This window comes from Achromobacter agilis (genome assembly GCF_900496965.1).
GTDB lineage: Bacteria > Pseudomonadota > Gammaproteobacteria > Burkholderiales > Burkholderiaceae_B > Achromobacter > Achromobacter agilis.
In genome coordinates, this window is sequence record NZ_UFQB01000013.1 from 56,861 (window position 1) to 112,221 (window position 55,361).

Below are 55,361 nucleotides of genomic sequence, written 5' to 3' on the forward strand. Positions count from 1 at the left end.
TTGCTGTCCCGGGCGCCCGAACTGGCGTCGCTGGGCGTGGAGGTGCTGCGCGTCAGCCCGCAATCGTCGGGCACGCTGGAGGCGGTCGCCGCGCTGGACGCGGTTCGACGGAGCGTTCCGGCAGCGGCCGTCGAGCCGCCCGCTGGCATCGGCCGCTGCAATGGCTACTACTACGGCAAGTCCGGCATCGAGATGCTGGAGGTCGTGGCATGAGCGCCGCCTTGCAGGTGCCGGCGTTGTTCGCCAAGCTCGGCCGGCGCATTCCGCCGCCGCTGGTGTCGATGCACTGCGTGGCCGCGCTGGAACTGGCGCGCCGCTTCAAATGGCTGTTGCCGCCGCAGGAGCTGGACGGCCGCAGTTTCGCCATCACCGTCGAAGACCTCGGGCTGCGCAGCTGCTTCGCCGTGCGTGACGGCGCCTTCCGGCCCGTGTGGAACGGCGCGCCGTCCGACCTGGAACTGGGCGCAAAGCTGGCGGACCTGCTGAGCCTGATGCGTGCCGAGACCGATGCGGACACCTTGTTCTTCCAGCGCCGCCTGAGGATCTCGGGGGACACGGAGCTGGGCTTGATCGTGAAGAATTGGCTCGATGCCGCGCCGCGGCCGACATGGCTGCAGCGCAGCGGCGCCGCGAGCGTTTGAATACGCCGGAATACGGGTTTTCCCTCATTAGTCAAAGTAATTCCGCAGATAAGAAATAAGAATTTTTCTTATGGTTGGGCGAAGGCTATAAAAGCTGGCTGATAGACCTCAACCTGCCTTAAGAGAGATAAACATGAGGGGAAATACCGCGACAGGGCACCAGCCGGTGCGCGCGTCGACCGCCGCGTTCGTCGGCACCATGATCGAGTGGTACGACTTTTACATCTACGCCACCGCCGCCGCGCTGGTGTTCGGCAAGCTGTTCTTTCCATCGGCGACGGGTTTCTACGGGACCCTGGCCGCGCTTGGCACCTTCGCCGTCGGCTTCTTCGCCCGCCCGCTGGGCGGCGTGATCTTCGGCCACATCGGCGACAAGATCGGGCGCAAGAAATCGCTGGTGATCACGCTGGTGATGATGGGCACGGTGACGGTGCTGATCGGCCTGCTGCCCACCTACGCGTCCATCGGCGTTTGGGCGCCGGTGCTGTTGATCCTGCTGCGCATCGTGCAGGGGATCGCGGTCGGCGGCGAGTGGGGCGGAGCGGTCCTGATGGCCGGCGAGCATTCGCCGGACCGGAGCAAGCGCACCTTCTTCGCGTCGTTCGCGCAGCTCGGCAGTCCCGCCGGCCTGATCCTGTCGATGCTGATGTTCAAATCGGTGACGTCCCTGGACGACGAGGCCTTCCTGGGCTGGGGATGGCGCGTCCCCTTCCTGTTCTCGGCCGTACTGCTGGTCGTGGGCTTCGTGATCCGCCTGAGCGTGAACGAATCGCCCGATTTCCTGGCGGAAAAGCAGGCGCGGGCCCAGCGCGCCCGGCCCGCGCAGGCGCCGCTCGCGCAGGTGCTGCGCGGCGCGCCGCGGCTGCTGGCGCTGGCGGTCGGTGCCAATGTGCTGGGCATCGCCGGCTTTTACTTCACCAATACCTTCATGATCGCCTACACGACACAGTACGCGGGCTTGAGCCGAGCGGTGATCCTGGACTGCCTGCTGGTCGTGTCCATCATGCAGTTCTTCATTACGCCGCTCGCTGCCTACATCGCAAGCCGCGTAGGCAATCTGCGCTTTCTTGGGGCGACGGCGCTGGCGTCGATCTTCACGCCCTACGTCATGTTCAACCTGGTGGACCAAGGCTCGCTCACCAGCATCACGCTGGGGGTGGGCGTGGCGGTGCTGTTCATGGGCGCCTACTACGCCGTGATCGCGGGCTATGTCAGCGACAGCTTTCCGACGGGCATCCGCTACACGGGCATCTCCCTGGCGTACCAGTTGTCGGGTGCCATTTTCGGTGGGCTGACGCCTTTGCTCGGCACGGTGCTGGCCGAGAACTTCAAAGGCCAGTGGTGGCCGCTGGCCGTGCTGTTTTCGGCGATATCGCTGCTTTCCCTGGTTTCCGTGCTGCTGTTGGGCAATGCCGGCCAGCGCACCGAGAATTTTCAATTTAAGGATCAGCAAGCATGAAGGCATTTTTCCACGACGACCAGAAGCTTCATCATCCGCAGACCTATTTTTCCCGTGGCAAGATGCGCACGCCGCAGGAAGTGCCGGCGCGCCTGGATGGCCTGGTGCGCGCCGCCCGCAAGCTGGGCTTCGACGTCCAGGCGCCGGCCGATCATGGAGCGGCGGCGCTGTCGGCCGTGCATACGCTGGACTATCTGCGTTTCCTGCAAGGCGCCCACGACGATTGGATGAAGCTGCCCGGAGATTGGGGCGGCGAGGTCGTGTCCAACGTCTTCGTCAGGGAACCCAACGCCTTGCGCGGCGTGCTGGCCAAGGCGGGACGCTATCTGGCCGACGGCAGCTGCCCGGTGGGGCCGCAGACCTGGCATTCCGCCTATTGGTCCGCGCAGTGCGCCGTGGCGGGGGCGGAATGCCTGCTGGCCGGCGAACGCCAGGCCTACGCGATCTGCCGTCCGCCGGGCCATCACGCCCGGCGCGACGCCGCGGGAGGGTTCTGCTATCTGAACAACGCGGCGATCGCCGCGCAGCGCCTGCGGTCCCGGTTCGCGCGCGTGGCCATCCTGGATACGGACATGCACCATGGGCAGGGCATCCAGGAAATCTTCTACGAGCGCAACGACGTGCTGTATGTGTCGATCCACGGGGATCCGGAAAATTTCTATCCGGTGGTGGCGGGTTTCGAAGACGAGCGCGGCGCGGGCGAGGGCTATGGATACAACATCAACCTGCCCATGCCGCACGGTTCGCCGGAAGCCGTGTTCTTCGACCGCCTGGTTCAGGCGCGCCGCGCGATCGAGCTGTTCCAGCCCGACGCGCTGGTCCTGTCTCTGGGGTTCGACATCTTCGAAAAGGATCCGCAGGCCATGGTCGGCGTCACCGAGGATGGCTTCGAGCGCCTGGGCCGCGAAGTGGGCGGCATGCGCTTGCCGACCTTGATCGTGCAGGAAGGCGGCTACTATATCGAGGGTCTGGAATCCAACGCATCGCGCTTTTTCGCGGGGCTGGCCGGCGCCTGAGCGCGCGGCGGCGGCGCGGGGTCCGACCCGCCGCTCCCATCGACTCCGCCGCCATGCCATGCCACTGCCCGCCGCCCGCAAACCGTCACCTCTGTCGTTGGCTCCCGAGCGCATGGACTGGAACCTATTGCGCACGTTCATGTTCGTGGTGCAGGAGCGCGGGGTCGGAAGGGCGGCTCAGGCGCTGCACCTCAGCCAGCCCGCAGTCAGCCAGGCGCTGAAGCGGCTGGAGGACGCGGTGGGCGGCATGCTGCTGCACCGGCGCAATGGCGAATTCCGCCTGACGGGGTTGGGCGACGAGATCTACGCCATCGCCCGCGATATGTACGGCACGATGGCGCGCATCGAGAACGCCGCCACGCAGGACCGGGCCGAAATCGCGGGGGCCTTGCGCTTGCTGGTAATGAGCAAGGTGCAAAGTCCGGCGTATGACGATTTCCTGGCGCAGTTCCACCGGCGCTATCCCAGGATCGAATTCCATGTCGATGTGCTGCCCAGCGCCGCCATCCTGGACGCGCTTGCCAAACGCGTGCCGGCACTGGGCATATGCCTGTGCCGCAAGCCCGTCGAGGCGCTGGAGCGCCGGCTGTTCCTGCGCCACCGCTACGCGGTCGTCTGCGGACGGCATCATCCGTTGTTTTCCAGGCAGCGGGTCAGCCTGGAAGACCTGATGGACCAGAATTTCGTCTGTTTCGCCAGCGACCAGATCGGCGACACCCTGTCGCCGCTGACCATCTTTCGCGATCAGCAGGGCTTTACCGGCCGCATCGTGGGCACGTCGCCCAATATCGAGGAAATCCGGCGCATGGTGGTGGCCGGCATCGGGCTGAGCTTTCTGCCCGAACACCTGATCCGCCAGGACGTGATGAGCGGCGAGCTGCGGCGCCTGCCCCCCGCGGAATCGGTGGCCGAAATCGATGTGTTTCTGGCATGGCACAAGCAGCGCAAGCTGAGCGCCGTGGAACTTGCGTACCTGGCCGCCTTCGAACGCTTCCTGAACCGCACGCAGCTGGAATCGCGGGCGGGATGAATGCGCGCGCCTGTCGGTCCCCAGGCAAGATGAGGAAGTCTTCGGGCAGGCTGGAGGCTATGCGGCCCTATGCACGCAGCCCTGGGCGGCCGGGATTGTGGGGTATGGTTACGTGCGTCTGTCCGCCGGAGCCCATGGCAACGGCGCGGCATCGGCTGTATCCTGCGCGCTGCGAGCGCGTTCGCCGTCCAAGAACCATTCAAACGCATTTCCTGGAGAGACACATGAGCGACCCGAAAAAGCCCTGGCGGCTTGAAACCATTGCCGTGCATGGCGGCTATCGTCCCGATCCGACCACGCGGGCGGTGGCCGTGCCCATCTACCAGACGGTGGCCTACGCGTTCGACGACACGCAGCATGGCGCGGACCTGTTTGACCTTAAGGTGCCGGGCAATATCTACACTCGCATCATGAACCCCACGACCGACGTGCTGGAGCAGCGCGTGGCGGCCCTGGAAGGCGGCATCGCCGCGCTGGCGCTGGCCTCGGGCCAATCCGCGGTGACCTACGCGATCATGACGATCGCCGAAGCCGGCGACAACATCGTTTCCTCCAGCACGCTGTATGGCGGCACCTACAACCTGTTCGCGCACACGCTGCCGCAGTACGGCATCGCCACGCGCTTCGCCAACCCGTCCGACCTGGCGTCGTTCGAGGCGCAGATCGACGAGCGCACCAAGGCCATTTTCGCGGAATCCGTCGGCAACCCGCTGGGCAATATCACCGACATCGCGGCCCTGGCGGAACTGGCGCATCGCCATGGCCTGCCGCTGATCGTCGACAACACCGTGCCGTCGCCGTACCTGCTGCGTCCGATCGAGCACGGCGCCGACATCGTGGTGCAGTCGTTGACCAAGTACCTGGGCGGCCACGGCACGAGCCTGGGCGGCGCCATCATCGATTCGGGCAAGTTCCCGTGGGCCGAGCACAAGGCGCGCTTCAAGCGCCTGAACGAGCCGGACATCAGCTACCACGGCGTGGTCTACACCGAAGCCTTCGGCGCGGCGGCCTACATCGGCCGGGCGCGGGTGGTGCCGCTGCGCAATACCGGGGCGGCGATCTCGCCCTTCAACGCGTTCCAGATCCTGCAAGGCATCGAGACGCTGGCCCTGCGCGTGGACCGCATCGTCGAAAACGCGGTGAAGGTCGCCGGCTACCTGCGCGAGCATCCGAAGGTCGAGTGGGTGAATTACGCGGGCCTGCCGGACCACCCCGACCACGCGCTGGCGCAGAAGTACCTGGGCGGCAAGGCGCCGGGCCTGTTCACGTTCGGCGTGAAGGGCGGCCGAGAAGCCGGCGCGCGCTTCCAGGACGCGCTGCAGTTGTTTACCCGCCTGGTCAACATCGGCGACGCCAAGTCGCTGGCCACGCATCCGGCCTCCACCACCCACCGCCAGCTCAATCCGGAAGAGCTGCAGAAGGCGGGGGTGCGCGAGGAAACGGTGCGCCTGTCGATCGGCATCGAGCACATCGACGACCTTCTGGCCGACCTGGACCAGGCGCTGGCGCGGGCGTAGGCGCATGGGGCCGCATGACCGCGGCCCTTACTGCCCGGCCTATTTGCGGACGGGTCTGCCGCCGGCCGGGCAGATCAGCTCGCGCAGCTTGCGCTGCACCGGATCGTGCGCGATCGGCGCGTTCCGGATACCCGCGGTAGGCAGGGACTCTATCAGCTTGCCGGTGGCGTTTTCGCCCGCGTAGTGCAGGGTGTGGTCCACGGTATAGGTGTCGGCGTCGCAGTTCAGGGTGACCGGCTGGGTCACTGAACGGTACGACTGCCCGTTGGTTTCGGAAATCCGAGGCTGGGCGTAGAACCAGGCCACGGTCACGGCCATCACGGCCGGCGGATTGGACAGCGGCTTGATCGAGGCGGTGTCATAGAACACGCCCGGCATGGCCTGCGGATCCAGCGGCACCCATTCCGGGCCGCCGAACAGCATGCCGGCAGGACCCGGGTCGCGGGGCACCACGTTTACCGCGCAGGCGCCGGGCGGTACCGGATCGCCTTCTCGCACGGTGATGGTTTCGCAAGCGCCGGGCTGGGCGGCCGCGGCGGCGGAAGTCCATGCGACTGCGGCCAGCGCGGCGAGGGCGCGTCGGAATCTTGCGTGCCTTGCGATCATGGGGACGTTCCGTTCGGTAAGCAACGGCCATGGCCTGGCGGACTGCCTGGCAGCCATGGGATGTTCCTGATCATACCGGCGGAGAGGGCGCTTGGGCGCCTCTTTCGATGGAAAGCGGCTTCAGGCCGCCAGTACGTATTCCGGATAGCGTTTACAGATCTCGGCCACCTGGCTGAGCGTGCCTGACAGATGCTCGCGCAGTACCTGCTGGGCGCGTTGCGGATCCTGGGCGACGAGGGCGTCGAGCAGGCGCTGGTGATCGTCCAGGATACGCTCGGCCTTGCCGGCCTCCGGGAGGTGCAGGCGGCGCAGGCGGTCCAGGTGGCCGCTGTAGCGCTGCTCCAGTTCCCACAGCCGGGTCACGCCGGCCGCGTCGTGCATGTCGCGGTGGAACGCCTGGTCGGCGTTGATGAATTGCTGGTACTGGCCGCTGGCGTGGCTGGCGCGCTGCAGTTCGATGCTGGCCTGCAGGCGCAGGAACAGCGCCGGGTCGGGCCGCTGCGCCAGCATCTGCACGATTTCGAGTTCGAGCGAGCGCCGCAGGAAATGCGCCTCGCGGGCCGCCGCGATATCGATGCGGCTGACCACTGTCGTGTGCTGCGGATAGATCTCGACCAGGGCTTCTTCCGCCAATCGCATCAGCGCATCGCGTATGGGGGTCTGGCTGAGGCCGTAGGTGTCGGCCAGCGTAACCCGCGACAGCGGCGCGCCGGGGGCGAGTTCCAGGGAGACGATCTGTTCGCGCAGGTGTTCGAAGACCTGGGGCGCCGCGTGGCGCGAGCGGTCGAGTCGGAGCTTTGGGCTGGGCATCGGGAGGCGCGAAAGGCAGGGCCACGAAAATGTAGAAGACCCAGTGTAGCGGGTTTTCACCTAGCTGACGCACTAATACATTAGTGTTTAAATGGCTTCATCGACATTCCGTTCAACCGCCGCACCTTATGAAACGTTCCTACGAAAGCCTGCGCAGCGCCGCCTGGATGGCCAAGGACGATCTGCGTTCCTTCGGCCACCGTTCCCGCATGATGCAGATGGGCTATGGCCCCGACGATTGGGCGGGCCGCCCCATCATCGCCATCGTCAACACCTGGTCCGACCTGAATCCCTGCCACAGCCATTTCAAGCAGCGGGTGGAGGACGTCAAGCGGGGCGTGCTCCAGGCGGGCGGCTTTCCCGTGGAGCTGCCCGCCATCTCGGTGTCGGAATCCTTCGTCAAACCGACCACCATGCTGTATCGCAACTTCCTCGCCATGGAAACCGAGGAATTGCTGCGCAGCCACCCGGTGGACGGCGCGGTTCTCATGGGCGGCTGCGACAAGACCACGCCCGGGCTGATCATGGGCGCGATCAGCGCCGGGCTCCCCTGTATCTATGTGCCGGCCGGTCCCATGCTGCGCGGCAATTGGAAGGGCAAGATCCTGGGGTCGGGCTCGGACGCGTGGAAGCTCTGGGACGAACGGCGCGCGGGCAAGATCACGCAGGCGCAATGGACCGAAGTGGAGGGCGGCATCGCCCGCAGCTACGGCACCTGCATGACCATGGGCACGGCCAGCACCATGACCGCCATCGCCGAGACCATCGGCATGACGCTGCCCGGCGCGTCCTCCATCCCCGCCGCGGACGTGAACCACATGCGCATGTCGGCCGAATGCGGCCGGCGCGCGGTGGAGATGGTCTGGGAGGACCTGACGCCGCAGCGCATCCTGGGCGCCGCGTCCTTTAAGAACGCCATCAACGTGGCCATGGCCATGGGATGCTCGACGAACGCCATCGTGCACCTCGTCGCCATGTCGCGCCGCGCGGGCTGCGCCGTCGGCCTGGACGACTTCGACGTCGCCAGCCGCAAAGTGCCCGTGATCGCCAACATCCGGCCCAGCGGCGACACCTACCTGATGGAAGATTTCTACTACGCGGGCGGGCTGCCGGCGCTGATGTCGCGCCTGCACGGCCACCTGGATCCGTCGGCCATGACCGTCACCGGCAAGACGCTGGGAGAGAACATCGCCGGCGCCGAGGTCTACAACGACGATGTGATCCGCACGCTGGAGACGGCCATCTACGAAGAAGGCGCGCTGGCCGTGCTGCGCGGCAACATCGCGCCCGATGGCTGCGTCATCAAGCCCAGCGCCTGCGCGCCGCAGTACTTGCGGCATACCGGGCCCGCGCTGGTGTTCGACGACTATCCCAGCATGAAGGCTGCCGTCGACGACGAAAACCTGGACGTCACCGCCGACCACATCATGATCCTGCGCAACGCCGGCCCGCAGGGCGGCCCGGGCATGCCGGAATGGGGCATGCTGCCCATCCCCACCAAACTGGTGAAGCAGGGCGTGCGCGACATGCTGCGCCTGTCTGACGCGCGCATGAGCGGCACCAGCTATGGCGCCTGCATCCTGCATGTGGCCCCGGAAAGCTATATCGGCGGCCCGCTGGCGCTGGTCAGGACGGGCGATCTGATCACCGTGGACGTGCCGGCCCGCAGCATCCACCTGAACGTCAGCGACGAAGAACTGACGGCGCGCCGCGCCGCCTGGACGCCGCCGCCCAAGCGCTACGAGCGCGGCTACGGCTGGATGTATTCCAAGCACATCCTGCAGGCCAACGACGGCTGCGATTTCGATTTCCTGGAAACCGGATTCGGCGCGCCCGTGCCCGAACCCGAAATCTTCTGAGTTCGCAGGCGGGTCTGGTCCCGCTTCCGATCCGCTTCTTTTGCGTCGTATTCCGTCGCCCCTAGACCCCGGAGCCATCGTGTCCCAAATGAATCCCGAAACCCGCGCCCGCCTGGCCGGCGTCAGCACCGCCACGCTGTGCACCGCCTTGTTCAAGCGCGGCCTGCGCAACCAGTTCATCCAGGACGTGCGTCCATTGAACGCGTCGCTGCCCAATATGGTGGGCCCGGCCTTCACTTTGCGGTACATCCCCGCGCGCGAGGACCTGAACACCATCAAGGTATTCGAAGACCGCTCGCATCCGCAGCGCGTCGCGGTCGAGACCTGCCCGGAAGGCGCGGTGCTGGTCATGGACAGCCGCAAGGACGCGCGGGCGGCGTCGGCCGGTTCCATCCTGGTGACGCGGCTCATGAAGCGCGGGGTGGCCGGCGTGGTGACGGACGGCGGCTTCCGCGATTCGCCCGAGATCGCGGAACTGGGTTTCGCCGCCTACCACCAGCGTCCTTCCGCGCCGACCAACCTGACCCTGCACCAGGCGCTCGACATCAATGCGCCCATCGGTTGCGGCGACGTGGCGGTGTTCCCCGGAGATATCGTGGTGGGCGACCGCGAGGGCGTCGTGGTGATTCCCGCCAACCTGGCCGACGAAATCGCGTCCGAAGCGGTGGAAATGACCGCCTTCGAGGACTTCGTGACCGGCCAGGTGCAGCAGGGCGCGTCCATTCTTGGGCTGTACCCGCCCACCGATCCGGGCACCCGGGACAAATTCGCCGCATGGCGCAAAGAACAGGGCCGTTGAGCCTTGCCGCCGGCGCCGCCGGCATTCCAGACCGATAACGAGAGGCAGGAGACAACCATGAATACGCAACGACGCGGCGCGCTGGCCGCGCTGCTGGGCGCCGCCGTGCTGGGCACGCTTGCATTGCCCGCGCGCGCGGCCGACTGGCCGGCGCAAAAACCCATTTCCTATGTGGTGCCGTTCACCGTCGGCGGTTCGACCGACGTGGTGGGCCGGGTGCTGGCGCAGAAGCTGGGCGACCGCCTGCACCAGAACGTCATCGTGGAGAACAAGCCGGGCGCGGCCGGCGGCATCGGCGCGACCTACGTGGCCAAGGCGCCGCCCGACGGCTACACCCTGTTCGGCGGCACCATCAGCACGCACGCGATCAACGCCAGCCTGTACAAGAACCTGAAATACGACCCGGTCAAGGATTTCGAGCCGGTTTCGCTGATCGCCTACCTGCCCAACGTGCTGCTGGTGGATCCGAATCTGGGGGTGAATTCGGTGGCCGACCTTATCGCGCTGCTCAAGCGCGACCCGAGCAAGCGCACCTTCGCGTCCTCCGGCGCGGGCACCTCCACGCACCTGGCGGGCGAACTCTTCTCCGGCATGATCGGCGTGCCGCTTACGCACGTGCCATACAAGGGGACGCCGCCCGCGATGGTGGACGTGTCTTCGGGAGCGGTGACCTTCATGTTCGACCAGATGACGGCGGCGCTGCCGCTGTTGCAGACGGGTAAGCTCAAGCTGCTGGCCGTCACCACCAAGGACCGCATCGCGCTGGCGCCCGAGGTGCCGACCATGCAGGAAGCCGGGGTGCCGGGCTTCCAGATGGCGTCCTGGCAGGCCGTGTATGCGCCCAAGGGAACGCCCAAGCCCATCCTGGACAAGCTGGCCCAGGAGATCGCGCTGATCCTGAAAGAGCCCGACGTCCAGGAAAAGCTGGGCAAGACGATGGGAATGGAGCTGGTGGGCAGCACGCCCGAGCAGTTGCGGGACCTGATGGCGACCGAGATCCCGCGCTGGGCGGAAGTCGTCAAGAAGTCCGGCGCAACCGTCGAGTAGGCCGCGGGGTTGGCGGGCGCGGCGCGTCCGCAGCCGTTCAGGGCGATACGCTCAGGGCTTCAGATTCAGCTTGGGCACCAGCGCCTTGAACGCCTCTTCCTGGCGCGCCACGTCGGCCGCGAATTGCGGCTGGTCGGCGTAGGAGGGCGTCAGGCTCTGTTTGCGCATCAGGGCCTGGAAGTCCTGGGACTGCGCCACCTGGCGGGCCGCGGCCCGCCATTTTTCCACCACGCTCGCGGGCGTCGCCTTGGGCACGCCGATGCCGCGCCAGACGCTGAATTGCAGGTCCGCGCCTTTCTCTTTCATTGTCGGCACGCCCGGCAGATTGTCCAGCCGCTTCGGCGCCATGACGGCCAGCGTGCGCAGCTTGCCGGTTTCGACGTGCTGCTGCAACTCGGCGTAGGCCACCGTGGTGGCCTGCACGTCGCCCGCCAGCAGGCCCATGATGGCGGGCGCCGATCCCTGGTAGGGCACATGCACGAACTTCACGCCGGCCTGCTCGCCCAGCGCAGCCGCCGCCATGTGCGGCACGGTGCCGATGCCGGCGTTGGACACGGCGATGCGTTCGGGGTGCTTCCGGGCGTCGTCCAGGAATTCCTCCACCGTCTTCCAGGGCGCGTCTGCGCTCACCGTTACCGACGACGGGTCGTCGGTAAAGCGGGCCACGGGCTGGAAGTCGCCGACCGTGGTCTTGCCTATGCCCATCAGGGGCACCACCAGCATTTCCGGCGTCATCAGGACCAGCTTGTAGCCGTCGGGCTGGGCGTTGGCGACGTAGGCCCAGCCGATGGAGCCGCTGGCGCCGGGCTTGTTGATCACCACCGTGGGCTGCGCCATCATGGGCGGGCGTACCGCTTCGGCGATGGCGCGCGCGGTGTTGTCGCTGCCGCCGCCGGGCTGGTAGGCGACCACCAGTTCCATCGAGCGGGCGGGGTAGTCTGCGGCATGTGCGGCGGACAGGACGGAAACTGCGGACAGGGCGCTGATGGCCAGCGCGGACAGGCGGAAGGGGCGCATGGTGGCGGCTCCGGTATCAGTAGCCCAGGGCGGACAGGTCCGCGAGCGTCTGTTTGGTGATGGCGATCGTGCGTTCGCGTTCGGCGCCGGCCAGGTCCAGGCGCGGCGGTTTCACGGTTTCGGCGCTGCCGGTGATCAGGTGTTCGGCCAACTTGATGTGCTGAACCAGCTTGACCACCGTGTCCAGGTGGTACAGCGGCGTCAGCGCCGCGTACAGCTTGCGGGCGCGCACGTAATCGCCTTCGACGGCCAGCTTCAGCAGGTCCACCGAGGCCCTGGGCAGCGCGTTGGCCATGCCCGAGACCCAGCCGGTCACGCCCAGCGCGGCGCTCTCCAGGATCAGGTCGTCCACGCCGCAGACCACGGCAAGCCGGTCACCGAAGCGCGTGATCAGGTCGGTGACCCGGGTAGTGTCGTAGGACTCCTCTTTGATCGCGACGATGGTCGGCTCTTCCAGCAGCTCGGCCACGAGGTCGGGCGTCAGGTCCACGCCGTAGCCGCGCGGGTTGTTATAGAGCAGGATGGGCAGGGCGCTGGCGCGCGCCACCTCACGGTAGAAGGCCACCGTCTCGCGGCCGTCGGACTTGTAGGTCAGGCCCGGGAACACCATCAGCCCGTCCACGCCGATGCGCGCGGCTTCCTGCGCGAAAGCGACGACACGCGCGGTGCCGGTCTCCGCCACGCCCGAGATCACCGGCACCCGTCCAGCCACGGTCTGCACGGCGGTGCGCAGCACTTCCAGTTTCTCTTCGGGCGAGAGCTGGGCGTTTTCGCCCACCATGCCCATCATCACGACGCCGCTCACGCCGTTCTCGATCAGGCGTTCCAGGCCGTGGCGGATGGCGTCGAGGTCCAGCGAAAAATCGGGTTTCAGCTTGGTGGTGACGGCGGGGAATACGCCTTGCCATTGAATGTTCATGCTGCGGCTCCTGATACGGGATCCGCCCAGGTCGGAGTGGGCGGATATTGGTTATTGGATATTGGATCCAAAAATATGGGGCTTAAAAAAACGAGGCGCGAGCCTCGGGCCGTTGCTCGGCGAGCTTCGGCTTGAACTGGATCATGGATCCAATATACTCACATTAAACGGGCTGCGGGCACCGGCTGTCTCTCGGGGTTTTCCTGGGCATGGCGGATCCGGTTGCGGCGGTCCGACGCCGTGCGGCGCCCGCCGCGCGGCCCAACCAGGCAGGTTTTACGTGTCCCAGAATTCGCCGCTTTCCGCTACCGTTCCGTCCCGTCCCCAGGCTGGCTCCGCCGGCCGCCTCGTCCGCAAGACCGCCGTCGAACTGGTGGTCGACGAGCTGCGCGACCGCATCCTGTCGGGCGCGATTCCCCCCGGTTCCGCGTTGCGCCAGGAGTTGCTGGCCGAGGAATTGGGAGTAAGCCGCCTGCCGGTGCGCGAGGCCATCCGCCAGCTCAGCGCCGAGGGCCTGATCGACATGATCCCGCACCGCGGCGCCTATGTGTCCATGCTGTCGCGCGCGGAGGTGCAGGAGTTCTTCGACATCCGCCTGCGGTTGGAGCCTTGGTTGCTGCGCCTGGCCGTGTCTCAGCACCGCCCCGAGGACCTGGACGGCGCGGCGAGGATCGTGGCGCAGATGGATAGTGCCGAACCGGAGCAGTGGGGCCGGCTCAACTGGCAACTGCATGAGCAGCTGTACCGCGCGGCGCAGCGGCCGGCGGCGCTGGCCATGGTGCGCGCCCTGCACGAAAAATCCGAACGTTATTTCCGCTTCCAGATCGTCAACGCGCCGATCCGCCAGCAGGCCCACGACGAACACAGCGAACTGATCGCGCTGGCCCGGCAGGGCCGGGCGGAACAGGCCGAAGCCGTGCTGGAGCGGCATATCGGCGAGGCCGCCGAGCAGATACTCGCCATCGTCGACCATCTGCTGGATGCGTCGGCCCTGCAGGAACAGAACTAGACATCCAGCTCCAGCGTGCCGCAGCCGCGCGACACGCAGACCATCATGCTGCGGCTGGCGGCGCGTTCCTCGTCGCTGAGCACGTAGTCGCGGTGGTCGACTTCGCCCGAAAGCACGCCGGCTTCGCAGCTGCGGCACAGACCTTCCCGGCAGGAATAGGGCCAGGCGACGCCGGCGGCTTCCAGCACGTCCAGCACGGATTTGTCCGCGGGAACGTCATGGCAGCCGCCGCTGCGGGCAAGCCGGACCTTGAAGGCCGCGCCGGGCCCGGAGGCGGCGGGCGCGCCGGCCGCGAAGCGCTCGAAGTGCACGCGGGCAGCGGCGATGCCGCCGCGTTCGCAGGCAGCGGCCACCGCCTCCATCAACGGGGCGGGCCCGCAGCAATAGACATGCTGGCCCGGCGCCCGCCGCGCCTCCAGGTACGCGTCCAGGTCGCAGCGCGCGCCGCCTTGTTCGCCGTCCACGTGCAGATGGACGCGCTCGCCGTGAGGGGCCAGTTCGGACAGGTAGGCGGCGGCATCGCGGTCGCGCACGCAGTACAGCAGCCGCCAGGGCTCGCCGCGCATGACGCAGGCGTGGATCATGCTCAGGATGGGGGTGATACCGATGCCCCCCGCGATGAAGAGGTGGCTGGCGGCCTGCGCATGCAGGCCGAACAGCTGCCTGGGTTCGCCGATGTCCACCCGCTCGCCCGCGCGCAATTGCTCATGGATGTAGCGCGAGCCGCCGCGCGAGTCCGGCGCCAGGCCGACGCCCAGCCGATAACAGTCCCGCTCTGCCGGACTGCCGCAAAGGGAGTACTGCCTGAGCAGGCCGTTGCCCAACGCCACGTCCACGTGCGCGCCGGCCTCGAAGGCGGGCAGCATGGCGCCGTCGGGATCGCGCAGTTCCAGGCCGATGACGCCCCGCGCTTCGTGCACGATGCGGCTAATCACTAGCTTTCTCATGTCAGGCCGCCGTTTGCGCCGGACGGGCGCCGGTTGCGGAGGCTGCGGCCTGCTGCTGCTCTTGCTCGACGCGGCGGGCCACGACCCAGCGGAACTGGGACAGCGCGGCGTCGATGGACAGTGGCACCATCTTGAAATCCGGCGCTAGCGACAAGGAGCGCTGCTGCGCGGTGATGATGTCGCGGTCTTCGTCGAAGGCTGCCACCACGCTCTGGTGGATGGACGCGGTGACCTCGGGCTGGTCGATCGAGAAGTTGTGCGGATGCGCGAAGAAATAGTGGGTCGACGTCGCGGTCTCCGGCGTCAGCGCCTGGCAGCCCCGGAACTCGATCGCGCCGTCGCGCTTGCCGTCCTGCGCGCCCGCGCCGGCGGGCGCCATGCCCGAGTCCATCAGCAGGATGCCGGGCAGCGTGAAGTTGTAGATGTTCCAGCGGTCCACCGGGCCGGCCCATTCGCGGACTTTCTTCGCGAAGGCGGGCGCCTCGGTGTTGAGCGTCCAGCGGGTGATGCGCACGCCGTCGGGCAGCCGGTCGACCTTGGGCGAGATCGATGCGTAGTCCTCGCTGCCGCCCAGGGTGCTCGGGTGCACGAAGGGCAGGTGCGAGAAATCGAGCAGGTTGTCGGCGATCAGCAGGTAGTTGACGTCATAGTGGATGTAGCCGTCCTGGCTGCGCCAGTCGGGATGATCCAGCCATTGCGTGTCCGGGATCAGGCCGGGATCCGCGCGCTCCGGGTCGCCCATCCAGATCCAGATCCAGCGGTGCCGCTCCATCACCGGGAAGGTCCGGACCCTGGCCTGCGGCGGAATGCGCCCCTGTGCCGGCGCTTCGACACAGGCGCCGGAAGGATCGAACTTCAGGCCGTGGTACATGCAGCGCACGCAATCGCCTTCGCGCCGCCCGACCGACAGGGGCGCGCCGCGGTGGCAGCAGCGGTCTTCCAGCGCCACCAGCCGGCCTTCGCTGTCGCGGTACATCAGCACGGGCACGCCGATGATGGTGCGCGAGAACAGGCCGTCGGCGCCGACTTCCCGGTCCCAGGCGGCGACGTACCAGGTGTTGTTGATGAACATGGGTGAACTCCTCTGTTTACTTGACGTAGCGCCAGGCGCCGTCCTTGATCTGCACCATGACCGCGGCGCGTTCGTCGTAGCCGACATGGTCGGTGGGCGACATGGTGGATACGCCCTGCGAGGTCACGGCGTCGCGGGTGGCTTCCAGCGCGTCGCGCAGGCCCGAGCGGAATGCCGGCGTGCCCGGCTTCGCCATGGGCAGCGTGGCCTGCAGCGCCCGTTGCAGCACGATGCCCGCGTCCCAGGCGTTGGCCGCGAACACCGACATGGAGTCCTTGCCGTGGGCGGCTTCGTAGCGCTGCGTCAGATCCAGGGCGACCGCGCGTATCGGGTTGGATTCGTCCAGCTGGCTGGCGACCACGACCGGGCCCACGGCGAACAGCGCGCCCTCGGCATCCTTGCCGGCAATGCGCAGAAATTCGCGGTTGGCGATGCCGTAGGTCTGGTAGATGCGGCCGGCATAGCCGCGTTCGCGCAGGGACTTCTGCGGCAGCGCGCCGGGCGTGCCGGAGGCCGCCACGATGACCGCGTCCGGTTTCGCGGCCAGCAGTTTCAGGGCCTGCGCCGTGACGCTGGTGTCGGTCTTCACATAGCGCTCGGTGGCGGCCAGCTTGATGCCCGCGCGTTCGGCCTGGGCGGAGACCTCGGCCAGCCAGCTGTCGCCGTAGGCGTCCGCGAAGCCGATAAAGCCCAGCGTCTTTACGCCGGCGGCCTTCATGTGCGCGACGGTGCCGGCCACCATCAGGTTCTCGTTCTGCACGACCTTGAACACCCAATGGCGCTGCGCATCCATGGGCTCGACCAGCTTGGACCCGGCCGCCAGGCTCATCAAGGGCACCTTCTTCTCGTGGGCGATGGGCAGAAGGGTCAGGGTCGCGGGAGTGACCGAGGTGCCCAGCACCACGTCCACGTTGTGCTCGTCGACGAGGCGGCGGAAGGCGCGGGCGGCGCCGGTGGCGTCCGAAGCGTCGTCCAGCACGATGTAGCGGATCGTCTCGCCCGCGACCTCTCGCGGCAGCAGGTCGATGGCGTTTTTGGCCGGGCCGCCCAGCGAAGCGGCGGGACCGGTCAGCGACAGGATGACGCCGACGCCGATATCGGCGGAGGCGACGCTACAGGACAGCAGGGCGCACGAAACCAGCACCGCGCGCACGGGGCGTAGAAGGGGCTTCAAGATGTTGTCTCCTTGTGGAAACGCCGATCTGCGCGGCGTTTGACAAGAAGATAGAGAGCGGCGGAATATGCGTCAATGTCATGTAGCTGATTCTGGAAATGCACAATATGCATAACGAAAAGCTGGACTTGAATCTGCTCGCGGTGTTCGACAGCCTGATGCGCGAGCGCAGCGTGACCCGCGCGGGGGAACAGCTGGGCCTGTCGCAAAGCGCCATGAGCCATGCTGTGAATCGCCTGCGCGCCTTCTTCGACGACCCGCTATTCGTGAAGACCGGGCAGGGCATGCAGCCCACGCCCAAGTCCGAGAGCCTGGCGCCCACCATCCTGGCGCTGATGGCGACGATACGCGGGCAGGTGCTGTCGCAGGCGCAGTTCGATCCGGCCTCGGCCATGCGCGTGTTCACGCTGTGCATGACGGACATGGGGGAGCTGGTGTTCCTGCCGCCGCTGATCGAGCGGCTGCGCGAATTGGCGCCGCATTGCACCCTGCGCACGCGCCAGGTGCCGCTGCCGCAGGTGGAACCGCTGCTGGCGTCGGGCGAGGTGGATCTGGTGCTGGGGTCGCTGCGCGCCGCGCCGCAGGGCCTGTTCCAGCAGCAGTTGTTCATGCACCGTTTCGTGACGCTGGTCAGCGTGAAAAACAAGGAAGTGGGCGACGAGATGACGCTGGAGCAATTCCAGCGCATGCCGCAGATCGTGGTGACGTTGGCGGGCCGGTCGTCCGAAGCCTATGACAGCGCGCTGGAGGAGCAGGGCGTCAAGCGCAACATCTTCCTGTCAACGCCGCACTTCCTGGTGGTGCCCTTATTGCTGGACCGGCATCCGGACCTGATCGCCACCGTGCCGCAGGAGCTGGGCAATGTGTTCGGCGCCTATGGGGTGGTCAAGGTGCTGGAGCCGCCGCTGCCGCTGCCGTCTTTCGCGCTGCGCCAGCACTGGCATCCGCGCTTTCACCAGGACCCCGCCATCATCTGGCTGCGGGAACTGGTGAAGGACACGTTCGACGGCTATCCCTGGGACGGTGCGCGCGGAAAGCGGCATGGGGCCTGAGCCGTCGCCTCGCAGGCTCAGTTGATCTTGATGTTGCGTTCCTTGACCAGCGTCTTCCACTGCGCCGTTTCGCGGCCCAGGTAATCGCGCAGTTCCTCGGGCGAGCCGCCGATGGACTCGGCGCCGATCGAATCCAGCGTGGCGCGCACCTTCGGGTCCGCCAGCGCCTGGCGCATGGCCGTGTTCAGCTTGGTGACGACCTCGGGCGGGGTGCCCGCCGGTGCAAAGGCCGCGAACCAGGGCATCAGCTCGTAACCGGGCAGGCCGCTCTCGGCGATGGTGGGCACGTCGGGCAGGGCGGCCGAGCGCTTGCTCGTGGTCACGCCCAGGGCGCGCAGCTTGCCCGCCTCGATGTGGGGCTTGGCCGAGGTGATGCTGTCGAACATGTAGTCCACCTGTCCGCCGAGCAGGTCGGCGATGGCCGGACCGCTGCCCTTGTAGGGCACGTGCAGCATTTCCACGTTGGCCATGGAAAGGAACAGTTCTCCCGCCAGGTGGATGGACGTGCCCACGCCCGCGGAGGCGTAGGTGTAGTGATCGGGCTGCGCCTTGGCTTTCGCGATCACGTCCTGCACGCTGGTTGCGCCGGTGCGGGCGGGGTTGGTGACCAGCACGTTGGGCACCACGGCCAGCAGCGAAATGGGGGCGAAGTCCTTGATCGGGTCGTAGTTCAGGTCCGCGTACAGCGCGGGATTGACCGCCATGCCGTTGGCGACGATCAGGATGGTGTAGCCGTCGGGCTTGGCGCGGGCCACGCTGGCCGCGCCGATATTGCCGCCCGCGCCCGCGCGGTTCTCGACGATGAAAGAGGTGTTGAGCTGCTTGCCCATCGATTCGCCCAGGGTGCGGGCGATGCTGTCCATGGCGCCGCCGGGCGGGAAGGGCACGATCCATTTGACGGGGCGTTCGGGGTAGCCGTCCGCCCGCGCGGCCGTGGCGCCGCCCAGCATGGCCAGGCCCGCGCAGGCCAGGGCGAAGGTGTTGAGTACGTGACGCAAGCGCATGATTGTCTCCGTAGTGCTTGAATTATTGTGGTGCGGCGCCGAGGGCGCGCGCGGTCCTGCCAGGGCTTAGCGGTCCCGGCGGTAGAAGGACAGTTTGTCCTCGTCCAGCGTCAGTCCGAGGCCGGGGCCGTCGGGCAGTTCCATTTCAAAATCCGAATACCGCGGCGGATTGGCGACGATGTCGTCTTTCAGCAGCAGCGGGCCGAATAGCTCGGTGCCCCAGGACAGGCGCGGCAGGCATGCGAAGCCGTGGGCGGAAGCGATCGAGCCGACCGAGCCTTCCAGCATCGTGCCGCCATAGAGCGACATGCCGGCCGCGTCGCCCACGGCGGCGGTGCGCAGCATTTCGTGGATGCCGCCCGACTTGGAGATCTTCAGCGCCAGCACGTCGGCGGCGCCCAGCCGCGCGATGTCCAGCGCGTCCTCGGGGCCGTTCAGCGCTTCGTCCGCCATGATGGGCACGACGAACCGCGCCGCCAGGCGGGCCATGCCGGCCAGGTTGGCGCGGGGGATGGGTTGCTCGATCAGGTCCACGCCGGCCGCTTCCAGCCGGGCGATGGCGCCCGCCGCGTCGGCTTCGTTCCAGGCCTGGTTCACGTCTACGGTCACGCGGGCGCGGTCGCCCAGCGCCTGCTTGATGCGCGAGACGTGAGCCACGTCGTCCGAAACGGCGCGCCGGCCTACCTTGAGCTTGAAGGTATTGTGGCGGCGGCTTTGCAGCAGCGATTCGGCTTCCTCGATATCGCGGACGGTATCGCCGCTGGCCAGGGTCCACAGCACCGGCAGGCGGGTGCGCACCGCGCCGCCCAGCAGCGTCGACACGGGCACGCCCAGGCGTTTGCCCTGCGCGTCCAGCAGTGCGCTTTCCAGCGCCGATTTCGCGTAGCGATTGCCGCGCGCCACGGACGCCAGACGGTACATGGCCGCGTGGATGTTGGCGGCATCCAGGCCGGCCAGGGCCGGCGCCAGGTAGGTGTCGATGGCCAGCTTGATGCCCTCCGGGCTTTCCTCGCCATAGGCCAGGCCGCCGATGGTGGTGGCTTCGCCGATGCCTTCGATGCCGTCGCTGCAGCGCAGGCGCACGATCACCAGCGTCTGGCGTTGCATGACTGCCATGGCCAACTGGTGGGCGCGGATCGTCGGCAGGTCCACCAGGATGGCCTCGACGGAGAGAATGCTTGCCTGATTCATACTTTTTCAGCTAGAGGTTCTACGATAACGGCAGTATGGCTTGCATTTTCGCCCGGAGTCCAAGACTATATGGGTTCCAATTAATACCTTTATGGTCTGAATAGGTCATGCAACTGAGGTATCTGCGCTATTTCCAGGCCGTCGCGGAAGAGGGCAGTTTCACGCGCGCGGCCGCCAGGCTGCACATGGCCCAGCCGCCGTTGAGCCGCCAGATCCGCCAGTTCGAGGAAGAATTGGGCGTGCAGCTGTTCGAGCGCACGACGCGGGCGTTGCGCCTGACCGATGCCGGCCGCTTCCTGCTGGAACAGTCGCGCGTGCTCACGGTGCGCCTGGAAGAAGCGCTGGAAGGCACGCGCAGGATGGGGCAGACGCAGCGGCGCTGGTTCGGCATCGGCTTCGTGCCCTCCACGCTGTACGGCTTCGTGCCGGAGCTGATCCGCCAATTGCGCGCCGCGGATCCGCAGGTCGAGGTCGGCCTGGCGGAAATGACCACCTTGCCGCAACTTGAGGCGCTCAAGGCGGGCCGCATCGACCTGGGCATCGGCCGCATCCTGCTGGACGATCCGGCTATCGAGCGCCGCGTGCTGATGACCGAACCGCTGATGGCCGCGGTGCCGCTGCACCACCCGCTGGCGGGCTTGCCGCGGGTGTCGGTCGAGCGGCTGGCGCAGGAACCCTTCGTGCTGTATCCGGCGCGTCCACGGCCGAACTTCGCGGACCACGTGCAGGGGCTGTTCCGCGCGGCGGGGCATGCGGTCCAGGTGGTGCAGGAGGCCAATGAATTGCAGACCGCCATCGGCCTGGTCGCCGCGGGGCTGGGCGTGAGCGTGGTGCCGGCCTCGGTGCAGCGCCTGCAGCGGCAGGATGTGGCGCACGTGCGCATCGACGCCGACGCCTTCGTGTCGCCCGTGATCGTCAGCTACCGCAAGGACGATGCGTCGCCGTTCCTCGAGCGCGCGCTGTCGCTGGCCGCCGAGCTGGCGCGCGCGCCGGGCTAGCGCCGCGCGGCCGCCTGGCTTTCCCTTTCGCCGATTGTTGTTGCCGGGGCAACACCGTGCGTCCGCGCGCGGATCTACTGCCGCGCGGCGCGCGCCGATACGATCTGTGCTCATCATCGCCGGTTTTGCCGCAGTCCACCGCAGGCGCGGCTTCGGCGAACATCGCAAACATCCGCCAGCGCGCTTTCGGAGCGCCGCCGGGCCGGGCACAGGAACGATCGAGGAGAACGCCATGCTGTCCCACGAACTGATCGCGCAATATGGCGCGCTGGCCGTGTTCCTGAATGTGCTGGGGGCCTCGCTGGGGCTGCCGCTGCCGGTGATGCCGACCCTGGTGGCCGTCGGGGCGGGCAGCGCGGCGGCCGCGCATGACCTGTCTTCGGTGCTGCCGCAGTACGCGCTGATGCTGGGCGCCGCCATCGGCGGCGGCCTGCTCGGGGACCTGGTCTGGTTCCAAGGCGGACGCCGCTACGGCGGGCGCACGCTGCACGCCGTCTGCACGCTGTCGCCGTCCCGCGACCGCTGCATCAGCAAGACTGAAGGATTCTTCGAGCGCTGGGGCGTGCGGCTGCTGTTCGTGGCGCGGTTCGTGCCCGGACTGGCGCTGGTCGCCGTGCCGCTGTGCGGCGCGATGGCGGTCAGGCTGCGCACCTTCATCTGGCACGACTGCGCGGGCGTCGCCCTGTGGGCGTCGGCGGGCCTGGTCGTCGGCGCGGCCTTTGCGGCGCAGATCAAGGCGATGGTCCGGCTGGCGTCCCGCCTGGGCTGGCCGGCGCTGGCCATCAGCGCCGCCGCCGTGGCGGCCTGCGTCCTGTACCGCTACTGCCGGCGCACCGTGCTGGCGAAGGCGCGCGAACAGGCGGTGATCGTCGCGGGCCAGCCGGCCGGCGGGCAATAGCGGGCCGCCAGGAAACGGCCGGCGGCATTTCCAAAGGAGTCCACATCATGCATCTGGGCAAATCCTACCGGCTGTCCGAATTCGTCTTCTGGACCCGCCGAAAGATCTACGTCCTGCTGGCGCTGAGCGCCGTGCCGGTCCTGCTGTATCAGGTGCTGGGGTTGAAGTGGCTGACGGTGCCGCTGCCGGTGGTGACCTTGCTCGGCACGGCCACCACGTTCGTGGTGGGCTTCAAGAACGTGCAGACGTACACCCGCACGCTGGAGGCGCAGAAGACCTGGATGGCGATCGTGAGCGCCAGCCGGTTCTGGGGCGTGATCAACCGGGAGTACGTCGAGGACCCCGGCCGGGCGCGCGGGCTGGTGGACCGGCACTTCGCGTGGCTGACCGCGCTGCGCCACCAACTGCGCAGCGCCCGGGTATGGGAAACGACGGACAGCGCGTGCAACGCCGAATACCGGAAACACTACGCCATACCGGAAAGGCTGCATCCGCTGGATGTGGAACTGTCGCGCTATCTGCCGCCGGAAGAGCTGCGGGCGCTGGCCGGGGCCGATGGCAAGGCGGTGCAGCTGCTGGGCCTGCAGGGGCGGGCGGTCCGGCGCCTGCTGGCTGAAGGCGCCATCAGCGCATCCGAGTACGCGGAGCTCAACAGCCGCATTCGCGACTTCCTGGACTTGCAGGGCCAGGCCGAGCGCATCAAGAATTTCCCCTATCCGCGCCAATACGCCATCATCAACACCTTTTTCGTGCGTTCCTTCTGCCTGTTGCTGCCTTTCGGGCTGATCGGCGAATTCGACCGCCTGAACCAGAGCGTCACCGGTGTGATGCGCGGCGAAATGATCTGGCTGGTCGTGCCGTTCAGCGCCATGATCTCGTGGATTTACACCTCGCTGGAGCAGGTGGGGGAAAGCACGGAAAACCCTTTCGAAGGTGGGGCCAATGATGTACCCATCAGCCACTTGAGCGCGCTGATCGAACGCGACGTCAAACAGATGCACGGACGTGCCGATCTTCCCGGCCTGCCGGCCGCGGAGGGCATCATGCTGTAGCGCGGGCGCGGCCTGCAAGGGCAAGGATCCGGGCGCTTGCCGTTTTCGGGGTGAGGCCGCAAAATAGCGCGCGTTCCCCGACCATTTCACGCCCCGGCGCGGGCGTCACCCATGACCGACCCCACCTGCCTGTTCAATCGCCATCGCGCGCGCCTGCACGCGATCGCCTACCGCATGCTGGGCGCCGTGGCGGAGGCCGAAGATGTGGTGCAGGACACGTGGCTGCGCTGGCACGAGGCCGATCCCGCCCGGCTGGACAATCCCGAAGCCTGGCTGGTGACGGTGGCTACGCGCCTGTCCATCGACCGCCTGCGCGCGGTCAAGGCGCAGCGGGAGAACTACGTCGGCATCTGGCTGCCCGAGCCCGTGCTGATGCCCGCGCCGGCCACGCCGGAAGAAATCCACGAATTCGCCGACGATGTTTCGGTGGCGTTTCTGTTCATGCTGGAGCGGCTGTCGCCGGAAGCCCGCGCGGCGTTCCTGATGCGCGAGGTCTTCGACGAGGATTACGCCGACATCGCGTACACGCTCGGCAAGACCGAGGCCGCCTGTCGCCAGTTGGTGCGGCGCGCAAAGCAGCAGTTGCAGCAGCAGGCCCCGCGCCGCGCCGTGTCGCGCGAAACGCATCTGCGCCTGATGCAGGGCTTTGCCGACGCCATGCGCCAGGGCGACTTCCACGGGCTGCATGCCTTGCTCAATGACGACGCCGAACTGATCGGCGACGGCGGGGGCAAGGTGCCCAGCTTCGCCAGCCTGGTGGGCGGCAAGCGGCTGGCGCAACTGTTCTATGCCGGCAAGCGGCGGTACGGCGACGATCTCCGGGTGGATGTGGAGCAGGTGAATGGCGAATGGACGCTGCTGCGCTTCATCGAGGGCGAGCTGGAATCGGTGCAATCATACGAGACCGACGGCGAAAGCATCGTCCGCGTGCTGGTGCAGCGCAACCCGGACAAACTGGCGCGCGTGGCTGCACGGCTCGCGCACGGCTGAGCCTCGCGCGGCGCATTGGTGCCGCGCGGACAACATCATGATCCCGCGCAGGGATCTACCGGCGCGTCGTCCGGTTTCCTACCATGGACCTGTTTCCACTCACCACCGAGGAAAAGGCCATGTTGAACATCATCAAAAAGGGATTGCCCTTCGTCGTCGCCAGTTCGCTGGCCGGCCCGCTCGCGCTTGCTGCGCCGCCACATCATGTCGCGGCGACGACGACCAAGCCAGCCGATCCCATCGTGACGGAATTGATGACCAAGGATCTGCCCGACATCGCCGACAAGGACGTGCTCATGATTACGGTGGACTATCCCCCGGGCGCGGCGGATCCGATCCACCGGCATGATGCGGACAGTTTCATCTACGTCCTGGAAGGCAGTATCGTGATGCAACTGCGGGGCCAGAAGGAAGTCACGCTGACCCCGGGGCAGACGTTCTACGAAGGGGCGAAAGACATTCACACGGTCGGGCGCAACGCAAGCCAGACCGAGCCCGCCAAGTTCCTGGTCCTGCTGATCAAGAAGAAGGGTTCTCCCGCAGTGCTGCCGGCGGAGTAGGCCCTTCGGTTTTTTTCCGGCGCGGCGTCACAAACCGGGCGGCTCGCACGTCTAAGGGGAATGGACACCAAAAATCCCCCCGCCGACGCGATCGCGTCCGCTGCCGCCGACCTCCTTTCCGCCTCGGGGGGAAGCCCGGGCACGGGCGCCGATTCGCTGGCGGATAGCTTCGCCACCAGCTATGCCGGTGTCGTGGCCTTCATCGCCGTCGCCTCGGAAGGCAATTTCGCCAAGGCGGGCGACCGCCTGGGCATCGGCCGCTCCGCCGTGAGCCGCAGCGTGCAGAAACTGGAAGACCAGTTAGGCGTCCGGCTCTTCGTGCGCACGACCCGCAGCACCTCGTTGACCCGGGAAGGCGAACGGTTCTACGAAAATTGCTTTCCGGGCGTCGAGCGCATCGTGCAGGCGCTGGACGATATGCGCGAACTGCGCGAGGGGCCGCCTTCCGGCCAGTTGCGGGTGTGTTCGACGGTGGGCTTCGGGCGCAAGATCGTCGCGCCCCTGCTCAAAGGCTTCCGCGTCGCCTATCCGGATATTTCGGTGGAATTGATGCTGGACGACGCGCCGACCGATTTCACGAAGGACCGCATCGACGTTTCGTTCCGCAACGGCCGCATGGAAGACAGCCAGGTGATCGCCAAGCAGCTGATTCCCATGCAGATGCTGCTGTGCGCCTCGCCCGCCTATGCCGCGGCCAATCCGCTGCCGCGCGAGGTTGAAGAGCTTTGCCAGCACCGCTGCGTGAATTTCCGGCTGGCGTCGGGCCGCGTCTACGAATGGGAATTCAAGGTGGGCGGCTATATGCGCAAGTTCGCGCCGCCGGCGATGCTGGCTTTCAACGATGCCGACCTGGTCCTGCAGGCCGTGCTCGATGGCGAGGGCATCGCCCAGATGGCCGGCTACCAGATCAGCGAGCACCTGCGCGCAGGCACGCTGGTGGCGTGCCTGCCGCAGTACTCGCCCGATGATCGCGGCCATTACCTCTGCTATCTGAGCCGCCAGCACCTGCCTGGGCGCATCCGCGTGTTCATCGACTACATGACCACGAATATCCGCGCGCTGGACCTGCAAAGCCTGGACAGCCAGCTGCTGAAGCGCCGTTAGGCCGGCAAGCCGCTATTCCGTCAGCACGACCACGCTGTGTATGCCTTGCCGCGCCATCTTGGAATAGGGGCACAGCCGCTCGGTATTGCGCACCAGCTCTTCGGCCACGGCGCGGTCCAGGCCCGGAAGGCGGATCGTGATGTGCGCGGCCAGCGCGTAGAGGCCGTCCACGGGATCGCGCCCGAACGTGATGGCCGCCTTGACCGTGGCGTCGGGAATCGTCAGGCCGGCCTTGGCGGCGAGCAGGCAGAGGGCGCCGTGGAAGCAGGCGGCATAGCCGGCCGCGAACAGTTGCTCGGGGTTGCTGCCTCCGCCGGGGCCGCCCAGTTCGGCCGGCAGCCGCAGGTCGACCTGGAGCGCGCCGTCGTCGGAGCGCGCAATGCCGGAAGCCCGGCCATGCGCGGCTTCGCCGCCCTCCACGGTGACGGTGGCGGTATAGAGAGGTTGGAATTCTTCCCCACGGTACTTCTCCAGCAGGGTAAGGGGGGGAGGTTGCAGTTTGCTCATGAGTGTCCCGTCGGGCCGGTTCCCGGGGAAAATGGCGGCGGCGGTTGCCGAAGCCGCCATTTTCTCCCAGTTCGCCCTTATTTCTTTGCGTTGGCGCTGCTGAACCACGTTTCGAAGCCGACTTCGCCGAGGCGCGGGCCGGGGCCGGGCACCAGGGTATCGTCTTCCAGGAGGGCGCCAAAGTAGCGTGCCTGCTCGTCCGCCACGACCTTGCGCGCGTCGCCGGTCTTGAGCAGATAGCGTTGCACGAGGTCTGCCAGACGGACCCGTTCGGGCCCGGCGATTTCGATGATGCCGTTTACCGGCGCGGCCAGCGTGGCGTCGGCCATGGCCAGGGCTACGTCGTCGGAGGCGATCGGCTGCACGTAGGCGGGCGACAGGCGGATTTCGTCGCCAACGGTGCCGGATTGCACGATGCCGCCCAGGAACTCGAAGAACTGGGTGCTATGAACGATGGTGTACGGAATCGAGGCGGCGGTGATCAGCTTCTCTTGCGCGATCTTGCCGCGGAAGTAGCCGCTTTCGGCCAGCCGGTGCGTGCCTACCACGGACAGCGCCACGTGATGGCGGACGCCGGCCGCGGCCTCCGCCGCCAGCAGGTTGCGGCCCGAGGTCTCGAAGAACTCGAGCACGGCGCGGTCCTCGAACGAGGGCGAATTGGCGACGTCCACCACCACGTCGACCCCGGCCAGCGCTTCGGCCAGGCCTGCTCCCGTGATGGTGTTCACGCCCGTGGCGGGCGACGCGGCGATGGCTTCGTGACCGCGTTCAACCAGGATCTTGACGAGCTTGGAACCGATCAGGCCGGTTCCGCCGATGACGAGGATTTTCATGACGGTCTCCTTAGTCCAGCTTGGCTTTGTCCAGGCCGTAGGCCTTGTCGGCCGAGCCCGGGACGGAGCGGAAGCCCACGTTGAGGCGATTCCACCCGTTGATGGACATGATCGCGAAGCTCAGGTCCGAGATCTCTTTTTCCGACAGCTCCGAGCGCACGCGCTCGTAGACCTCGTCGGGCACGCCCTGGACGGGCAGGTGGGTCAGGACTTCGGTCCAGGCCAGGGCGGCGCGCTCGCGGGGCGAGAACAGGGTGGATTCGCGCCAGATGGCGACATGATGCAGGCGCAGTTCGCGCTCGCCGTGGATCTTTGCCTGCTTCACGTGCATGTCCAGGCAAAAACCGCAGCCGTTCATTTGGGATGCCCGGATCTCGACGAGATGCAGGATCGACGATTCGATGGTGCCCGACTGCAGAAGCATGCCGAATTCGACGAACTTCTTGAACAGTTCAGGGGATTGCGCGAAGGCGTTGACGCGTTGGCTCATGGTGATTCCCTCGGTAGGTTTGACGCCGCCCGCAGGGCGGGCCGAAGAGTACGTTGCAGGCGTTCAGGCAACGTACAAATCGTAGGCGTCGGGGAAATCCGGCGGTAGACGCGGCGAGGGGATCACCATGTTGCCTGCGCGGCACCAATCCTGCGCGCAAGGTGGCGCCGCGGTCTTCCCAGGCTTACTTGTCCAGCCAGGGGGCCGCCTGCCACAACTTCCGGAACTCGGCTTCGCCGGCGGCCAGTTCCTGGGCGTAGGCGGCCGGCGGCAGGTAACGCAGGGGAGCGTACATATCGCGGGCCTTGGCCTGGAACCCGGGGTCGTCCACGGTGCGTTTGACGGCGTCTACCAGCTTCGCACGCACCGCCTCGGGCAGGCCCTTGGGCGCGGCCAGCCCGCGCAGCGACGCCAGCTCGACGTCGTAGCCCTGTTCCTTGAACGTCGGCACGTCGGGCAGCTCCGCCGCGCGAGCCTTGCCCATCTGCCCGAGGAAGCGCAGCGGCGTTCCGCCCTTCTGGTATTGCAGCGCTTCGCCCACGTTGATCGCGCCGGTGGTGATTTCACCGCCGGCCAAGGCGCCGCGCACTTCGCCGGCGCCCTTGTAGGGAATATGGCTGAGCGTCGTGCCGGACGCGCGTTCGAAACGCAGCATGGCCAGGTGGTCGTCCGAGCCGGTGCCCGTCGTGCCGACGGTGGCCTTGCCGGGATTCTGCCTGGCGTAGGCGGACAAGTCGGACAGGGTCTTCAGCGGGCTGTCCTGCAGCACGGTAAAGGCGCCCGGATCGTCGATCAGGTTGCCCAGCAGGTCGTAGCTCTGCCAGCTGAAGCCGGATTTGCGCTCGATCGGAATGGTCAGCAGGTTCGGCGTGTTGATGAAGCCGATGGTGTAGCCGTCCGGCTGGGCGCGGGCCAGCTCGGTAAAGCCGATGGCGCCGCCCGCGCCGGGGCGGTTCAGCACCACGATGCGCGCATCTCCGCCCAGGTATTTCTGCAAGAAAGGCGCCATCATGCGCGCAACCAGGTCCGTGCCGCCGCCCGGGCCGTAGGACACGATCAGGTTGATGGGACGCTCGGGGTAGCCGGCCGCCTGCGCGGCGCCGGCGTAGAGGGCGGTTGCCGCCAGCAGGGCGGTCAGTGCGCGCAGCGTGCGGCGCTTGGTGCGGTGGTGCATGGTTGTCTCCTGTGGGATGGGTTCGGCGGCTGGCTGCCGCGCTGTTATTTCAGGTTTGCGATGCGTTGCGCGGCGGCCGGCCAGGCCTCGGGGTTGATCAGCTGCGGCGGCCGTTCGCCGCGCAACATGGTTGCGAGCTGCGTGGCGGAGGAGCGGGCAACGTTGCGCCGCGCTTCGTGGGTGACGCCGGCCGTATGGAAGGTGGCGACCACGTTGGCCAGGCCCAGCAGCGGCGCGTCGCGGCCGGGCGGCTCCTGTTGCCAGACGTCCAGCCCCGCGCCGCGCAAGTGGCCGCCGCGCAGCGCGTCGTACAGGGCGGCTTCATCGTGGATGCCCCCGCGCGCGGTCGAAATGAACACGGCGCCGGGCTTCATGGCGGCGAAGGCGCGGGCGCCGAACAGGCCGCGCGTGGAGGCGTCCAACGGGCAGTGCAGGGACACGAAATCGGATTCGGCCAGCAGCGCGTCCAGGCCGGCGGGCTCGGCGCCGCGGCTGCGGATGGTGTCCGCGTCCAGCAGCGGGTCGTGCGCCAGCACGCGCAGACCAAAGCCTTGCGCGATGCGGGCGACGCGCGTGCCGATCTGGCCCAGGCCCACCAGGCCAAGGACGCCGCCATGGATTTCGTGGCCCATCAGGTCTTCGCGGCTGAAGCCCGTGTCGTGGCGCAGGCGCTGATGCGATTCGACCACCCGGCGCTGCACCGCCAGCAGCAGCGCGTAAGTGTGTTCGGCCACCGAGGCGGCGTTGCCGCCGGCCTGGTTCACCACGGCGATGCCTGCCGCCGTGCAAGCGGCCACGTCGATCGTGTCATAGCCCGCGCCGCCGGACGACACGCATACGAGATCGGGGCATTGGGCGATCAGTTCGGCCGTGACGAACCATTGCCGGGGCAGCTCGTCCTTGGCCGCCGACACGTGATAGGCATGGGCGGTCCGCAGCCCGGCCAGGGTGCGGGCATCGTCGCCCCGCGCGGGCAGCACCGACAGCGCAACGCCGGGCGTTGCGCCGATGATCTGGTCGAACACGGGATTGAGCCACAGGTCCAGCCGGCACAGGCGGGCGGTGCTTGCGGATGCCGGGCCGTTCACAGCACGCCCCGGGTCTTGAGGGCGGCGTCGACCCAGCCGCGGTCCAGCGCGCCGCGCTCGATGTCCTGGAGGATCTTCGCTTCGGATTCAGCGATGGCGCGTACCCGCGCGGCGATGGCCGGGGCTTCATGCGGGCGGATCGCCAGCAGGCCGTCGGCGTCGCCGATCAGCAGGTCGCCGGGCAACACGACCATGCCGTCCACCGTGACGGGTACGTTGATCGCGCCGGGACCGTCTTTGTAGGGGCCGCGGTGCGCCACGCCGCGCGCATAGATGGGGAAGTCGCCCGCCGCCAATGTTTCGCTGTCGCGGATGGCGCCGTCGATCACGAAGCCGGCCAGTCCGCGCTTGGCGGCCCAGCCAGCCATGATTTCGCCGATGATCGCGTTGCTCATGTCGCCGCCCGCGTCCACGACGATCACGTCGCCGGGCTGCGCGGCGTCGATGGCCTTGTGCACCATCAGGTTGTCGCCGGGGCGGGTGCGCACGGTGTAGGCGCGGCCCAGTATCCGGCGGGTGCGGTGCATGGGGCGCAGCGCCGAGGTGCCCGTGCCCCGGCTCATCGCATCGCTGATGTTGGCCACCGCCAGGCCGCGATAGGCGAGCAGGGTTTCGCGATCGGGGCCGGCGGGGCAGTCTTGCAGGGTGAATCCAAAATCCGGCATGGTGCCTTGTCTCCAGGGTTGCTTTGGGGCGACTCTACCCGCGGCAAAATAGGAGATAAAGCGAATAATTTTCTATTCAATAAAACGCTTTTTGGAAACTATTAAGTCGCCGCCGGACGCGTTTCACAAGAGACAGGTGGGCGCGTGGAAGTCCAGCGACGCCTGGGCCAGCGCCCGCAGGCTGTCCAGCATCGGGCGCGTGTCGTCGCGCCGCCATTGGAAGGTGTAGGGCAGCGCAGGCAAGGGGGCGAAACCAGGCAAGGGTTGCAGGTCGCCGCGATCGATCAGGATGCGGGCCCAGGCCGACGGCAGGAATCCCAGGCCCAGCCCCTGCCGCAGCATGCCCGCGATGGCGCCCCAGCTATTGCAGCATTGATTGCGGCCGGGAGAGACGCCTTGCTCCGTCAGCCAGTCGTCCAGCACGCGGATGGCGCCCGAACTCTGCGGAAGCGTGATGAGCGTCAGGCCCGGCAGATCGGCGGGCGTGAGGGCGGCGGGGTCCGGCACGGCGCGGGCGCAGGCCACCCATTCGAACTCCGCGCTGCCGATAAGGCGCGACGCGATCGAAGCGCGCGAGGACGGCCCCGCGATCACCGCGAAGTCCAGCTCGCCTTCCTCCAGGCCCCGCTCGACCAGTTCGCCGACGCCCACGAAAGGTTCCACCAGCAGATCGGGATGGGCGCGCTGGATCGTTTCGATCAGTTGCGGCATCCAGGTCAACGACGTGAGTTCGCCCGCGCCGAAGCGGCAGCGGCCCGAATAGGCAAGGTTGTTGCTGGCCTGCTGCATGAACTGGTCGGCATTGCGCAGCAGGTCTTTCGCATGGGGCACGAGCTGCTCCCCCAGCGCGGTCAGCGTGGCGCTGCGCGCGCTGCGGCTGAACAGGTCGGCGCCGATCGAGGCTTCCAGTTCGCCGATGCGCTTGGACAGGGACGAGACCGAGATATTCAGCCGGTTGGCGGCGATCGCGAAGTTCTTGCAGGTAGCGGCCCAATAGAAGGCTTCGAGTTGCTTGAGCGTCATGCGGGCATCGGGGAGTCGAGTGGAGAGGGCGAATAAAAGTGTAATAACCACTGTCGATAAAGTCACTTTATTCAAAGTCCGCGCACGCCTATAGTCCTTCGCCATCATCGTTGACAACAGCGCCGCGGCCGATTGCAGGCCAGCCGGCGCGGAGCCTTCAGACATGCCCGATCCGCTGCGCCGCATCCTCAACCTGCATGATTTCGAGCGGGCGGCGCGCAAGCGCTTGCCCAAGCCGATCTACGCCTACGTTTCGGGCGCGGTGGAGGACGGCCATTCCGAACGCGCCAACCGCCAGGCGTTCGAGCAGTACGGCTTGCGGCCCAGGGTGCTGGTCGACGTTTCGCCGCGCAGCACGCGGACCTCGGTGCTGGGCACGGACTATGCCGCGCCGGTCGGCGTGGCGCCCATGGGCATTTCGGCCTTGTCCGGCTACCGGGGCGATATCGTGCTGGCCCGCGCGGCCGCCGCCGCCGGCGTGCCCTGCATCATGAGCGGGTCGTCGCTGATCCGGTTGGAAGAAGTGATGCAGGCCGCGCCGGGCACCTGGTTCCAGGCGTATCTGCCGGGCGACGAGGCGCAGATCGCCGCGCTGATCGACCGCGTGGCGGCGGCAGGCGTGACGACCCTGGTGCTGACCGTGGACACGCCCGTCGCGGCCAATCGTGAAAACAATGTGCGGGCAGGTTTTTCCACGCCGCTGCGGCCCAGCGCGGCGCTTGCCTGGCAGGGCCTGACGCATCCGCGCTGGCTGTTCGGCACGTTCCTTCGCACGCTGTGGCGCCACGGTATGCCGCATTTCGAAAACAACTATGCGACGCGCGGCGCCCCGATACTGTCCGCCAATGTGCTGCGCGATTTCTCCGACCGGGGGCATCTCGGCTGGCGCCACGTGGCGGCCATCCGGCGGCGCTGGAAGGGGCGCATGGTGATCAAGGGCATCCTGCATCCCGATGATGCGCGCACCGCGCGGGAGCAGGGCATGGACGGCGTGATCGTGTCCAACCATGGCGGCAGGCAGCTCGACGGCAGCATCGCGCCCTTGCTCGCCTTGCCCGCCATCGTGGAGGCCGCGAGAGATCTGGACGTAATGCTCGACAGCGGCGTGCGGCGCGGTTCCGATGTGCTCAAGGCCATGGCGCTGGGCGCGCGCTGCGTCTTTGTCGGCCGGCCCTTCAACTATGCGGCGGCGGTGGCGGGGCAGCGCGGCGTGGATCATGCCATCGCGCTGATCGTGGAAGAGGTCCGGCGCAATATGGGGCTGATGGGCGCGGTGGAGCTCGGCGCGCTGAATCCGGATTGCCTGCTGCGCATGGACGGCGCCGGCCGCTGAGTGCGCGCCACGGCGCGCAGGCAGGCATTTTCACATTGCGCAGCGGCAAGCTGGTGGCGCTTGCCGTCACCACGCCATACCGATCCAAGGCGCTGCCGGACGTGCCCACCATCCAGGAATCCGGGCTGGCGGATTACGCGGTCGAGAGCTGGCAGGGCTTTTCCGTGCCGGCCTCCACGCCGGGCGCGATCGTCGACCGCATCCATCGGGATGTGGTGGCGGTGCTGCGCGAGCCGGACACGTCCGCCCAGCTGGAAAACCTGGGTTTCACCATCGCGGCTAGCTCGCCCGAGGCCGTGGACCAGACGGTGCGCGACGATATCGCCGCCTATCGGAAAGTGATCGTGTCGGCGGACGTGAAGCTGAAGTAAGCGCGGCGGCAGTCTCATATTGATATCTGAAACGCTTCTTTGCCTTGCCGGTCCGCGGCCCGCAGCATGGAGGTCCGTTCACTGCACACGACGCAACGATATGGCAATTCGCAAGTTACCGGGCGCGGCCCGGATCGCAATTTCCCTGGCGCTGGCCTTTGCGGCCGGCGCGGCGCACGCCGACGCCACGCTGGACAAGGTCAAAGCGCGCGGCGCGATCACCATCGGCGTCCTGGCCAATGGCGGCATATTCGGCTCGCTCGACCCCGCCACACAGCAGCTGGTGGGCTGGAATCCGGAGCTGGCGCGTGAACTGGCCAAGGGGCTGGGCGTGAAGGCGGAGCTCGTGCAGGTCCAGACCGCGACGCGCACGCAGTTCCTGATTTCCGGCAAGGTGGATCTGCTGATCGCCTCCATGGAGCTGAACCCGGAGCGGGCCGAGATCCTGGGCTATGCCCCCACGCCGTTCTTCCGCGTCGGCGGGGCGGCCGCCACGCTGAAAACCAGCGGTATCGCCAAGTGGGAGGACCTGCGCGGCAAGCCTGTGTGCGTGTCGCAGGGAAGCAGCTTCGCGCGTCCGCTGTCCGTCGACTACGGCGCGCAGGTGAAAGGCTACAAGAGCTCGTCGGACTCGCTGCTGGCGCTGCGCGGGGGGCAATGCGTGGCTGCCGTGCACGACTCGACGCTGATCCACCCCTTGCTGCGCAATAACTCCGAATGGGCGGCATACCACGCGCCCATCGCCACTGAAGTGCTGCCGGCCAATTCCGTCGTCTGGACCCGCAAGGGCGAGGCCGACACGATAGCGGCGGTGGACAAGGTGGTGCAGGACTGGCATCGCAGCGGTTGGCTGATCGCCACCGAAAAACGCCTGGGCATCGAGCCGCCGCAGCCGCTGCTCGAAGAGCTGCACGCGAAATACAAACAGGGCAGCTGAGCGCGACCCGGACCGGAACGGAACAAGCAGATGAAGCAAGCAAGCATTAAATCGGCCATCGCGCTGGCGCTGGCGGGCGTGACGGCGCTGGCGGCCGGGGCCGCGCGGGCCGACGCCACGCTGGACAGGGTCAAGCAGCGCGGCCGGATCGTCATCGGCGTGGATGGCGCCAGCCCGCCTTTCGGCCTGCTGGATCCGGCCACCGGCAAGGTGGGCGGCTTCCAGACCGAACTGGGCGCCGATATCGCCAAGCGCCTGAACGTGGCGCTGGAGACCGTGCCGGTCACGGCGTCTACCCGCGTGCAGTTCCTGCAGGCGGGCAAGGTCGATCTGCTGATCGCCAATATCCAGTGGACGCAGGAGCGCAGCGAAATCCTGAGCTATGCGCCCACCCCGTACAACCTGGTGGGCGGCGCGGCCATGGTGTCCAGAAAAAGCGGCATCAAGCGTTGGGAAGACCTGAAGGGCAAGGTGGCGTGCGTGTCGCAGGGCAGCAATTTCGCCAAGCCGCTGCAGGAGACCTACGGCGCCGTCGTCAAGGGGCTGCGCAATATTCCCGAATCGCTGCTGGCGCTCAAGGGCGGCAGCTGCGATGCCTCGGTGCATATCCAGCCGGCCCTGTACGAGACGCTGCACGGGCCGAACGGCGGCCAATGGAGCGATTTCGAATTGGCCACCTCCGATCAGCTGATTCCGTCGCCGACCGTCATCTGGACGCGCCGCGGGGAAGCCGATACGCGCGCCTTCGTGGATGGCGTGATCCGCGATTGGCACCGGACCGGCCTGTTGGTGAAGGAAGCGGAGCGCTTCGGCGTGCCGACCGGCTATCTGAAAGCGGCCAGCGCCGCGGCGCGGGAAGGCAGGTTCGAAAGCGCGCCGCCCGAGGCTCAGCCCAAGCCGTGACAGCTGGCAGCGCCATTCCCGCAACCCACGCATTCCGCAAAGGCTTCCTCTATGACTGAACCCTTGTTTCCGCGCGTCCTGTCGCGCCGCGCGCGCGGCGCCGAGCTGTCGCCCATTGCCGCGGCTGGCGCGCGCGCGGCGCGGCTGGCGGCCGAAGGCCGCTCGATCATCGTCCTGACGTCGGGCGAACCGGATTTCGATACCCCGGCCCCCATCAAGGACGCCGCCGGCGCGGCGCTGGCGCGCGGCCAGACCAAGTACACGCCCACCGCGGGCACGGCCGCGCTGCGGCAGGCGGTAGCGCAGCGCTATCGCAGCCGCCACGGCCTGGAGGCCGCCGCGGCCAACGTCATCGTCTCCAATGGCGGCAAGCAGGTGATCTACCTGGCGCTCAATGCCACGCTGGATGACGGCGACGAAGTCATCGTTCCCGCGCCGTACTGGCCGACTTTCCCCGACGCCGTGCGGATCAACGGCGGCGAGACCGTCATCGTCCGGACGCAGGCCGGGCAGGGGTTCAAGCTGACGCCTCAGGCGCTGCGCGAGGCGATCACCGCGCGTACCAAATGGCTGATTCTGAATTCGCCCGCCAATCCGTCCGGCGCGGTCTATGGCGCGGACGAACTGGCGGCGCTGGCCGCGGTGCTGCGCGAGGCGCCGCACGTACTGGTGCTATGGGACGAGATGTACGAAGCGATCTGGTTCGACCAGCCGCCGCCGCACCTGCTGGCCGTGGCGCCGGATCTGGCCGGTCGCACGCTGGCCGTCAACGGCGTATCCAAGACCTATGCCATGACCGGCTGGCGGATCGGTTGGGGCGTGGGGCCGCAGCCGCTGATCCACGCGCTCGAAGCCGTGCAGTCGCAAGTTTCTTCGGGCGCGAGTTCGCTGGGCCAGGCCGCCGCGCTTGCGGCCCTGCAGGGCGCGGCGGAAGGGTTTCTGGAAACCGCCCGGCTGGCCTACGCGCGCCGCGCCCGGCGGGTGGCCGACGGACTGGCCGGCATCCCTGGGCTGCGCGTGCACGCGCCCCAGGGCTCGTTCTTCGCCTGGATCGGCGTCGAGGGCCTGATCGGCGCGCGGCGGCCCGACGGACGGCCCGTGGAACACGATGGCGATGTGGCGGACTGGCTGCTGGAGGCCGAGGGCGTGGCCGTGGTCCGCGGCGCGGCTTACGGGCTGTCGCCGTACCTGCGGCTCTCGTTCGCCGCATCCGACGCCGACATCGACGCCGCCATCGAACGCATCGGCCGCGCGGCAACCGCGCTGGCGCCGGCGCAGGAGGCCGCGGCATGATCGAGTCCGCATTGCGGGCCTGGGTGGCGTTCTTCAAACCCCTGGGTCTCCATTACAGCTTCGTGCTGGACGCCGGCGAGCTGGCCGCGTTCGGCCATGGCTTGCTGGTGACCTTGCAGCTGTGCGCCTGGACCATTCCGGTGAGCCTGCTGTTCGGGGTGCTGATCGCCGCGGGCCTGACCAGCGGCCGCGCGTGGTTGGCGAGGCCGTTGCAGGCCTTCGTCGAAGTGACCCGCAACACGCCCACGCTGGTCCAGCTGTATTGCGCGTTCCTGGTGCTGAACATGCTGATCACGCAGAAGCTGGGAGGCGGCAATCCCGTGACGCCTTTCGCCTGGGTGGTGATCGTGGTGGCGCTGCACAAGGGCGTGTTCCATGCGGAGGCCCTGCGCGCGGGCATCCAGGCCGTGCCGCGGGTGACGCTGGAGGCGGCGCGTTCACTGGCGCTTTCGCACGGCCAGATCCTGCTCCAGGTGGAGCTGCCGCTGGCGGTGCGCTTCGCGCTGCCGGCGCTGGTCAACAACCTGGTGGATCTGGTGAAAATGACGGCGATCGCGTCGGCGATCGCCGTGGGCGACGTGACCTACGAATCCATCATGATCTGGTCGCACCGGGACAATGTGCTGGAACTGCTGCTTTTGATCCTGCTGTACTTCGGCCTGCTGACATGGCTGGTCGGCGTGGGCGGGCGCTGGCTGGAAGAACGCTTGAGGATGCCCGGCTATGGCCAATGATCTTGCCTTGAATCCCGGAAGCCGCGGATCGCTCCGCGGCCGGTCCTTCGGGCTGTTGCGCGACCCCTGGGTGATCCTGCTGTCGGCGCTGGCGGCGCTGGGCGCCGCCTGGGCGGCCACCGGCACCGCGCCGGCCGCCGTGCAGGCGCTGTGGCACTGGTCGCCCGCGCTGCTGCGCGGGATGGGGGTCAACATCCAGATCAGCGTGCTGGCCATGGCGCTGGGCACGGCCGCCGGCCTGGCGGTGGGCGCGCTGTCGCTGTCGCCTTCGCGGCTGCTGCGGCGCCTGACCCGGGCCTATGTGCTGCTGTTCCGCAATGCGCCGATCCTGGTGCTGGTGTATTTCACGACGTACGTGTTTCCCTTCGAGCTGAGCGCGGGGCGGTGGACCGTTCCTTTTCCGGACTGGATCAAGGTCGTGATCGGTCTGGGCTTGCCGGCCAGCGCGAACGTGGCGGAGATTTTCCGCGGGGCGATCCAGTCGATCCCCAGCGCGCAATGGGAGGCCGCCCAATCGCTGTCGTTACGCCGCGCCCAGATCTTCCGCATGATCGTGCTGCCGCAATGCGTGCGCCGGATGCTGCCGTCGTGGATGAACCTGTACGCGAGCATCACGATGAGCACCTCGCTGGCCTCGCTGGTGGGCGTGCACGACCTGGTCGACACGGCCACCGTGGCCAGCAACACCGTGGCGCGCAGCGACTTCACCATCCTGGTCTATTTCACGCTATTGGCGCTTTTCTTCGCCTATTGCTATCCCATCGCGCGCTGGACGCGATATCTGGAACGACGCCATGAGCATCATTGATTTCGAGGCGCGCGCCGCCTCTTGCGCGACCGCCGCGCCGCAGCCCACGCCCTTGGTCAGCCTGCGCGACGTGCACCTGGCTTTCGGCGAGACGGAGGTGCTCAAGGGCATCGACGTGGAGGTGAAACAGGGGCAGGCCGTGTCGATCATCGGCCCGTCCGGCTCGGGCAAGTCGACCATCCTGCGCTGCATCACCGGCCTGCTGCGCCCGCAACGGGGCGCGATCGAGGTGGGCGGCGTGCGGGTGGACGGGCTGCGGACCGAATCCGAGCTGATCGGATTGCGCCGCCGGGTCGGCTTCGTGTTCCAGCAGTACAACCTGTTTCCGCACTTGAGCGTGCTGCAGAACCTGGTGATCTCGCCGGTGAAGGTGGGCGGCGAGCCGCGGGCGCGGGCCGAAGCGCGGGCGCGCGAACTGCTGGCCAAAGTGCGCATGGAGCACAAGGAGAGCGCCTATCCCGGCGAGCTGTCCGGCGGGCAGCAGCAGCGTGTGGCGATTGCGCGCGCGCTGGCGCTGCGGCCCGAACTCATCCTGTTCGACGAAGTGACGTCGGCGCTGGACCCGGAGATGGTCGGAGAAGTCCTGACCGTGATCCGCGACCTGGTTCAGGACGGCCTGACCTGCATGCTGGTCACGCACGAAATGCGCTTTGCCGAAGAAGTCAGCGACACCGTGTACTTCACGGAAGCGGGACGCATCGTCGAATCCGGTTCGCCGGCGCGCCTTTTCGGGGCGCCCGCGAGCGAGCGGACGCGCGCCTTCCTGCAGCGCGCTTCCGGCGCATCGGCCCCGCGCAAGGGGGCGCCCGATCCAATCGAAACCTATCTGACCTTCGATCCGCTGCGTCTGGCGGTGTGAAATCCCAAGGAGCCTTTCATGACCATTGAATCCGAGATCGCCGCCCAACGCCGCCAGCAGGTGCAGGCGGCCCTGTCCGATATCCAGGCGCTGCTGCCGGCGGCGGGCGCCGTCACGCGCGAACAACTGGTCGCCATCACCGGGCGGCTCGAACGGCTGGCGCAGCGGCGCGATCTGTTTCCGGTGTCCGACTTCCCGCCGCCGGCAAGCGGACTGGGCGCGGGGGCCTCCACGCGTTACCGGCTGAACCCGGACGATGCGCAGGACGCGCCCGCGTTGTACCTGAATTCCATCAACCCCGGCAAGACCACCTTGCCGCACAACCACACGACCTGGGCGAGCATCGTGGCGCTGTCGGGCCAGGAACTCAACCGGGTTTACCGCCGCAGCGACGACGGATCCCAGGCGGGCCGAGCCACGCTGGAGCAGCTGCGCGAGGTGGTGATGCAGCCCGGGCAATCGGTTTCCTTCCTGCCCGACGACATCCACAGCATCCATGTCACGGGGGACACGCCCACGCTGCATTTCCATCTTTACGGCCGGCCGCTGGAAACGCTGTCGGGCCGGATCGTGAACTACAACGCCACGCAGATGAAGCCGGGCCAGGAGGTGCGCGCATGAGCGCCCGCCAGGCCCGCATCCAGACCCGGCTGGTGCATGCCGGATCGCCCGAGCTGAAGCAGGGCGCCGGTCCGGTGAACGTGCCGGTCGTGCGCACGAGCACCGTGCGCTTTGCGGACACCGCGACCCAGGCCGCGCTGGCCCGGCAGCGCGCCAGCGGCGAGCGTGTCGCCACCTACGGCCGCCACGGCCTGGATACGCACCAGGCGCTGGAGGAGGCGGTGGCGTCGCTGGAAGGCGGGTATCGCAGCATACTGGCGCCGTCCGGGCTGTCGGCGATCGTCCTGGTGCTGCTGGCGACGCTGGCGCCGGGCGATCATGCGCTGGTGGCCGACGGCGTTTATTCGCCCGTGCGCAAGGTCGACCGTGCGCTGTTGCAGCGCTATGGCATCGCCGTGGAGTACTTTTCCGCGGCGCGCGACGATCTGGAGGCGCGCATCCGCCCGAACACGCGCCTGCTCTACCTGGAGTCGCCCAGCTCGCTCTTGTACGAAGTGCTGGACTTGCCCGCGCTGGCGGCCACGGCACGGCGCCACGGCGTGCTGGTCGCGGCCGACAACACCTGGAGCGGCGGCCTGTACTACCAGCCGCTGGCATTGGGCGCGCACATTTCCATCCAGGCTGCGACCAAGTACCTGGCCGGGCATTCGGACGTGATGATGGGCGTGGTGACCGTGGACGGGCCCGACCTGGCCAGGCAGGTGGGCGCCACGGCCGACGCCCTGGGATTGGCGGTCGGCGCCGACGACGCCTACCTGACCTTACGCGGATTGCGCACGCTGGACGTGCGCCTGGCCCGGCATCACGAGAACGCGCTGGCCGTCGCCCGGTATCTGGAAGGGCAGGCGGACGTGGCGCGCGTGTACTACCCGGCGCTGGAGCAGGACCCCGGCCATGCGCTGTGGCGGCGCGACTACAGCGGCGCGAGCGGCCTGGTGTCGTTCGCGCTCAGGCATGCCGATCCGGCGGCCGCGTCGCACTACCTCGACGCGCTGCAGTACTTCTCGATCGGCGCCTCCTGGGGCGGCTACGAGAGCCTGGCGCTGGAGGCCGCGCCCGATCGGCTGGCCGAGCATGGCTACTGGCGCGAAGGCGGCCAGGAACGGCAGTCCGTGCTGCGGCTGCACGTGGGCCTGGAGAGCCCGCTCGACCTCATCGAGGACCTGGAGCGCGCGTTCGGCGCGACCCGCGACGCCTTGCGCCGCAGCGCGTGAGGCATATGCAAATGAGCGGTTTTCTTTAGGGTTTCCGGCTATGTAGAAGCAACTTCATCCTCTTTGCCGCGCTGTGCCCCCGGCACTAGAATTTGCCTGGTTCCATGTTGGCGGCAGGGCATGTCTTCTCTTTCCATCGAATCGGTACAGCTTCCCTTTCTCGCGCAGCGGCTGGACGCCGTGCGCGAGTTCTATCACCTCATCATCGGCCTGGACGAGGTCGATTGCGCGGACAGCCAGCGCCTGCGCTTCGCACTGGGCGAGGCGACCCTGTCGCTGTCTCCGGTCGACGAGGTCAGCCGGGCTGTCAGGCCCGACTACCTGGCGATCCGGACGCGCGCCTATGACGATATCCTCGCGCGCCTGAGGCAAGCGGGCCATCACCCTGTCTGTTCGCTGCCGCAGGCCTCGCCTCGCGTCATGTACGTGAAAGATCCGTCCGGCAATCAACTGGCCTTCATGGGCTGAGGCGCGCAATGAACTTCCAGCAATTGCGTTCCGTCCGTGAAGCGGTGCGGCAGGATTTCAACCTGACCGACGTTTCAGAAAGCCTGCACACGTCGCAGCCCGGCGTAAGCCGCCAGATCCGCGAGCTCGAAGAAGAAGTGGGCGTGGACATCTTCGTGCGTTCGGGCAAACGGCTGATCGGCCTGACCCCGCCCGGCGAGCTGATCCTGCCGCTGGTCGAGCAGATCCTGCAATGCGCCGACAACATCCGCCACGCGGGCGCGGAGTACGCCGACAGCCGGACAGGGGTGCTGTCGATCGCGGCCACGCATTCGCAGGCGCGCTATGCCTTGCCGCCGGTGGTCAAGGAGTTCCGCCAGCGCTATCCCGACGTGGTGCTGCATCTGCATCAGGGGTCGCCCAAGCAGGTGTCGGAGATGCTGCTGGAAGGCGAGGCCGACATCGGAGTGGCGACGGAAGCCGTGGCCGACTATCCGGGGCTCGTCAACCTGCCGTGCTACCGCTGGAGCCACAGCATCATCGTGCCCCGCGGCCATGCGCTGGAGCGGCAGCAGGACGGCGTCACCCTGTCGCAGCTATCGCGTTATCCCATCATCACCTACGGGCGCGGCTACACGGGGCGGGCGCACATCGACGAGGCCTTCGCGCGCGCGGGCATTACGCCGGACATCGTCATGACCGCCATGGACGCGGACGTGATCAAGACCTATGTGGAACTGGAGCTGGGCGTCGGCATCGTGGCCGCCGTGGCGTGGGACGCCGAGCGCGACACGCGCCTGTGCGCGATCGACGCCCGGCACCTGTTCGAGATCAATCTGACCCGGCTGGCGATCCGGCGCGGCGCCTGGCTGCGCGGCTATGCCTTCCACTTCATCGAGCTGTTCGTGCCCACGCTGACGCGCGAGTTGGTCGAGCGCGAACTGAAGGGCGAGGGCTGAGCGCCGGCCCCCGATGCGGCCGCCGAATATCCATAGTCGCATTTCTACGTTGCCGGCGCGGCGCGCCGGGACGTAGCCTGATCCGTTCTTCATCCAAGGAATGACGGGTCACTTCATGAGCACACACTCCCCAGCGGCCGCCGCGGCCACAAGCAAGCACACCGAACGCGCCCAGGCCGTGCGCGCCTTCATCGCCGAGGCGAAGCGGCTGGCGCCCGACCCTGCGAACGCCGTGCCGGACCAGCTGCGGCAAGTGGCGCTGCAGCTCGAGGCCCTGGGGCGCCGCCGCGATCTGTTCCCGCCGGACGCGTTCAGCGTGGTCCCGGGCCGTCCGGCGTCGATCTACAGGTTGGCCGAGGACGTCGACGGCGGCTATGCGCTCTACCTGTCGCTCGGGGCGCCGGGCAAGGCCCAGCCGCCGCACGACCACACGACCTGGGCCATCATCGCGGGCGTGTCGGGCCTGGAACGCAACGAGGTGTATGCGCGCAAGAAGAGCGCGGACCCCGTTCGCGATACGCTGGCGCCCGAGCGGCGCGTGGACGTCGGCCCGGGCCAATCCATCGTCCTGGGGCCGGAGGAGGTCCACACGATCGAACTCGTGGGCGACGAGCCGGGCGCGCACCTGCACTTCTATGGGCTGGCGCTGGACCGTCTGTCCGGGCGCGTGGTGTTCGAAAGCAAGGAGGGCGGCTCGTACCGGACGTTCGCGCCGCCCGCGGCGATCTACCACGCCCGCATCTCGCCGCAGGCCTTGCAGGACGAGCTGCGGGGCGACGCCGAGATCGCCGTGCTGGACGTGCGCGAGAGCGGCCGTTATGCGCGCCGCCATCTGCTGCATGCCGCGCCCGCGCCGTTGTGGCGCCTGGAACTGCTTGCCGACCGCCTGGTGCCGCGCCGTTCCACCCGCATCGTGTTGGTGGACGATGACGAGACGCAAGCGCACCAGGCCGCGGCCAAGCTCGCGCGCCTGGGATGGACGGACATCGCGGTGCTGGCGGGCGGCACCGACGGCTGGGAGCGGGAAGGCCGCGAACTGTTTGCGGGCACCAATGTGCCGAGCAAGGCGTTCGGCGAAGTCATCGAGCATGAAAAGCACACCCCGTGGATCGGCGTGGACGAGCTGCACGAACGCGTGGCGCGCGGCGACGACATCGTGGTCGTCGACAGCCGGACGCCCGAGGAATTCCACAATTTCACCTTGCCGTTCTCGCACAGCCTTCCGGGCGCGGAGCTGGTCTACCGCATCCGCGAGCTGGCGCCGGACCCCAAGACGTTCGTCGTGGTGAACTGCGCGGGACGCACGCGCAGCATCGTCGGCGCGCAGACGCTGATCGACGCCGGCATTCCCAACCGGGTCGCCTCGCTGCGCAATGGCACCATGGAGTGGCTGTTGTCCGGGCGTGAACTGGCCTACGGGCGGCACGCGGCGTTGCCGGAACCCGGCGCGCAGTCCCTGGCCGCCGCGCGCGCGCAGGCGCGGAACGTGGCGCAGCGCGCCGGCATCGGCCACATCGACGCCGGCGCGCTGCAGGCCTTTGAGGCCGAGCAGGGCGAGCGCACGCTCTACAAGTTCGATGTGCGCACCCGGGAGGAGTACGAGACCGGCCACCTGGAAGGCTGGCGCTGGGCGCCCGGCGGGCAACTGGTGCAGGCCACTGACGAATACCTGGCGACGCGCCGCGCTCGCGTGGTGCTGGCCGATTGGGACGGCGTGCGCGCGCTGACGACCGGCGCGTGGCTGGCGCAGCTGGGCGCGGTCGAGGTCTATCTGTACCAGCCCCCGGCGCTGGCGCCCCGGCATAGCGGCGCCGAACCCCGCCGCGTGCTACGCCACCGCCCCGAGGCGACGGGGTTGCGCGCCGACTCGCTGCGGACTGCGCTGCAGGCGCAGAAGGTGGCGCTCTTCGACGTGGAGTCCCGGGTTGCCTATGTGCGCGGCCACGTGCCCGGCGCGCGTTTCGCGGCGCCGGACCGCCTTGCCGAATTTCTGCCCGAGGACGCCGCGAGCCCGATCGTGCTGACCTCGTCCGACGGCGTGCTGGCGGCCGCGGTAGCCGCCGAACTGGCCTGGCAGACCAAACGCCCCGTGCGCTACCTGGTGGGCGGCACGCGCGCCTGGGCGGCGCAAGGGCTGGCGCTTGCGGCTGGCGCGGCGGGCGTGCTCACGGGAGACGACGACCAGAGCATCAGCCCGTATCTGTTCGACGACCTCGCGGCCCGCGACCAGGGCTTTCGCGAATACCTCGACTGGGAGCTGGGGCTGGTCGCGCAGCTGGAGCGCGACGGCAGCGAGGATATCCGGCTGATCGCCCAGGCCTAGCGCTTCATACCGACGGAGCGGGCGTCGCGCCGCTGGCGCCCAGCCGCGACGCCGCCTCCAGGCCGCCCATGCGTTCGACCAGCGCGGCCTGGTCGGCCTTGGCCTGGCGATCGACCTGCTCGGGATCGCAGATGGCGTACAACGCCGCCTTCATGCCGGCCAGCACGGCCGAATAGTCCGGATCGCCGGCCAGGTCATGCTGTTCTTGCGGGTCGTTGGCCAGATTGAAGAGCTCGGGTTCGAACCGCACGTAATGGTGGTACTTCCAGGGCCCCTTGCGCAGCATGAAGCCGGCGGTGTTGCTCCCGGCTGCGTGGTATTCGCTGAGAATCGGCCGCTCCTCGGCCGGCAGGGCCGCGATCTCGAACAGCGACCGGCCGGGCCGGGTTTCCAGGTGCGGCCCGGGATCGATCCCCGCGCCTTGCAGAATGGTGGGATACAGGTCCAACAGGTCCACCGCCGTTTCGCATACGCCGGGCTCGATGTCCGGCCCCGCGACGATCATGGGAATCCCCACGCTTTCCTGGTACAGGGTGGATTTTCCCCACAGCCCGCGCGCGCCGACGTTGTCGCCATGATCGGACGTGTAGATCAGATGGGTCGAGCGGGCCAAGCCGAGCGTTTCGAGTTCCGACACGATGCGGCCGACGTTGCTGTCGAGGAAACTGCAGAGGCCATAGTAGGCAAGGAAGGCGTCGACACGTTCGTTTTCATCCTTGAACGTCTCTTCGCTGCGTTCGAATTCGGCATAGGCCTGCACCCACGGATGGCGCTGGTAACCCGCTTTCGGGTGCAGTTTCGCCTGCGGGATCTGCCGCGCCTCGTAGAGATCGAAGAATTCCTTCGGCGCGATCAAAGGGAAGTGGGGCGCGACGAGACCGACATAGAGCACGAAAGGCCTGTCCGTGGCGGCCGCCTTGCGCAGCCAGTCCACCGCCCGGCCGGTGACTTCCCGGTCGTACGCCGTATAAGGCGACTCACCCATGCCGATGCGTTCGCCGAGCATGCGCTTGCGGCCCTGCGCCGGCAGGTAGGGATCGCGGATCGAGGCCCAGACCATGCCGTGCCCGCCCACGACGTGCATAGGGATATGTTCCGCGTCGAAGCCTGCCGGATCCTCCTCGCTGCGGTAGTGCAGCTTGCCGATGCTTTCGACCGTAATGCCTTGCGCCTGCAGTACGTGTCCCCAGCCGCGCGGGTCGCCCACATAGGGCATGGCGTTGTCCCAGTGGCGCGTCTGATGCACCCGCATGCCGGTCGCGAATGCGGCGCGCGCCGGGACGCAGATCGGGCTGGGCGTGTAGGCATGCGGAAAGCGCGCGCCTCGCGCGGCGAGCGCATCGAGATGAGGCGTCTTGATAAAGGGATGCCCGGAACAGCCCATGTATGCGGGGTTATGTTCGTCGGACATGATGACGATGACGTTCTTGCCTTGCATGGTGCATCCTTGCGTGGAGACGCGGTGTGGTTCAGGTGTCGGGCGTATAGCCGCTGTTCTTGACCTGGCTGGCCCAGAAGGCGTCGTCCTGCCGGAGCCGGTCGCCCAGCGCCATGGGCGCCGAAGTGCCGGGGGCGAAGTAGAGTTGCCGCATCGTTTGGCGGAAAGCGGGCGCCTGCGTGGCGTCCGCCAGGGCCCGGCTCAGCGCCGCAATCCGGGCGGCGTCGGTGCCGGCGCGGGCCAGTACCATGAAGTACTCGGCCATTGTCAATTCCGGGAAGCCCAGCGAGCCCAGGGTCGGTACGCCGGGCAGTTCCGGAGAGGCCGACCGACCCGTGGTGGCCAGGATGCGGATCTTGCCGCTCTTGTGCATGGGGATGAGGTTGGGCAGCGTCGTTACCAGCAGGGGCAGGACGCCGCCCATGGTATCCGTCAGCGCGAGCGAGCCGCCCTTGTAGGGGATGTGCGTCAGATGCACGCCGGAGGCCCGGGCCAGCATGGCGCCCTGGAAATGCATGATGGTTCCCGTTCCTGGCGTGCCATAGGCTGCCACGCGGGTGTCGGACCGCGCCATGGCCAGGAAGTCCGGGAGCGTCAGGGCCGGGCTGGACGCGCCGACCGCAAAACCGAAATCGAATTCGCACGCGGTGCCTAGCGGCGAGAAATCCGGCAGCGAATAGCGCAGGTCTTTGTAGAGATGGGGGTAGAGCGTCAGATTGGTCGAGGGGGTGAACAGCAGCGTGTTGCCGTCGCTTGCGGCCGCGAGCAACGCATCGGTGGCGATGCGGCCGCCGGCGCCGACCTTGTTCTCCACAATAACGGTGTAGCCCGCGGCCCGGACAGCCTCGGCCAGCGCCCGCGCCGCGACGTCCGCCGCGCCGCCGGGCGCGAAACCGACCAGCATCCGTATCGGACTGCTGGCGCGCGCCAGGCGCGCGGGCAGGCCCGTACAGGCGAGGGCGCCGAAAGCGGCCGCGGCGGCGCCAAGCAGCCGCCTGCGTTGCATATCCATGTCTCTGTCTCCGTCATTGGCGTCCAGCGCCGTTTTTCCGCAAGCGTACGCGGCGGCGGATTCAGTAGACAAATATTATTTATCTTTGATATGTATAAGATTTTCTATATATTTCGGCGCTCCGCGATCAGCGTGCCGCGCAAGATACCTGCTTCGACCATTTCCCGGAGCACCGTTTCGATCGCACCTTCAACGGCCGCGACGGCGCCGCCCGGCGGGCCGCCGGCCGCGCTTACGATGGATTGCGTGCGGGTGATCGCCGGCCGCACCAGCCGGCGGGCGCCCATGGACGCATTGCCACGGGCCAGCTCGGGGCCGGCGCTGTCGGGCAGCACGGCGAACGCCAGCCCGTCGCGCACCAGGGCAAAGCTCAGTTCGGGATCGTTGATCTCATACTTCACGTTCAATGGACAGTTCAGGTCCACTGCCGTGCGTTCGATCAAGCGGCGCAAGTCATGGTCGCGGTCGGGCGCGACCAGGGGCCGGGACCCGATCGCGGAGAAGGCGATCGTCTTGCCAGGCTTGCCGAAGCGCTTGTCGTGTCCGAAGAGCGAAAAGCCTTCTTCGTAGACGGGACGGATGCGCAGGCCCGGCAGCTCGAACGCATTGGGCATCAATGCGATATCGGTTTGCCGGGTTTCCAGCGCCGTTCGCATTTCGCTGGATAGGGCCGACGACAGCAGCAAGCGCAAATCCGGATACTCGCGCTCGATATGGCGGTACAGCGCGGCCGCGAGCACTTGCGCGAGCGAGCGCGCCAGGCACAGGCGCACGGTGCCGCGAGGTTTGCCCGCGGGGCCCAGCACGTCGGACTTGAGCCGGTCCAGTTGTTCGAGGATCGAGGCGGCGCGCTGCTGGAGACGCTTGCCGTCCGCGGTGAGCGATACGCCCTTGTTGTGCCGGTCGAACAGGGGCACGCCCAGTTCCGTTTCCAGCGCAGCCACGTGCTGGCTGAGCGCGGGTTGCGCGACGCGCAACGCCTGGGAGGCGAGCGACAGGCTGCCGCTTTGGGCGATTTCCAGGAAATAGCGGAGTTGGCGAGGCGTCATGACAACGGCGGGAATCCATGGCATTGCAGGCCGGCCGCGCCATCGATGGCGGCCATCAGGTCATCCGCATGCACCATCAGTCCGCGTGCCTGGCGCAGCATCGGATACTGTTGGAGCACGCCCGACCATTGCGGCGATTCCAGCAACTGATGCCAGACCGGCGCCAGCGCGTCGAGGCCCGCGTCCTGCCCTTGCGCCAGCCTGTTGGCGAATTCCAGGCTGGCCTGCGAAGACAGCAATTGCATCCGGCTGGCGGCGCCGAGCAGGCGCGGCATCGCTTCGGCCGGGGCGTCGCAGAAATAGAGCACAGACTTTTCCAGGGCGTCGCCGCCGGTGGGCAGCGCGTGCAGCGACAAGCCGCGCAAGGGGAAGGCGCCTTGCCGGGTGCTGAACGTATAGGTGTCCCGGGCATTGGCGTGGGCCAGCAGGCGCAGGCCGCGCAGCAGGCGCGGGAAATCCGTGCCGGCGGCATCGGCGGATGCCTTGGCTTCGAGCAGGAGGCACAGGTCCCAGGCAGGGGCCGCGCCGCCGCTGTCCGCGTGGCGCAGCAGGGCCGCGTCCCATTCGCTCTTGGCGCGCTCGGCGCTGGCGGGAATGGAGGGCGGCACGCGCATCGACGACACGGCCCGGTAGGCAACCTTGCCTTCCGCGCCGTTGAGCCGCAGCGCCAGGGCTTCCAGCGCATGCAAGGCCAGCGCCTCGACGGCGGCCCCGCGCTTGCGCGAGGCGCTGCCCTGCGCGGCGGCGGTCGCGCTGCCCGGACGCGGGCCCTGCTGTTCCCAGAGCGCGCGGTAGCGGCGCACGCCGTCGTCCGATTCCAGGACGTCCAGGCGTTGCAGGCGTGTCAGCGCGGGGTTGCCGAGCAGCCGCTCCAGGGCGGGCCCGGCAGGCGGGGCGTCCGCCGCCGTGGGCAGGTCGCGAAGCTGGCGCGCGGCGTCGGACAGCGCGGTCCAGGATTCCGATGCCCCGGCGGCGTGCAGCCGGGCCATGGCCTCGCGCGGGGCGCCCTCGGGCATGCGTTCCACCTTGGCGGGATGCGCAACCGCGTTGGCGGCCGCCAGGATCTCGCGGCGGTCTTGGGCGGCGCCGGCGGACAGCGATGCGTATTCGCGTACCGGCGCCAGCCGGTGCCGCAGCAGCATGGCCTGGAAGACCGGATCGCCATCGTCGGCGCGCAAGGCGTCGCGGATCAGCCGCGCGAGCGCCTCGAGGAAGGCGTGCCGGACCGCAGGCGCGGGCGCGTGGCCCCCGGCCACGGACTTACGGGCGCGTTCGATGGCGCAGGCCAGCGCCGTCGCGGGCGCGGCGCCGTGTCGGGGAAGGTCGCAGAGGGCGGGGACGCGGTAGCGGCGCGCGACGGCGCGTAGCGTGGCGTCCAGCAGGGGATGGGGCGGCGGCAGGGACATGGCGGTCCAAGCCTACCGCGATGCCGTTGGCGCCGCAATGGCGCCCGCCCGGCATCCGGCCGCGGCTTACTTGAACAGCGCGGCGTTCTCTTCCAGCACGGCGTCGGCGCACTGGGCGTCCAGGTTGCCACCCGGCGCGCCGGCCACGCCGATGGCGCCGATGACGGCGGTGCCGGCCTTGATCGGCACGCCGCCGCCCAGCAACAGGAAGCCGGGGATGTCGGTCAGATTGGCCGCGCCCGGGTTCTTCTGGGCGTTTTCCATCATGGCCAGCGTGGGCGTCTTGGCGGACACGGCGGTGAAGGCCTTGGCGCGGCTGGCTTCGATGGTGTGCGGGCCGGCGTTGTCGGCGCGGGCGAAGGCCTTGAGCAAGCCGGCGCGGTCCACGACCGAGGCGCTGACGTTGTAGCCCTTGGCCTGGCAGGCGGCGACGGTGGCCGTAGCCAGTTTCTGCGCATCGGCCATGGACAGGTTGCTTTCGGTCAGCACGGCCGCGTTGGCGGCGCCGGCGCAGGCGAAGAGGACGGCGGAGGCGAGGAGTTTGGGCGACATGTCTGTGTCCTTTCAGTGATCGATAACAGGAGCAGACAGGTTAAAGCGGGCGGACGGCCGACGGTATTCGGTCGGCTACGCTGGGGGCTCCGTAGGGCTACGGAGGCGGCGCTCGCGAGGCCGGCGTTTCCAGGTCCAGCAGCCCGGCGTACTCCCGGATCAGGCCGGCCAGCGTTTCCGCCTCCAGCTTGGCGAAGACGTTGGCCCGGTAGGTTTCGACCGTGCGCGGAGACAGATCGAACTCGCGCGCGATCTCCTTGTTGCTCAGGCCCTGCACGATCCGCTCCAGCACCTCGCGTTCGCGCCCGGAAAGCTTGTCCAGGCGTTCTTGCGCCGCCTGCGTGACCGCGAGCTTTTCGCGGTTGGCGATATGCGTGCGCACGGCCGCCTGCACCGCATCCAGGAAGACGTCGTCGTCCACCGGCTTTTGCAGGAATTCCATGGCGCCGCCCTTGAAGGCGCGGCGGCAGAGGTCGACGTTGGCATGGCCGGTCAGCATGACGACCGGCAGGTCGGACTGCTCGGCCAGCTGGCCCAGTACGTCCAGCCCGCTGATGCCGGGCATGCGGATGTCCAGCACCACGCAGCCGATGGACTGGGGCGTCAGTTGCGCCAGGAAGGCCTGCGGGTCGCCGAAACCCGCGCTGCGCAGACCCACGCTGCGCAGCAGCAGCGCCAGGCCGTCGCGCACGGCGTCGTCGTCGTCGACCAGGTAGACCAGCGGGGATTGTTCAAGCATGGGAAATTCCCGCGGCGGCCTGCCGGCCGCCTGAAAGGGGCAGGCTGACCGTGAAGCAGGCGCCCGCCGGGCTGAGGTTGTGCGCCGAGATGCGGCCATCCATGGACCCGGCCAGCGTGTCGCACAGCGCCAGCCCCAGGCCCATGCCTTGGGGCCGAGTGGTGTAGAACGGGGCGAACAGGCGCGGCAGCGCGTCCGCCGCGATGCCCGGCCCGGTGTCGCTCACGCTGAACAGGTAGTGCGCGCCGTCGGCGCGGCCCTCCAGCGAGATCTGGCGGGGCCCGGCGGCGCCGGCCAGGGCATCGGCGGCGTTCTGTACCAGGTTGTGCAGAATTTGCTCCAGCGCCACGCGGTCGCCCAGCGGGCGGGCGCCGGGGCTGGCGTTGTGCCAGCCGAGCCGGATGCCTTGCCTGGCGAGTTCGGGTTCGCGCAGAAAGCGCAGGGACGCCACCAGCGCGTCCGGGTCGAGGGCCTCGCGCCGCGCGGGCGGGCTGGGCTGTACCAGAGCGCGCATGCGGTTGATGATGTCGGCGGCGCGCTTGGCCTGTTCGGCGCTGGCCAGAAGCGCGTGGCGTACGGCGGGGCGCTCGTCTTCGTCGTCCAGCAGCCGTTCGGCGGCGCGGGTTTGCGCCAGGATGGCGGTCAGGGGCTGGTTGAGTTCGTGGGCAATGCCGGCCGCCATTTCGCCCAGGGTGCTGAGCCGCGCCATGGCGCCCAGCCGCAGCTGTTCCTGCTGCCGGCGGGCTTCGGCGCGCGAACGTTGCCAGGCCGCGGCGCCCGCGACCAGCAGGGCGCTGGCCAGGGCCCAGGCCGCCCATGCCGTCCAGGGCCAGGTGTCCGGCGTCAGCCGGCGTTCGCTGCGCATCTGGAAGGGCTGGCTGGCCGCGCCCAGCGGCTTCTGCAGCGCCAGGCTCCAGCCCGGCGCGGCGTCTCCGGGCTGCTTGTCGAGCAGGCGCAAGGGAGAAGCGCCCACCGACAGCGTCAGATTGGCGAGCCCCGGAGGGAAGTCGGCCGCGGGTATCAATTGCCGCGCGTCCAGCAGCAGGCTCCAGCCGGAGGGCGCCACCAGCCAGTAGCGGGCGTCGTCCACGGGCAGGGTGACGGGGCGGCCCAGCTGGCGGGCGCGCTCGACCGCCTCCGGCAGGCCGGGCGGTTCCGCCACGCTGCCGCTCCAGGCGCCGTTCGGCAGGTGCCCCAGCCCCAGCAGTTGCGGCAAGGCCGGTTGCAGGCTGGGGAACAGGCGTTCGGGCGCGGGGGGATGGGACAGGGCGGCCAGCGTGGCCAGGACGGCTTCGTGCTGCACCGTCTTCTGGCTCAGCATGCGCTGCGCCACGCTGGTGCTCTGCAGGAAGCGTTCGTGCTGGTCCACGTATTCCTGGCGGCCGATCCAGAAGGCGCCAAGGCAGAACAGGACCAGCCAGCAAAGAAGGGCGCTTGAGCGAGGCAGGGGATTCACGCCTGAAATTATGCCTCGCGACCGGCGCCCGCAGGAATCCGTAAGGCTACGGAGGGCGGGCGGTCAGGCTGCCAGTTTCTGGGAGCCGGGGTCGTCCGCCTGGGAACTGGCCGACACGGCGATCTGGTACAGCGCGGCGACCAGGTCCGATTGCGTCACCAGGCCCACCAGGCCGCGCGATTCATCCAGCACCGGTACGCAGTGCAGGCTGTCGGACATGGGCCGCGCCAGTTCGATGACGGGCAGGCCGGGCGTGGCGAAGGGCACCTCGCTGCGCATGCAGTCGGCCACGAGCAGGTCCGGCACGCCCGTGGCATCCGTGGCCACTGTGGCCAGGCGGTTGCGGCGCGCCAGCACGTCGCCTTGGGCGATCATGCCCGCGTAGCGCCCCATGTCGTCCAGCACGGGCAGCGCCTGCAGACGGTGCTTGTCGAACAGGCGCACCGCGTAATCCAGCGGATCGTGGGCGCGCACGGTAACCACGTCGCGCGACATGATGTCCGCGCAATGTATGTCGCCGAAGCGGCGTACGCTGGCGCGCAGTTCGGCCGCCAGCACGATCTCTTCCAGGTCTTCCTTGCTGATGTCCAGCAGCTCGCCACGCTGGTTCAGCGCCTCGTCCAGGTCGGTGAGGCTGAAGCCCAGCCGGGCGCTGGGAGCCAGATCGCGGGTGTTGTGGCCGCCGGCCGTGTCGGCATGGCGGCGCGGATAGTTGCGCTTGAGCGCGCCGTTGAAAACCACGGCGATGCACAGCAGGATGAGGGAATTCAGGGCCACCGGCCACAGGGCGAAGCCGTAGCCCAGGCTGGCGACGGACGGCCCGCCCAGCACGGCGGTCAGCGCCACCGCGCCGCTGGGCGGGTGCAGGCAGCGCAATGAGAACATGGCGCCGATGGACAGGGCCACCGCCGCGGCCGCTGCCACGCCGGGCAGCGCAATGAACTGGGCGCAGAACACGCCGATGAGGGCGGAGATGAGGTTGCCGGCCATGAGGGACCACGGCTGGGCCAGCGGACTGGCGGGCGCGGCGAACAGCAGCACGGCCGAGGCGCCCATCGGGGCGATGAACCAGGGGCTGGCGTCGCCCAGCGCGTGCCGGCCCACCCATTCCGTGCAGAACAGCCCGAGCAGCGCGCCCAGCGCGCCAAACAGCTTTTCGCGTCCATTGACGCCCACCGGCGCTGGCGCGAACGAGCCCAGCCAGCGCTTGATTGCAACACCCAAAACGATCTCCTCGCGACTTCAATTATGTCGCGGGGCGATAATTTAGCATGTGAAGCGTTGCGGTGCAGCATAAGCTTATGCCGCCCGCTGCAGTCAGGAGCGGGAGGGTTCCTCACCGATCCGCCCCAGCAGGCGGGTCAGCAGGGGACGCATGGCGCGCAATTCTTCCAGATGCGAGGCCGACAGGTCTTCCAGCACGCGCTCGGCCTTCGGGGTGAGCACCACTTCCACGCGCCGCCCATCTTCGGGGTCGGGCTCGCGGCTGACCAGGTCCAGGCGCGCCAGCCTGCCGACCAGTTCGGCGGCGGTGTGCGGACGGATCAACAGGCGCTCGGCGATTTCGCCCACGTACAGCCCGCGGCGGCCGGGCGCGCCCTGGCGGGTGCCCTTGATCGCCAGCAGTGCCTGATGCTGTTGCGGCATCAGATCCAGGCTGGCCGCGGCGCCTTCGCTGAAAACCGCGAAACGGCGCAGCGCGTAGCGGAAATCGGCCAGCAGTTCGTAGTCCGCGGCAGAGAGGCTCGTAGGGGATGGGGGTTGTCTCACCCGGTCGATTCTAATATATGTCGTGCTACGATATATTGATGCACCGCAAATTCCTGCGGATATCTCCCCGTTTTCCAAACATGCCACCCACTTCTTCTGCTGCCCGGGGCGCGCTGCGCCTGGGCGATTTCACTACCGACAAGCGTGTCGTCCTGCTCATGGGACTGGCCATCCCCGTTGGCCTGGCCAGCGTCGTGGCCGCCTGGGTGCTGCTGCGCCTGATCGCGCTGTGCACCAACCTGGCCTATCACGGCCAATTCTCCTTCGTCGACCAGCCCATCACCACGGGGCAGCTCGGGCTTGCGTCCGTCGCCATTCCCGTCGTCGGCTGCCTCATCATCGGCCTGATGGCCCGTTACGGTTCGGAGAAGATCCGCGGCCATGGCATTCCGGAAGCCATGGAAGCCATTCTGATCGGCAAGAGCCGCATCCAGCCCAAGGTGGCGGTGCTGAAGCCGGTGTCGTCGGCCGTGTCGATCGGCACCGGCGGCCCGTTCGGCGCGGAGGGCCCCATCATCATGACCGGCGGCGCGATCGGTTCATTGCTGGCCCAGACAATTCACCTGGACGACGGCGAGCGCAAGACCCTGCTGGTGGCGGGCGCCGCCGCGGGCATGACGGCGATCTTCTCCACGCCGCTGGCGGCGGTGCTGCTGGCGGTGGAACTGCTGCTGTTCGAATGGAAGCCGCGCAGCTTCCTGCCGGTGGCGATGGCCGCCCTCGTGGCCGCGGCGGCGCGCGCCTACATCCTGGATGCCGGGCCGATCTTCGCCTACTCGGGCGCGCTGGCGTTCACCCCCGCGCACCTGCTGGCCTGCGCCGCCGTTGGCGTGATTGCGGGGCTGGGATCGGGCGTGCTGACGTCGCTCGTGTATGCCGCCGAGGATCTGTTCGAGAAACTGCCCCTGCACTGGATGTGGTGGCCGGCCTTCGGCGGCCTGGCGATCGGTATCGGCGGCCTGATCGACCCGGCCGCGCTGGGCGTGGGCTACGACAATATCCGCCACCTGCTGGCGGGCGACCTGGCATTCCAGGCCGTGTTGCTGCTGCTGGTCGTCAAGGTGTTGATCTGGTCGATCGCGCTGGGATCGGGAACCTCCGGCGGGGTGCTGGCGCCGTTGCTCATTTTCGGCGGCGCGCTGGGCGCCCTGGCGACCCCGTTGCTGCCGCAGGCGGATGCCGGTTTCTGGGCGCTGCTGGGCATGGCCGCCATGATGGGCGGCACCATGCGGGCGCCGCTCACCGCAACGCTGTTCGCGGTGGAGTTGACCGGCGACGTCGGTGCGCTTCTGCCGGTGCTGGCTGCCTGCGTGTTCGCGTACGGCGTGACGGTCCTGCTGCTCAAGCGTTCCATCCTGACCGAGAAGATCGCCCGGCGCGGCCATCACATCAGCCGCGAGTACCGGGTGGACCCGTTCGACCTGCTGCGTGTGCGCGACGTGATGACCGTGCCGGTGCAAACCTTGCCGCAAGGCTGGACGGTGGGGCAGGCGATCGAGCATTTCACGACCGCGCAACCGGTCCACACGAGCTATCCGGTGCTGGACGACCAGGGACAGGTGATGGGCGAAGTGACCCGCGCGGAC

56 protein-coding genes (2 of these 56 running past the window's edge) are annotated in these 55,361 nt (G+C 68.1%); 31 read left to right on the plus strand and 25 right to left on the minus strand.

The features are described from left to right. From AGI3411_RS16305 to AGI3411_RS16330, 6 genes are all read left to right on the plus strand, one after another. Positions 1–213, plus strand: partial view of a U32 family peptidase gene (locus AGI3411_RS16305; RefSeq protein WP_425265353.1) — the final stretch only. The gene continues 687 nt to the left of window position 1, outside the view; 213 of the gene's 900 nt are visible here — the last part of the coding sequence; the start codon falls outside the window, past its left edge; its stop codon occupies positions 211–213. Continuing rightward, positions 210–641 (plus strand): ubiquinone anaerobic biosynthesis accessory factor UbiT, encoded by a 432-nt coding sequence (gene ubiT, locus AGI3411_RS16310; RefSeq protein ID WP_129528414.1) that lies wholly within the window; start codon positions 210–212, stop codon positions 639–641. The genes AGI3411_RS16305 and ubiT overlap by 4 nt, the downstream gene beginning before the upstream one ends. A gap of 133 nt (positions 642–774) precedes the next feature. Beyond that, positions 775–2,100 (plus strand): MFS transporter, encoded by a 1,326-nt coding sequence (locus tag AGI3411_RS16315; RefSeq protein ID WP_129528415.1) that lies wholly within the window; start codon positions 775–777, stop codon positions 2,098–2,100. Then, positions 2,097–3,116 carry a histone deacetylase family protein gene (locus AGI3411_RS16320; protein WP_129528416.1) on the plus strand — a complete coding sequence of 340 codons (1,020 nt, stop codon included), beginning with the start codon at positions 2,097–2,099 and terminating at the stop codon, positions 3,114–3,116. The genes AGI3411_RS16315 and AGI3411_RS16320 overlap by 4 nt, the downstream gene beginning before the upstream one ends. A gap of 58 nt (positions 3,117–3,174) precedes the next feature. Next, a complete protein-coding gene (locus AGI3411_RS16325) occupies positions 3,175–4,146 on the plus strand; it encodes a LysR family transcriptional regulator (RefSeq protein WP_129528417.1) in 972 nt (323 codons plus the stop codon). Between the two features lie 224 nt (positions 4,147–4,370). Continuing rightward, entirely contained in the window at positions 4,371–5,663 is a 1,293-nt protein-coding gene (locus tag AGI3411_RS16330) for an O-acetylhomoserine aminocarboxypropyltransferase/cysteine synthase family protein (protein ID WP_129528418.1), read from the plus strand. Between the two features lie 39 nt (positions 5,664–5,702). On the opposite strand, the gene AGI3411_RS16335 is transcribed toward AGI3411_RS16330, so the two are convergent. Next, positions 5,703–6,269 (minus strand): surface-adhesin E family protein, encoded by a 567-nt coding sequence (locus AGI3411_RS16335; protein WP_129528419.1) that lies wholly within the window; start codon positions 6,267–6,269, stop codon positions 5,703–5,705. 120 nt (positions 6,270–6,389) lie between these two features. After that, positions 6,390–7,079, minus strand: a complete 690-nt coding sequence (locus AGI3411_RS16340) for a GntR family transcriptional regulator (RefSeq protein WP_129528420.1) — start codon at positions 7,077–7,079, stop codon at positions 6,390–6,392. 128 nt (positions 7,080–7,207) lie between these two features. On the opposite strand from AGI3411_RS16340, the gene araD reads away from it, so the two are divergent. From araD to AGI3411_RS16355, 3 genes are all read left to right on the plus strand, one after another. Further along, on the plus strand, positions 7,208–8,938 hold the full coding sequence (gene araD, locus AGI3411_RS16345; protein WP_129528421.1) for an L-arabinonate dehydratase: 1,731 nt from the start codon (positions 7,208–7,210) through the stop codon (positions 8,936–8,938). A gap of 88 nt (positions 8,939–9,026) precedes the next feature. Then, a complete protein-coding gene (locus tag AGI3411_RS16350) occupies positions 9,027–9,737 on the plus strand; it encodes a ribonuclease activity regulator RraA (protein ID WP_129528521.1) in 711 nt (236 codons plus the stop codon). Between the two features lie 57 nt (positions 9,738–9,794). Beyond that, positions 9,795–10,784 (plus strand): Bug family tripartite tricarboxylate transporter substrate binding protein, encoded by a 990-nt coding sequence (locus tag AGI3411_RS16355; protein WP_129528422.1) that lies wholly within the window; start codon positions 9,795–9,797, stop codon positions 10,782–10,784. Between the two features lie 51 nt (positions 10,785–10,835). On the opposite strand, the gene AGI3411_RS16360 is transcribed toward AGI3411_RS16355, so the two are convergent. After that, complete coding sequence (locus AGI3411_RS16360) at positions 10,836–11,801, minus strand: Bug family tripartite tricarboxylate transporter substrate binding protein (protein WP_129528423.1); 966 nt, start codon at positions 11,799–11,801, stop codon at positions 10,836–10,838. 16 nt (positions 11,802–11,817) lie between these two features. After that, a complete protein-coding gene (locus AGI3411_RS16365) occupies positions 11,818–12,720 on the minus strand; it encodes a dihydrodipicolinate synthase family protein (RefSeq protein ID WP_129528424.1) in 903 nt (300 codons plus the stop codon). Positions 12,721–13,000: 280 nt separating this feature from the next. Between AGI3411_RS16365 and AGI3411_RS16370 the strand changes: the two genes are divergently transcribed. Next, positions 13,001–13,729, plus strand: coding sequence for a GntR family transcriptional regulator (locus tag AGI3411_RS16370; RefSeq protein WP_129528425.1), 729 nt, complete (start codon positions 13,001–13,003; stop codon positions 13,727–13,729). Here the strand turns inward: AGI3411_RS16370 and AGI3411_RS16375 are convergent. From AGI3411_RS16375 to AGI3411_RS16385, 3 genes are read right to left on the minus strand one after another with little or no spacing between them, the layout of a single operon-like run. Continuing rightward, positions 13,726–14,676 (minus strand): PDR/VanB family oxidoreductase, encoded by a 951-nt coding sequence (locus AGI3411_RS16375; protein WP_129528426.1) that lies wholly within the window; start codon positions 14,674–14,676, stop codon positions 13,726–13,728. The two genes, AGI3411_RS16370 and AGI3411_RS16375, sit on opposite strands and share 4 nt — an antisense overlap. A gap of 1 nt (position 14,677) precedes the next feature. Beyond that, a complete protein-coding gene (locus AGI3411_RS16380) occupies positions 14,678–15,748 on the minus strand; it encodes an aromatic ring-hydroxylating dioxygenase subunit alpha (protein ID WP_129528427.1) in 1,071 nt (356 codons plus the stop codon). Positions 15,749–15,764: 16 nt separating this feature from the next. Further along, positions 15,765–16,922 carry an ABC transporter substrate-binding protein gene (locus AGI3411_RS16385; RefSeq protein ID WP_129528428.1) on the minus strand — a complete coding sequence of 386 codons (1,158 nt, stop codon included), beginning with the start codon at positions 16,920–16,922 and terminating at the stop codon, positions 15,765–15,767. Positions 16,923–17,029: 107 nt separating this feature from the next. On the opposite strand from AGI3411_RS16385, the gene AGI3411_RS16390 reads away from it, so the two are divergent. Continuing rightward, positions 17,030–17,974, plus strand: coding sequence for a LysR family transcriptional regulator (locus AGI3411_RS16390; protein WP_165359190.1), 945 nt, complete (start codon positions 17,030–17,032; stop codon positions 17,972–17,974). Positions 17,975–17,991: 17 nt separating this feature from the next. Here the strand turns inward: AGI3411_RS16390 and AGI3411_RS16395 are convergent, their stop codons facing one another. Together AGI3411_RS16395 and AGI3411_RS16400 are read right to left on the minus strand one after the other, a co-directional pair. Continuing rightward, on the minus strand, positions 17,992–18,978 hold the full coding sequence (locus tag AGI3411_RS16395) for a tripartite tricarboxylate transporter substrate binding protein (protein WP_129528429.1): 987 nt from the start codon (positions 18,976–18,978) through the stop codon (positions 17,992–17,994). 66 nt (positions 18,979–19,044) lie between these two features. Beyond that, a complete protein-coding gene (locus tag AGI3411_RS16400; protein ID WP_129528430.1) occupies positions 19,045–20,169 on the minus strand; it encodes a muconate/chloromuconate family cycloisomerase in 1,125 nt (374 codons plus the stop codon). A gap of 107 nt (positions 20,170–20,276) precedes the next feature. Between AGI3411_RS16400 and AGI3411_RS16405 the strand changes: the two genes are divergently transcribed. The 6 genes from AGI3411_RS16405 to AGI3411_RS16430 all read left to right on the plus strand — a co-directional run bounded on the left by AGI3411_RS16405 (position 20,277) and on the right by AGI3411_RS16430 (position 25,771). Next, on the plus strand, positions 20,277–21,167 hold the full coding sequence (locus AGI3411_RS16405) for a LysR family transcriptional regulator (protein ID WP_129528431.1): 891 nt from the start codon (positions 20,277–20,279) through the stop codon (positions 21,165–21,167). Between the two features lie 232 nt (positions 21,168–21,399). After that, positions 21,400–22,065, plus strand: a complete 666-nt coding sequence (locus tag AGI3411_RS16410; protein ID WP_129528432.1) for a DedA family protein — start codon at positions 21,400–21,402, stop codon at positions 22,063–22,065. A 47-nt stretch (positions 22,066–22,112) separates the two neighbouring features. Continuing rightward, complete coding sequence (locus tag AGI3411_RS16415) at positions 22,113–23,117, plus strand: bestrophin family protein (RefSeq protein ID WP_129528433.1); 1,005 nt, start codon at positions 22,113–22,115, stop codon at positions 23,115–23,117. Positions 23,118–23,228: 111 nt separating this feature from the next. After that, positions 23,229–24,107 carry an RNA polymerase sigma-70 factor gene (locus tag AGI3411_RS16420; RefSeq protein ID WP_129528434.1) on the plus strand — a complete coding sequence of 293 codons (879 nt, stop codon included), beginning with the start codon at positions 23,229–23,231 and terminating at the stop codon, positions 24,105–24,107. Positions 24,108–24,226: 119 nt separating this feature from the next. After that, a complete protein-coding gene (locus AGI3411_RS16425) occupies positions 24,227–24,667 on the plus strand; it encodes a cupin domain-containing protein (RefSeq protein WP_129528435.1) in 441 nt (146 codons plus the stop codon). Between the two features lie 60 nt (positions 24,668–24,727). Beyond that, a complete protein-coding gene (locus AGI3411_RS16430) occupies positions 24,728–25,771 on the plus strand; it encodes a LysR family transcriptional regulator (RefSeq protein WP_129528436.1) in 1,044 nt (347 codons plus the stop codon). A gap of 12 nt (positions 25,772–25,783) precedes the next feature. On the opposite strand, the gene AGI3411_RS16435 is transcribed toward AGI3411_RS16430, so the two are convergent. The 7 genes from AGI3411_RS16435 to AGI3411_RS16465 form a co-directional block, all read right to left on the minus strand. Then, entirely contained in the window at positions 25,784–26,278 is a 495-nt protein-coding gene (locus tag AGI3411_RS16435; RefSeq protein WP_129528437.1) for an Ohr family peroxiredoxin, read from the minus strand. Positions 26,279–26,355: 77 nt separating this feature from the next. Beyond that, positions 26,356–27,111 (minus strand): SDR family oxidoreductase, encoded by a 756-nt coding sequence (locus AGI3411_RS16440; protein WP_129528438.1) that lies wholly within the window; start codon positions 27,109–27,111, stop codon positions 26,356–26,358. A gap of 10 nt (positions 27,112–27,121) precedes the next feature. Then, positions 27,122–27,601, minus strand: coding sequence for a carboxymuconolactone decarboxylase family protein (locus AGI3411_RS16445; protein WP_129528439.1), 480 nt, complete (start codon positions 27,599–27,601; stop codon positions 27,122–27,124). A 184-nt stretch (positions 27,602–27,785) separates the two neighbouring features. After that, positions 27,786–28,775, minus strand: coding sequence for a tripartite tricarboxylate transporter substrate binding protein (locus AGI3411_RS16450; protein WP_129528440.1), 990 nt, complete (start codon positions 28,773–28,775; stop codon positions 27,786–27,788). 44 nt (positions 28,776–28,819) lie between these two features. Beyond that, positions 28,820–29,863, minus strand: a complete 1,044-nt coding sequence (locus AGI3411_RS16455) for a hydroxyacid dehydrogenase (RefSeq protein WP_129528441.1) — start codon at positions 29,861–29,863, stop codon at positions 28,820–28,822. Then, positions 29,860–30,528 (minus strand): RraA family protein, encoded by a 669-nt coding sequence (locus AGI3411_RS16460; protein WP_129528442.1) that lies wholly within the window; start codon positions 30,526–30,528, stop codon positions 29,860–29,862. Before AGI3411_RS16460 ends, AGI3411_RS16455 begins: the two co-directional genes overlap by 4 nt. A 123-nt stretch (positions 30,529–30,651) precedes the next feature. Next, entirely contained in the window at positions 30,652–31,551 is a 900-nt protein-coding gene (locus tag AGI3411_RS16465; RefSeq protein WP_129528443.1) for a LysR family transcriptional regulator, read from the minus strand. Positions 31,552–31,714: 163 nt separating this feature from the next. Between AGI3411_RS16465 and AGI3411_RS16470 the strand changes: the two genes are divergently transcribed. The 13 genes from AGI3411_RS16470 to AGI3411_RS16530 all read left to right on the plus strand — a co-directional run bounded on the left by AGI3411_RS16470 (position 31,715) and on the right by AGI3411_RS16530 (position 44,353). After that, the gene (locus AGI3411_RS16470) at positions 31,715–32,884 is read left to right on the plus strand and encodes an alpha-hydroxy acid oxidase (protein WP_129528444.1); all 1,170 of its coding nucleotides are present in this window, start codon (positions 31,715–31,717) and stop codon (positions 32,882–32,884) included. 35 nt (positions 32,885–32,919) lie between these two features. Then, a complete protein-coding gene (locus tag AGI3411_RS16475) occupies positions 32,920–33,255 on the plus strand; it encodes a tripartite tricarboxylate transporter substrate-binding protein (RefSeq protein WP_244240372.1) in 336 nt (111 codons plus the stop codon). Between the two features lie 100 nt (positions 33,256–33,355). After that, positions 33,356–34,192: a transporter substrate-binding domain-containing protein gene (locus AGI3411_RS16480; RefSeq protein ID WP_129528445.1), complete on the plus strand. Its 837-nt coding sequence runs from the start codon at positions 33,356–33,358 to the stop codon at positions 34,190–34,192. Positions 34,193–34,222: 30 nt separating this feature from the next. After that, on the plus strand, positions 34,223–35,095 hold the full coding sequence (locus tag AGI3411_RS16485; RefSeq protein WP_129528446.1) for a transporter substrate-binding domain-containing protein: 873 nt from the start codon (positions 34,223–34,225) through the stop codon (positions 35,093–35,095). Between the two features lie 51 nt (positions 35,096–35,146). Next, positions 35,147–36,388 (plus strand): aminotransferase class I/II-fold pyridoxal phosphate-dependent enzyme, encoded by a 1,242-nt coding sequence (locus AGI3411_RS16490; RefSeq protein ID WP_129528447.1) that lies wholly within the window; start codon positions 35,147–35,149, stop codon positions 36,386–36,388. Next, positions 36,385–37,122 (plus strand): amino acid ABC transporter permease, encoded by a 738-nt coding sequence (locus AGI3411_RS16495; protein WP_129528448.1) that lies wholly within the window; start codon positions 36,385–36,387, stop codon positions 37,120–37,122. The genes AGI3411_RS16490 and AGI3411_RS16495 overlap by 4 nt, the downstream gene beginning before the upstream one ends. Further along, entirely contained in the window at positions 37,112–37,930 is an 819-nt protein-coding gene (locus AGI3411_RS16500; protein ID WP_129528449.1) for an amino acid ABC transporter permease, read from the plus strand. Before AGI3411_RS16495 ends, AGI3411_RS16500 begins: the two co-directional genes overlap by 11 nt. Continuing rightward, positions 37,917–38,789 carry an amino acid ABC transporter ATP-binding protein gene (locus AGI3411_RS16505; protein ID WP_129528450.1) on the plus strand — a complete coding sequence of 291 codons (873 nt, stop codon included), beginning with the start codon at positions 37,917–37,919 and terminating at the stop codon, positions 38,787–38,789. The genes AGI3411_RS16500 and AGI3411_RS16505 overlap by 14 nt, the downstream gene beginning before the upstream one ends. An 18-nt stretch (positions 38,790–38,807) precedes the next feature. After that, positions 38,808–39,410: a cysteine dioxygenase family protein gene (locus tag AGI3411_RS16510; protein ID WP_129528451.1), complete on the plus strand. Its 603-nt coding sequence runs from the start codon at positions 38,808–38,810 to the stop codon at positions 39,408–39,410. Beyond that, positions 39,407–40,624 (plus strand): cystathionine beta-lyase, encoded by a 1,218-nt coding sequence (gene metC, locus AGI3411_RS16515; protein WP_129528452.1) that lies wholly within the window; start codon positions 39,407–39,409, stop codon positions 40,622–40,624. The genes AGI3411_RS16510 and metC overlap by 4 nt, the downstream gene beginning before the upstream one ends. 120 nt (positions 40,625–40,744) lie before the next feature. Then, positions 40,745–41,092 carry a VOC family protein gene (locus AGI3411_RS16520; RefSeq protein ID WP_129528453.1) on the plus strand — a complete coding sequence of 116 codons (348 nt, stop codon included), beginning with the start codon at positions 40,745–40,747 and terminating at the stop codon, positions 41,090–41,092. An 8-nt stretch (positions 41,093–41,100) separates the two neighbouring features. Beyond that, positions 41,101–42,030 (plus strand): CysB family HTH-type transcriptional regulator, encoded by a 930-nt coding sequence (locus AGI3411_RS16525; protein ID WP_129528454.1) that lies wholly within the window; start codon positions 41,101–41,103, stop codon positions 42,028–42,030. Positions 42,031–42,145: 115 nt separating this feature from the next. Further along, a complete protein-coding gene (locus AGI3411_RS16530; protein WP_129528455.1) occupies positions 42,146–44,353 on the plus strand; it encodes a rhodanese-like domain-containing protein in 2,208 nt (735 codons plus the stop codon). Positions 44,354–44,357: 4 nt separating this feature from the next. On the opposite strand, the gene AGI3411_RS16535 is transcribed toward AGI3411_RS16530, so the two are convergent. The 9 genes from AGI3411_RS16535 to AGI3411_RS16575 all read right to left on the minus strand — a co-directional run bounded on the left by AGI3411_RS16535 (position 44,358) and on the right by AGI3411_RS16575 (position 53,775). Further along, complete coding sequence (locus tag AGI3411_RS16535) at positions 44,358–45,791, minus strand: sulfatase-like hydrolase/transferase (protein ID WP_129528456.1); 1,434 nt, start codon at positions 45,789–45,791, stop codon at positions 44,358–44,360. Between the two features lie 31 nt (positions 45,792–45,822). Next, the gene (locus AGI3411_RS16540) at positions 45,823–46,803 is read right to left on the minus strand and encodes a tripartite tricarboxylate transporter substrate-binding protein (protein ID WP_129528457.1); all 981 of its coding nucleotides are present in this window, start codon (positions 46,801–46,803) and stop codon (positions 45,823–45,825) included. A 104-nt stretch (positions 46,804–46,907) separates the two neighbouring features. Further along, positions 46,908–47,852: a LysR family transcriptional regulator gene (locus tag AGI3411_RS16545; RefSeq protein WP_129528458.1), complete on the minus strand. Its 945-nt coding sequence runs from the start codon at positions 47,850–47,852 to the stop codon at positions 46,908–46,910. Continuing rightward, the gene (locus AGI3411_RS16550) at positions 47,849–49,258 is read right to left on the minus strand and encodes a 3-deoxy-D-arabino-heptulosonate 7-phosphate synthase (RefSeq protein WP_129528459.1); all 1,410 of its coding nucleotides are present in this window, start codon (positions 49,256–49,258) and stop codon (positions 47,849–47,851) included. The genes AGI3411_RS16545 and AGI3411_RS16550 overlap by 4 nt, the downstream gene beginning before the upstream one ends. 66 nt (positions 49,259–49,324) lie before the next feature. Further along, complete coding sequence (locus tag AGI3411_RS16555) at positions 49,325–49,810, minus strand: GlcG/HbpS family heme-binding protein (RefSeq protein WP_129528460.1); 486 nt, start codon at positions 49,808–49,810, stop codon at positions 49,325–49,327. Positions 49,811–49,907: 97 nt separating this feature from the next. Then, positions 49,908–50,549, minus strand: coding sequence for a response regulator transcription factor (locus AGI3411_RS16560; protein WP_129528461.1), 642 nt, complete (start codon positions 50,547–50,549; stop codon positions 49,908–49,910). Next, complete coding sequence (locus AGI3411_RS16565; protein WP_129528462.1) at positions 50,542–52,005, minus strand: sensor histidine kinase; 1,464 nt, start codon at positions 52,003–52,005, stop codon at positions 50,542–50,544. Before AGI3411_RS16565 ends, AGI3411_RS16560 begins: the two co-directional genes overlap by 8 nt. Positions 52,006–52,068: 63 nt before the next feature. After that, positions 52,069–53,229, minus strand: a complete 1,161-nt coding sequence (locus AGI3411_RS16570) for an HPP family protein (protein WP_129528463.1) — start codon at positions 53,227–53,229, stop codon at positions 52,069–52,071. Between the two features lie 93 nt (positions 53,230–53,322). Then, complete coding sequence (locus AGI3411_RS16575; RefSeq protein ID WP_129528464.1) at positions 53,323–53,775, minus strand: MarR family winged helix-turn-helix transcriptional regulator; 453 nt, start codon at positions 53,773–53,775, stop codon at positions 53,323–53,325. Positions 53,776–53,855: 80 nt separating this feature from the next. On the opposite strand from AGI3411_RS16575, the gene AGI3411_RS16580 reads away from it, so the two are divergent. Beyond that, on the plus strand, positions 53,856–55,361 hold the 5' portion of the coding sequence (locus AGI3411_RS16580) for a chloride channel protein (protein ID WP_129528465.1). Its footprint extends 282 nt past the window's final position; 1,506 of the gene's 1,788 nt are visible here — the first part of the coding sequence; the start codon lies at positions 53,856–53,858; its stop codon lies off the right edge, out of view.

Excerpts from the sequence above, each read along its gene's own strand:
- ubiT (WP_129528414.1), top strand. The coding sequence starts at position 210 with ATGAGCGCCGCCTTGCAGGTGCCGGCGTTGTTCGCCAAGCTCGGCCGG.
- AGI3411_RS16315 (WP_129528415.1), top strand. The coding sequence starts at position 775 with ATGAGGGGAAATACCGCGACAGGGCACCAGCCGGTGCGCGCGTCGACC.
- AGI3411_RS16320 (WP_129528416.1), top strand. The coding sequence starts at position 2,097 with ATGAAGGCATTTTTCCACGACGACCAGAAGCTTCATCATCCGCAGACC.
- AGI3411_RS16325 (WP_129528417.1), top strand. The coding sequence starts at position 3,175 with ATGCCACTGCCCGCCGCCCGCAAACCGTCACCTCTGTCGTTGGCTCCC.
- AGI3411_RS16330 (WP_129528418.1), top strand. The coding sequence starts at position 4,371 with ATGAGCGACCCGAAAAAGCCCTGGCGGCTTGAAACCATTGCCGTGCAT.
- AGI3411_RS16335 (WP_129528419.1), bottom strand. The coding sequence starts at position 6,269 with ATGATCGCAAGGCACGCAAGATTCCGACGCGCCCTCGCCGCGCTGGCC.
- AGI3411_RS16340 (WP_129528420.1), bottom strand. The coding sequence starts at position 7,079 with ATGCCCAGCCCAAAGCTCCGACTCGACCGCTCGCGCCACGCGGCGCCC.
- araD (WP_129528421.1), top strand. The coding sequence starts at position 7,208 with ATGAAACGTTCCTACGAAAGCCTGCGCAGCGCCGCCTGGATGGCCAAG.
- AGI3411_RS16350 (WP_129528521.1), top strand. The coding sequence starts at position 9,027 with ATGAATCCCGAAACCCGCGCCCGCCTGGCCGGCGTCAGCACCGCCACG.
- AGI3411_RS16355 (WP_129528422.1), top strand. The coding sequence starts at position 9,795 with ATGAATACGCAACGACGCGGCGCGCTGGCCGCGCTGCTGGGCGCCGCC.
- AGI3411_RS16360 (WP_129528423.1), bottom strand. The coding sequence starts at position 11,801 with ATGCGCCCCTTCCGCCTGTCCGCGCTGGCCATCAGCGCCCTGTCCGCA.
- AGI3411_RS16365 (WP_129528424.1), bottom strand. The coding sequence starts at position 12,720 with ATGAACATTCAATGGCAAGGCGTATTCCCCGCCGTCACCACCAAGCTG.
- AGI3411_RS16375 (WP_129528426.1), bottom strand. The coding sequence starts at position 14,676 with ATGAGAAAGCTAGTGATTAGCCGCATCGTGCACGAAGCGCGGGGCGTC.
- AGI3411_RS16380 (WP_129528427.1), bottom strand. The coding sequence starts at position 15,748 with ATGTTCATCAACAACACCTGGTACGTCGCCGCCTGGGACCGGGAAGTC.
- AGI3411_RS16390 (WP_165359190.1), top strand. The coding sequence starts at position 17,030 with ATGCATAACGAAAAGCTGGACTTGAATCTGCTCGCGGTGTTCGACAGC.
- AGI3411_RS16395 (WP_129528429.1), bottom strand. The coding sequence starts at position 18,978 with ATGCGCTTGCGTCACGTACTCAACACCTTCGCCCTGGCCTGCGCGGGC.
- AGI3411_RS16400 (WP_129528430.1), bottom strand. The coding sequence starts at position 20,169 with ATGAATCAGGCAAGCATTCTCTCCGTCGAGGCCATCCTGGTGGACCTG.
- AGI3411_RS16405 (WP_129528431.1), top strand. The coding sequence starts at position 20,277 with ATGCAACTGAGGTATCTGCGCTATTTCCAGGCCGTCGCGGAAGAGGGC.
- AGI3411_RS16410 (WP_129528432.1), top strand. The coding sequence starts at position 21,400 with ATGCTGTCCCACGAACTGATCGCGCAATATGGCGCGCTGGCCGTGTTC.
- AGI3411_RS16415 (WP_129528433.1), top strand. The coding sequence starts at position 22,113 with ATGCATCTGGGCAAATCCTACCGGCTGTCCGAATTCGTCTTCTGGACC.
- AGI3411_RS16420 (WP_129528434.1), top strand. The coding sequence starts at position 23,229 with ATGACCGACCCCACCTGCCTGTTCAATCGCCATCGCGCGCGCCTGCAC.
- AGI3411_RS16425 (WP_129528435.1), top strand. The coding sequence starts at position 24,227 with ATGTTGAACATCATCAAAAAGGGATTGCCCTTCGTCGTCGCCAGTTCG.
- AGI3411_RS16430 (WP_129528436.1), top strand. The coding sequence starts at position 24,728 with ATGGACACCAAAAATCCCCCCGCCGACGCGATCGCGTCCGCTGCCGCC.
- AGI3411_RS16435 (WP_129528437.1), bottom strand. The coding sequence starts at position 26,278 with ATGAGCAAACTGCAACCTCCCCCCCTTACCCTGCTGGAGAAGTACCGT.
- AGI3411_RS16440 (WP_129528438.1), bottom strand. The coding sequence starts at position 27,111 with ATGAAAATCCTCGTCATCGGCGGAACCGGCCTGATCGGTTCCAAGCTC.
- AGI3411_RS16445 (WP_129528439.1), bottom strand. The coding sequence starts at position 27,601 with ATGAGCCAACGCGTCAACGCCTTCGCGCAATCCCCTGAACTGTTCAAG.
- AGI3411_RS16450 (WP_129528440.1), bottom strand. The coding sequence starts at position 28,775 with ATGCACCACCGCACCAAGCGCCGCACGCTGCGCGCACTGACCGCCCTG.
- AGI3411_RS16460 (WP_129528442.1), bottom strand. The coding sequence starts at position 30,528 with ATGCCGGATTTTGGATTCACCCTGCAAGACTGCCCCGCCGGCCCCGAT.
- AGI3411_RS16465 (WP_129528443.1), bottom strand. The coding sequence starts at position 31,551 with ATGACGCTCAAGCAACTCGAAGCCTTCTATTGGGCCGCTACCTGCAAG.
- AGI3411_RS16470 (WP_129528444.1), top strand. The coding sequence starts at position 31,715 with ATGCCCGATCCGCTGCGCCGCATCCTCAACCTGCATGATTTCGAGCGG.
- AGI3411_RS16480 (WP_129528445.1), top strand. The coding sequence starts at position 33,356 with ATGGCAATTCGCAAGTTACCGGGCGCGGCCCGGATCGCAATTTCCCTG.
- AGI3411_RS16485 (WP_129528446.1), top strand. The coding sequence starts at position 34,223 with ATGAAGCAAGCAAGCATTAAATCGGCCATCGCGCTGGCGCTGGCGGGC.
- AGI3411_RS16490 (WP_129528447.1), top strand. The coding sequence starts at position 35,147 with ATGACTGAACCCTTGTTTCCGCGCGTCCTGTCGCGCCGCGCGCGCGGC.
- AGI3411_RS16495 (WP_129528448.1), top strand. The coding sequence starts at position 36,385 with ATGATCGAGTCCGCATTGCGGGCCTGGGTGGCGTTCTTCAAACCCCTG.
- AGI3411_RS16500 (WP_129528449.1), top strand. The coding sequence starts at position 37,112 with ATGGCCAATGATCTTGCCTTGAATCCCGGAAGCCGCGGATCGCTCCGC.
- AGI3411_RS16505 (WP_129528450.1), top strand. The coding sequence starts at position 37,917 with ATGAGCATCATTGATTTCGAGGCGCGCGCCGCCTCTTGCGCGACCGCC.
- AGI3411_RS16510 (WP_129528451.1), top strand. The coding sequence starts at position 38,808 with ATGACCATTGAATCCGAGATCGCCGCCCAACGCCGCCAGCAGGTGCAG.
- metC (WP_129528452.1), top strand. The coding sequence starts at position 39,407 with ATGAGCGCCCGCCAGGCCCGCATCCAGACCCGGCTGGTGCATGCCGGA.
- AGI3411_RS16520 (WP_129528453.1), top strand. The coding sequence starts at position 40,745 with ATGTCTTCTCTTTCCATCGAATCGGTACAGCTTCCCTTTCTCGCGCAG.
- AGI3411_RS16525 (WP_129528454.1), top strand. The coding sequence starts at position 41,101 with ATGAACTTCCAGCAATTGCGTTCCGTCCGTGAAGCGGTGCGGCAGGAT.
- AGI3411_RS16530 (WP_129528455.1), top strand. The coding sequence starts at position 42,146 with ATGAGCACACACTCCCCAGCGGCCGCCGCGGCCACAAGCAAGCACACC.
- AGI3411_RS16535 (WP_129528456.1), bottom strand. The coding sequence starts at position 45,791 with ATGCAAGGCAAGAACGTCATCGTCATCATGTCCGACGAACATAACCCC.
- AGI3411_RS16540 (WP_129528457.1), bottom strand. The coding sequence starts at position 46,803 with ATGGATATGCAACGCAGGCGGCTGCTTGGCGCCGCCGCGGCCGCTTTC.
- AGI3411_RS16545 (WP_129528458.1), bottom strand. The coding sequence starts at position 47,852 with ATGACGCCTCGCCAACTCCGCTATTTCCTGGAAATCGCCCAAAGCGGC.
- AGI3411_RS16550 (WP_129528459.1), bottom strand. The coding sequence starts at position 49,258 with ATGTCCCTGCCGCCGCCCCATCCCCTGCTGGACGCCACGCTACGCGCC.
- AGI3411_RS16555 (WP_129528460.1), bottom strand. The coding sequence starts at position 49,810 with ATGTCGCCCAAACTCCTCGCCTCCGCCGTCCTCTTCGCCTGCGCCGGC.
- AGI3411_RS16560 (WP_129528461.1), bottom strand. The coding sequence starts at position 50,549 with ATGCTTGAACAATCCCCGCTGGTCTACCTGGTCGACGACGACGACGCC.